Annotated in this window: 51 protein-coding genes, 1 tRNA gene, 1 other RNA gene and 5 pseudogenes; 33 read left to right on the top strand and 25 right to left on the bottom strand. The window is 64.4% G+C overall.

The window, feature by feature from the left end; genetic code table 11:
* Window positions 1-138: 138 nt before the first annotated feature.
* A pseudogene (locus WJW29_RS08335) lies at window positions 139-324 on the bottom strand (hypothetical protein); the annotation flags it as partial.
* On the opposite strand from WJW29_RS08335, the pseudogene WJW29_RS08330 reads away from it, so the two are divergent.
* Window positions 318-644 (top strand): annotated as a pseudogene (locus WJW29_RS08330) (hypothetical protein); the annotation flags it as partial. The pseudogenes WJW29_RS08335 and WJW29_RS08330 sit on opposite strands and share 7 nt — an antisense overlap.
* Here WJW29_RS08330 and WJW29_RS08325 read toward each other — a convergent pair.
* Window positions 598-1,113 carry an IS110 family transposase gene (locus WJW29_RS08325; RefSeq protein ID WP_011257475.1) on the bottom strand — a complete coding sequence of 172 codons (516 nt, stop codon included), beginning with the start codon at window positions 1,111-1,113 and terminating at the stop codon, window positions 598-600. The pseudogene WJW29_RS08330 and the gene WJW29_RS08325 overlap by 47 nt on opposite strands.
* Window positions 1,114-1,515: 402 nt before the next feature.
* Window positions 1,516-3,738, bottom strand: coding sequence for a primosomal protein N' (locus WJW29_RS08320; protein WP_011257476.1), 2,223 nt, complete (start codon window positions 3,736-3,738; stop codon window positions 1,516-1,518).
* Window positions 3,739-4,203: 465 nt separating this feature from the next.
* On the opposite strand from WJW29_RS08320, the gene WJW29_RS08315 reads away from it, so the two are divergent.
* A complete protein-coding gene (locus WJW29_RS08315) occupies window positions 4,204-5,229 on the top strand; it encodes a hypothetical protein (protein ID WP_113084432.1) in 1,026 nt (341 codons plus the stop codon).
* Entirely contained in the window at window positions 5,213-5,815 is a 603-nt protein-coding gene (locus WJW29_RS08310) for a DUF3106 domain-containing protein (protein ID WP_012443959.1), read from the top strand. The genes WJW29_RS08315 and WJW29_RS08310 overlap by 17 nt, the downstream gene beginning before the upstream one ends.
* 330 nt (window positions 5,816-6,145) lie before the next feature.
* Here WJW29_RS08310 and WJW29_RS08305 read toward each other — a convergent pair.
* Window positions 6,146-7,219 (bottom strand): annotated as a pseudogene (locus tag WJW29_RS08305) (DUF3667 domain-containing protein).
* Between the two features lie 280 nt (window positions 7,220-7,499).
* Here WJW29_RS08305 and WJW29_RS08300 point away from each other — a divergent pair.
* The gene (locus tag WJW29_RS08300; protein WP_041181945.1) at window positions 7,500-8,876 is read left to right on the top strand and encodes an MATE family efflux transporter; all 1,377 of its coding nucleotides are present in this window, start codon (window positions 7,500-7,502) and stop codon (window positions 8,874-8,876) included.
* Between the two features lie 84 nt (window positions 8,877-8,960).
* Window positions 8,961-10,862 carry a signal peptide peptidase SppA gene (gene sppA, locus WJW29_RS08295; protein ID WP_041181946.1) on the top strand — a complete coding sequence of 634 codons (1,902 nt, stop codon included), beginning with the start codon at window positions 8,961-8,963 and terminating at the stop codon, window positions 10,860-10,862.
* 185 nt (window positions 10,863-11,047) lie between these two features.
* Here sppA and WJW29_RS08290 read toward each other — a convergent pair whose 3' ends face one another.
* Window positions 11,048-11,263, bottom strand: coding sequence for a hypothetical protein (locus WJW29_RS08290; RefSeq protein ID WP_011257482.1), 216 nt, complete (start codon window positions 11,261-11,263; stop codon window positions 11,048-11,050).
* 106 nt (window positions 11,264-11,369) lie between these two features.
* Between WJW29_RS08290 and WJW29_RS08285 the strand changes: the two genes are divergently transcribed.
* On the top strand, window positions 11,370-12,146 hold the full coding sequence (locus WJW29_RS08285; RefSeq protein WP_011407495.1) for an SDR family oxidoreductase: 777 nt from the start codon (window positions 11,370-11,372) through the stop codon (window positions 12,144-12,146).
* 161 nt (window positions 12,147-12,307) lie between these two features.
* Here the strand turns inward: WJW29_RS08285 and WJW29_RS08280 are convergent, their stop codons facing one another.
* The 10 genes and pseudogenes from WJW29_RS08280 to WJW29_RS08235 form a co-directional block, all read right to left on the bottom strand.
* A complete protein-coding gene (locus WJW29_RS08280; protein WP_171970790.1) occupies window positions 12,308-12,955 on the bottom strand; it encodes a DUF4124 domain-containing protein in 648 nt (215 codons plus the stop codon).
* A 23-nt stretch (window positions 12,956-12,978) separates the two neighbouring features.
* Complete coding sequence (locus WJW29_RS08275) at window positions 12,979-13,752, bottom strand: hypothetical protein (protein ID WP_011407497.1); 774 nt, start codon at window positions 13,750-13,752, stop codon at window positions 12,979-12,981.
* A 223-nt stretch (window positions 13,753-13,975) separates the two neighbouring features.
* Window positions 13,976-14,539, bottom strand: coding sequence for a Sua5/YciO/YrdC/YwlC family protein (locus WJW29_RS08270; protein ID WP_011257486.1), 564 nt, complete (start codon window positions 14,537-14,539; stop codon window positions 13,976-13,978).
* A gap of 10 nt (window positions 14,540-14,549) precedes the next feature.
* Complete coding sequence (locus WJW29_RS08265; protein ID WP_011257487.1) at window positions 14,550-17,042, bottom strand: DNA topoisomerase I; 2,493 nt, start codon at window positions 17,040-17,042, stop codon at window positions 14,550-14,552.
* Between the two features lie 182 nt (window positions 17,043-17,224).
* Window positions 17,225-18,499, bottom strand: a complete 1,275-nt coding sequence (locus tag WJW29_RS08260; protein WP_011257488.1) for an RDD family protein — start codon at window positions 18,497-18,499, stop codon at window positions 17,225-17,227.
* 108 nt (window positions 18,500-18,607) lie between these two features.
* Window positions 18,608-22,321, bottom strand: a complete 3,714-nt coding sequence (avrBs3, locus tag WJW29_RS08255) for a type III secretion system effector avirulence protein AvrBs3 (RefSeq protein WP_223138327.1) — start codon at window positions 22,319-22,321, stop codon at window positions 18,608-18,610.
* Window positions 22,321-22,977, bottom strand: a pseudogene (locus WJW29_RS08250) (GYF domain-containing protein); the annotation flags it as partial. The pseudogene WJW29_RS08250 and the gene avrBs3, both read right to left, overlap by 1 nt.
* A gap of 40 nt (window positions 22,978-23,017) precedes the next feature.
* The gene (locus WJW29_RS08245) at window positions 23,018-23,491 is read right to left on the bottom strand and encodes a DUF494 family protein (RefSeq protein WP_011257490.1); all 474 of its coding nucleotides are present in this window, start codon (window positions 23,489-23,491) and stop codon (window positions 23,018-23,020) included.
* A gap of 42 nt (window positions 23,492-23,533) precedes the next feature.
* Window positions 23,534-24,676, bottom strand: a complete 1,143-nt coding sequence (gene dprA / locus WJW29_RS08240) for a DNA-processing protein DprA (protein ID WP_011257491.1) — start codon at window positions 24,674-24,676, stop codon at window positions 23,534-23,536.
* A gap of 71 nt (window positions 24,677-24,747) precedes the next feature.
* Window positions 24,748-25,884 (bottom strand): LysM peptidoglycan-binding domain-containing protein, encoded by a 1,137-nt coding sequence (locus tag WJW29_RS08235; RefSeq protein ID WP_011407499.1) that lies wholly within the window; start codon window positions 25,882-25,884, stop codon window positions 24,748-24,750.
* A 132-nt stretch (window positions 25,885-26,016) separates the two neighbouring features.
* Between WJW29_RS08235 and def the strand changes: the two genes are divergently transcribed.
* The 5 genes from def to WJW29_RS08210 all read left to right on the top strand — a co-directional run bounded on the left by def (window position 26,017) and on the right by WJW29_RS08210 (window position 32,373).
* Window positions 26,017-26,529, top strand: coding sequence for a peptide deformylase (def, locus tag WJW29_RS08230; protein ID WP_011257493.1), 513 nt, complete (start codon window positions 26,017-26,019; stop codon window positions 26,527-26,529).
* A 393-nt stretch (window positions 26,530-26,922) separates the two neighbouring features.
* Window positions 26,923-27,846 (top strand): methionyl-tRNA formyltransferase, encoded by a 924-nt coding sequence (gene fmt / locus WJW29_RS08225; RefSeq protein WP_011257494.1) that lies wholly within the window; start codon window positions 26,923-26,925, stop codon window positions 27,844-27,846.
* Window positions 27,846-29,159, top strand: a complete 1,314-nt coding sequence (gene rsmB, locus WJW29_RS08220) for a 16S rRNA (cytosine(967)-C(5))-methyltransferase RsmB (protein WP_011407500.1) — start codon at window positions 27,846-27,848, stop codon at window positions 29,157-29,159. Before fmt ends, rsmB begins: the two co-directional genes overlap by 1 nt.
* 50 nt (window positions 29,160-29,209) lie before the next feature.
* Complete coding sequence (locus WJW29_RS08215; RefSeq protein ID WP_011257496.1) at window positions 29,210-30,931, top strand: glycosyltransferase family 39 protein; 1,722 nt, start codon at window positions 29,210-29,212, stop codon at window positions 30,929-30,931.
* Between the two features lie 164 nt (window positions 30,932-31,095).
* Window positions 31,096-32,373, top strand: coding sequence for an O-antigen ligase (locus WJW29_RS08210; RefSeq protein WP_011257497.1), 1,278 nt, complete (start codon window positions 31,096-31,098; stop codon window positions 32,371-32,373).
* 197 nt (window positions 32,374-32,570) lie between these two features.
* Here the strand turns inward: WJW29_RS08210 and WJW29_RS08205 are convergent, their stop codons facing one another.
* Complete coding sequence (locus WJW29_RS08205; protein ID WP_011257498.1) at window positions 32,571-33,395, bottom strand: glycosyltransferase family 2 protein; 825 nt, start codon at window positions 33,393-33,395, stop codon at window positions 32,571-32,573.
* Between WJW29_RS08205 and WJW29_RS08200 the strand changes: the two genes are divergently transcribed.
* Window positions 33,396-34,454 (top strand): UDP-N-acetylglucosamine 2-epimerase, encoded by a 1,059-nt coding sequence (locus tag WJW29_RS08200; RefSeq protein ID WP_011257499.1) that lies wholly within the window; start codon window positions 33,396-33,398, stop codon window positions 34,452-34,454.
* Between the two features lie 165 nt (window positions 34,455-34,619).
* Here WJW29_RS08200 and WJW29_RS08195 read toward each other — a convergent pair whose 3' ends face one another.
* From WJW29_RS08195 to ribA, 3 genes are all read right to left on the bottom strand, one after another.
* A complete protein-coding gene (locus tag WJW29_RS08195; protein WP_011257500.1) occupies window positions 34,620-36,086 on the bottom strand; it encodes a PH domain-containing protein in 1,467 nt (488 codons plus the stop codon).
* Window positions 36,083-36,586, bottom strand: coding sequence for a PH domain-containing protein (locus WJW29_RS08190; RefSeq protein WP_042465436.1), 504 nt, complete (start codon window positions 36,584-36,586; stop codon window positions 36,083-36,085). Before WJW29_RS08190 ends, WJW29_RS08195 begins: the two co-directional genes overlap by 4 nt.
* A gap of 109 nt (window positions 36,587-36,695) precedes the next feature.
* Window positions 36,696-37,829 carry a GTP cyclohydrolase II RibA gene (gene ribA, locus WJW29_RS08185; protein ID WP_011257502.1) on the bottom strand — a complete coding sequence of 378 codons (1,134 nt, stop codon included), beginning with the start codon at window positions 37,827-37,829 and terminating at the stop codon, window positions 36,696-36,698.
* Between the two features lie 242 nt (window positions 37,830-38,071).
* On the opposite strand from ribA, the gene WJW29_RS08180 reads away from it, so the two are divergent.
* Window positions 38,072-38,593, top strand: coding sequence for a GNAT family N-acetyltransferase (locus tag WJW29_RS08180; protein ID WP_011407503.1), 522 nt, complete (start codon window positions 38,072-38,074; stop codon window positions 38,591-38,593).
* Between the two features lie 61 nt (window positions 38,594-38,654).
* Window positions 38,655-38,734: non-coding RNA, sX9 sRNA (locus WJW29_RS08175), on the top strand.
* 58 nt (window positions 38,735-38,792) lie between these two features.
* Here WJW29_RS08175 and WJW29_RS08170 read toward each other — a convergent pair.
* Window positions 38,793-39,809 (bottom strand): lauroyl acyltransferase, encoded by a 1,017-nt coding sequence (locus WJW29_RS08170; protein ID WP_011257504.1) that lies wholly within the window; start codon window positions 39,807-39,809, stop codon window positions 38,793-38,795.
* Here WJW29_RS08170 and dtd point away from each other — a divergent pair.
* The 18 genes from dtd (at window position 39,808) to WJW29_RS08080 (ending at window position 53,439) form a co-directional block, all read left to right on the top strand.
* Complete coding sequence (gene dtd, locus WJW29_RS08165; RefSeq protein WP_011257505.1) at window positions 39,808-40,248, top strand: D-aminoacyl-tRNA deacylase; 441 nt, start codon at window positions 39,808-39,810, stop codon at window positions 40,246-40,248. The two genes, WJW29_RS08170 and dtd, sit on opposite strands and share 2 nt — an antisense overlap.
* Before the next feature lie 108 nt (window positions 40,249-40,356).
* Window positions 40,357-42,231, top strand: a complete 1,875-nt coding sequence (gene rpoD, locus WJW29_RS08160) for an RNA polymerase sigma factor RpoD (RefSeq protein WP_011407505.1) — start codon at window positions 40,357-40,359, stop codon at window positions 42,229-42,231.
* A 192-nt stretch (window positions 42,232-42,423) separates the two neighbouring features.
* Complete coding sequence (locus WJW29_RS08155) at window positions 42,424-42,744, top strand: hypothetical protein (RefSeq protein ID WP_011407506.1); 321 nt, start codon at window positions 42,424-42,426, stop codon at window positions 42,742-42,744.
* A gap of 598 nt (window positions 42,745-43,342) precedes the next feature.
* Window positions 43,343-43,419, top strand: a tRNA-Ile gene (locus tag WJW29_RS08150).
* Window positions 43,420-43,493: 74 nt separating this feature from the next.
* Window positions 43,494-44,588, top strand: coding sequence for a site-specific integrase (locus WJW29_RS08145; protein ID WP_041181948.1), 1,095 nt, complete (start codon window positions 43,494-43,496; stop codon window positions 44,586-44,588).
* Window positions 44,589-44,826: 238 nt separating this feature from the next.
* A complete protein-coding gene (locus tag WJW29_RS08140) occupies window positions 44,827-45,066 on the top strand; it encodes a hypothetical protein (RefSeq protein ID WP_025988679.1) in 240 nt (79 codons plus the stop codon).
* On the top strand, window positions 45,063-45,914 hold the full coding sequence (locus WJW29_RS08135; protein ID WP_011257508.1) for a helix-turn-helix domain-containing protein: 852 nt from the start codon (window positions 45,063-45,065) through the stop codon (window positions 45,912-45,914). Before WJW29_RS08140 ends, WJW29_RS08135 begins: the two co-directional genes overlap by 4 nt.
* A 261-nt stretch (window positions 45,915-46,175) precedes the next feature.
* The gene (locus WJW29_RS08130) at window positions 46,176-46,331 is read left to right on the top strand and encodes a hypothetical protein (protein ID WP_162899400.1); all 156 of its coding nucleotides are present in this window, start codon (window positions 46,176-46,178) and stop codon (window positions 46,329-46,331) included.
* A 215-nt stretch (window positions 46,332-46,546) separates the two neighbouring features.
* Entirely contained in the window at window positions 46,547-47,266 is a 720-nt protein-coding gene (gene virB5 / locus WJW29_RS08125; RefSeq protein ID WP_069959713.1) for a P-type DNA transfer protein VirB5, read from the top strand.
* Window positions 47,267-47,279: 13 nt separating this feature from the next.
* A complete protein-coding gene (locus WJW29_RS08120) occupies window positions 47,280-47,759 on the top strand; it encodes a hypothetical protein (RefSeq protein ID WP_011257512.1) in 480 nt (159 codons plus the stop codon).
* Entirely contained in the window at window positions 47,756-48,016 is a 261-nt protein-coding gene (locus WJW29_RS08115) for an EexN family lipoprotein (protein ID WP_041181949.1), read from the top strand. The genes WJW29_RS08120 and WJW29_RS08115 overlap by 4 nt, the downstream gene beginning before the upstream one ends.
* A 1-nt stretch (window position 48,017) precedes the next feature.
* The gene (locus WJW29_RS08110) at window positions 48,018-49,103 is read left to right on the top strand and encodes a type IV secretion system protein (RefSeq protein ID WP_011257514.1); all 1,086 of its coding nucleotides are present in this window, start codon (window positions 48,018-48,020) and stop codon (window positions 49,101-49,103) included.
* Window positions 49,104-49,109: 6 nt separating this feature from the next.
* A complete protein-coding gene (locus tag WJW29_RS08105; protein WP_041181950.1) occupies window positions 49,110-49,412 on the top strand; it encodes a hypothetical protein in 303 nt (100 codons plus the stop codon).
* Window positions 49,409-49,567 carry a hypothetical protein gene (locus WJW29_RS08100; protein ID WP_011257515.1) on the top strand — a complete coding sequence of 53 codons (159 nt, stop codon included), beginning with the start codon at window positions 49,409-49,411 and terminating at the stop codon, window positions 49,565-49,567. Before WJW29_RS08105 ends, WJW29_RS08100 begins: the two co-directional genes overlap by 4 nt.
* Window positions 49,568-50,215: 648 nt before the next feature.
* On the top strand, window positions 50,216-50,887 hold the full coding sequence (mobC, locus tag WJW29_RS08095) for a plasmid mobilization relaxosome protein MobC (RefSeq protein ID WP_198912804.1): 672 nt from the start codon (window positions 50,216-50,218) through the stop codon (window positions 50,885-50,887).
* Window positions 50,880-51,290 (top strand): DNA mismatch endonuclease Vsr, encoded by a 411-nt coding sequence (gene vsr / locus WJW29_RS08090; RefSeq protein ID WP_011257516.1) that lies wholly within the window; start codon window positions 50,880-50,882, stop codon window positions 51,288-51,290. The genes mobC and vsr overlap by 8 nt, the downstream gene beginning before the upstream one ends.
* Before the next feature lie 80 nt (window positions 51,291-51,370).
* Window positions 51,371-52,645, top strand: a complete 1,275-nt coding sequence (locus WJW29_RS08085) for a DNA cytosine methyltransferase (protein ID WP_041181951.1) — start codon at window positions 51,371-51,373, stop codon at window positions 52,643-52,645.
* Window positions 52,642-53,439 carry a hypothetical protein gene (locus WJW29_RS08080; protein WP_011257518.1) on the top strand — a complete coding sequence of 266 codons (798 nt, stop codon included), beginning with the start codon at window positions 52,642-52,644 and terminating at the stop codon, window positions 53,437-53,439. The genes WJW29_RS08085 and WJW29_RS08080 overlap by 4 nt, the downstream gene beginning before the upstream one ends.
* Before the next feature lie 259 nt (window positions 53,440-53,698).
* On the opposite strand, the gene WJW29_RS08075 is transcribed toward WJW29_RS08080, so the two are convergent.
* Genes WJW29_RS08075 through WJW29_RS08055 form a run of 5 tightly spaced genes read right to left on the bottom strand, consistent with a single transcriptional unit; the run spans window position 53,699 to window position 55,824 of the window.
* Window positions 53,699-54,886, bottom strand: a complete 1,188-nt coding sequence (locus tag WJW29_RS08075) for an integrase (protein WP_011407507.1) — start codon at window positions 54,884-54,886, stop codon at window positions 53,699-53,701.
* Window positions 54,886-55,110: a hypothetical protein gene (locus WJW29_RS08070; protein ID WP_024745954.1), complete on the bottom strand. Its 225-nt coding sequence runs from the start codon at window positions 55,108-55,110 to the stop codon at window positions 54,886-54,888. The genes WJW29_RS08075 and WJW29_RS08070 overlap by 1 nt, the downstream gene beginning before the upstream one ends.
* Complete coding sequence (locus WJW29_RS08065; protein ID WP_011257520.1) at window positions 55,107-55,313, bottom strand: hypothetical protein; 207 nt, start codon at window positions 55,311-55,313, stop codon at window positions 55,107-55,109. The genes WJW29_RS08070 and WJW29_RS08065 overlap by 4 nt, the downstream gene beginning before the upstream one ends.
* Window positions 55,310-55,582, bottom strand: coding sequence for a hypothetical protein (locus WJW29_RS08060; RefSeq protein ID WP_011257521.1), 273 nt, complete (start codon window positions 55,580-55,582; stop codon window positions 55,310-55,312). The genes WJW29_RS08065 and WJW29_RS08060 overlap by 4 nt, the downstream gene beginning before the upstream one ends.
* A complete protein-coding gene (locus WJW29_RS08055; RefSeq protein WP_011407508.1) occupies window positions 55,579-55,824 on the bottom strand; it encodes a hypothetical protein in 246 nt (81 codons plus the stop codon). The genes WJW29_RS08060 and WJW29_RS08055 overlap by 4 nt, the downstream gene beginning before the upstream one ends.
* A gap of 482 nt (window positions 55,825-56,306) precedes the next feature.
* Here WJW29_RS08055 and WJW29_RS08050 point away from each other — a divergent pair.
* A pseudogene (locus tag WJW29_RS08050) lies at window positions 56,307-56,455 on the top strand (transposase); the annotation flags it as partial.

The raw sequence follows: 56,455 nt of genomic DNA, 5'->3' as shown, positions 1-56,455 counted from the left end.
TGGGACAGGGCGGCAGCAACTACTTCCCCGTACTGTTCAAAACGCACTTCCAGTGACCTATTCAACACAGCTCTCCCGCGTGGCCTGAAGGTCTTCCAATAGTGGCACAAAGGTACGATTATTTGTAACACAGTGGAATTAAGTGGCGAGCTGGCAGCTGGCCGGTTTGGCCGGATTGAACAGGCGGGCGGTGGCCCTGGACGCTGAAGATCACCTGGTTGCGGGCGCGGTCTGCACGATCTTGCTGCGGTCGTCGGTGCGCTCCAGGTCAGGCTCGGCTTGGCCGGTGGTCGCATCAAGGCCGCCTTCGTAGCGGATCGCCACGCAGCAGCACTCGCAAGCTCCACTCGACGCTGCGCGTCGGCCGCGAGGCGTTGGTCAGGCACTGGCCCATGGAACCGGTCTCACGCTGGCTAGATCGCTTGCGCACACTGCCCGACGCAGCGCGCGAGCAGCTGACATTGGTGCTGCAAAACGTGGGGATACCTCAGTATCTGCTCCAGGTGTCGAGTCTCCACCGACGCCAGTGTTGTTCATTGCATGGGCCACACGCGCTGCCTGCGGGCCTGGCGTTTTTCGCAGATACCGTCTTGCCCCTCATGTGGCAAGGGCCTTCTGCGGGTCAAACGCAGTGCTGGATTTGAGCACGCCGTAGGCCAGATGCAGCAGCTTGCGCATGGCGGCGCAGACGATCTGCTTGCCGTGTTTGCCGCGGGCATGCAGAGGCTGTTTGAGCGCGGTAACCACCGGGTGATGGCGCATGGCCACCAGGGCTGGCATGTACAGTCCGGCGCGCAGCCGCGCCGAGCCGGTGCGGGAGATGTAGCTGGCGATCAGCTTCGCATCGCTGCGGTCGGTCTTGCCCCGCTGCAACTGGCTGCGCGCGTCTAGCGCCACCTGCGCTGGATTGAGTACGCACACCCGGTAGCCGTGCGCGTACAGGAACTCGGCCAGCGCCTGGTGATAGATGCCGGTGGCTTCCATCACGACCCAGCTGTCCGGCTGGGCGTGGGTGCACAGCCAGGCGTACAGGGCCGCACATCCTGTCGGATCGTTGGAGAGCTTGGCCTTCATGCGGTACTTGCCATTGCCCAGCTCGATGGCCAGATCCACGCTGTGCTTGGCGACGCGATGCCCACGATCAGGGACATGGAAACCTCCTCAGACGGAATGGACGACGATCAACGCCGGTCCTGGTCCTGCCTTGTGATGCGAGTTCACGCCTGTGGCGGACTCTGGATACCGTTCGGACACGCAAGGACCAGCAAATGCAGATGCGCGAGCCGATCCACGATACAAGCTTGACGCTTCAGGAGCGCATGGACTTCCCGCATCTGCTCGGATGATCAGTCGGAAGACACACCGCTGTTAGGCGGCCATGTCCAGATACAAGGAGCGAACCCGGGCGCGACGGGCATTGCCGGTAGCCGCATCGCGTGCGAGCGCGTCCCTAAAAAGCGAGCAAACTGCGCAGAGCGTGTGTCTGGCTGCGAACGATGTTCGATACGCCGTGCCCTAATACAAATCGATCGGGTCCACATCCAGCGACCAGCGTACGCGGCGGGCTTGCGGAAGCGCATGGATCGCCGGCAGTTGCGTATCGAGCAAGCGATGCAACGCCGAGCGTTGTTGCGCCGACAACAGCAGTTGGGTGCGCTGGAATCCGGCGCGGCGTGGCATTGGGGCCGGCATCGGGCCGTAGCATTCTACTGCGGCAAACGCCGGCGATTGGGTGCTGGGGTCGGTGCTGGTCAAACCACGCACCGCCAATAGGAAGTGATTGGCCGCAGCCACATCCTTGGCTTCGGCACGGAACAAGGCCAGGTGCGCGAAGGGTGGGAATCCGGCCGCTTCGCGCTGTTGCAGCTCGGCGTCGGCAAAGGCGTGGTAGCCGCCGTTGACCAGGGTCTGCAGCAACGGATGTTCGGGGTGATGGGTCTGCAACCAGACTTCGCCCGGGCGGTCGGCGCGGCCGGCGCGTCCTGCTACCTGGATCAACTGCTGGGCCAGTTTTTCGGCGGCGCGGAAGTCGGCCGAAAACAGGCCTTCGTCGATGCCGACCACCACCACCATGGTCAGCCGGGGCAGGTCGTGGCCCTTGGCCAGGATCTGCGTGCCGACCAGGATGCCGGCCTCGGTGCCGAGTCGGGCGAACTGGGTTTCCAGTGCGTCGCGGCGCTGGGTGGTGCTGCGGTCGATGCGCACCACCGGCACGTCCGGGAAGGCGTCGGTCAAGCGCTCTTCCAGTCGCTCGGTGCCGATGCCCTGCGGCTGCAGCGCCAGGCTGGCGCAGGCCGGGCAGGCCAGCGGTGCAGGTTGGCGCGCGCCGCAATGGTGGCACTGCAGGCGGCGGCCGCCGGCATGCACGGTCATCGGGGTCTGGTGCAGCGGCGTGCTGCAGCGCTGGCAAGCCGCGGTCCAGCCGCAGTCGTGGCACAGCAGCACCGGCGCATAGCCACGCCTGTTCTTGAACACCAGGACTTGCTCGCCGCGCGCCAGGGTAGCGCCGATGCCGGCCAGCACTTCCGGCGACAGGCCGTCCTTGAGCGGCCGCTTGCGCACGTCGAGCACGCGCACGCGCGGCGGACGCGCTTCGCCGGCGCGCCGCGACAGGCGCAGATGCTGGTAGCGGCCCGAGTAGGCGTTGTGCAGGCTCTCCAGCGATGGCGTGGCGCTGCCCAGAATCACCGGCACATCCAGCGCCTTGCCGCGCACCAGGGCGAAATCGCGCGCGTGATAGCGGATGCCGTCCTGCTGCTTGTAGCTGCCGTCGTGTTCTTCGTCGATCACGATCAGGCCGGCGTTCGGCAGCGGAGTGAACACCGCCGAACGAGTGCCGACGATCAGCTTGGCCTCGCCGCGCCAGGCCGCTGCCCACACGCGTGCGCGCTCGCCATCGGAGAGTCCGGAGTGCAGCGCGTGCACCGGCACGCCCAGGCGCGCCCGGAAGCGGCCTAATGTCTGCGGTGTCAGGCCGATCTCCGGTACCAGCACCAGCGCCTGCCTGCCGGCGGCCAGGCAATCGGCGATTGCCTGCAGATAGACCTCGGTCTTGCCGCTGCCGGTGACGCCATCGAGCAGATAGGTGGCGAAACCGCGATGCGCGCGGATCGCGGCGGCGGCGGCCTGTTGTTCCTCGTTGAGCTGGGGGCCGCTGCCCGGGCGCGGTGAGATGGTGTCGGCTGGCACTGCCACACGTTCGGTGTAGTTGCGCTTGGCCAGGCTGCGCGCGGCTTCGCGCCATTGCGGCAGTAGCGGGTCCAGTTGTTCTTCGCCCACTGCGCCGGTGAGCAGAAGAGCGGCCAGCAGGGCAGGGCGGCTGCCCGTGCGCAGGCTGGCGGCACCGCTGCGGCCGGCTTCGGTCAGCTGCCAGGCCCAGGCGTGGGTATCGGCCAGCGGCTCGCCGCGGCGCAAGGGGCCGGGCAGGGCGCTGGCCTGGGCCTCGCCGAGCGGGGCGTGGGTGTAGCGCGCTAGCCACTGCAGCGAGCGGGCCAGTTCATCGACCAGCAGCGGCGCTTGGTCGCACCAGGCCAGTGCCGGGCGCAGGCCGTCGGCCGTGGGCAGTTGGCCGATCTCCACCACCACGCCGATCAACTCGCGTGGCCCGAACGGCACCCGCACCCGGCAGCCGACCCGCACCGGGTCGGCCAGCGGCGCATCGGCCGGAGGCAGATAGTCGAATAACTGCGGCAGCGGCACCGGCAAGGCGACGCGCAGGGTGGCGACGGTCGAAGACATCCGACCAGTCTACCGACCCTGTCCAGAGGCCGGCAGCCGACCCGAACCGGCTCAAATCGGCGCCGGTGCGGCGGCGTTTCTGTGACGGAAGTGATAAATCCGACGTAAACCTATGGGAGGGCTATGGAAACAGGTTTATCCACACCGCCTGTGGATAAAGCTGTGAATTAGTCTTGTGCTCCACGCTGCGACGATGGATTCACTAGCCTTCGCAACCTCTTGGACATTTTTTAGCCAACATGAATAAGTCAATAAATTTCAATCACTTAGGCGTGAAACACGATTGCAACAAAGAAAAAACAACAGTTGACAGACGCCTGTGTATCGGTATGTCCGCCGCTGTGCACAACCCACCGCAGAGATCGGCTCGGGTGGTGTGAAGGCAGAACGCGGCCGGGCCGATCTGTCAAGCCATCGGCGGGGGCCAATCGCGTCGGTATCATGCCGGCCGATGCTGGAGTTCTCATGACCGTAGTCCCCGACGCCCCCGTGACCCCTGCCGCGTTATCTGCCTTCTTGCGCGGTGTCGAACGCCGGGGTCTGGTGCTCGCACAATTGCAATGCGGCGACGTAGCCGCCGCTGAGCGCGCCCTCGCAGCGGCCTTGCGCGCCTTCAGCAGCCAGGCAGCAGGTCGACCGATGGCTGGCTGGCCGATGCGCTTCTGGAGCTTGCTGGCCACCGCGCCACCGCTGCGACGCGAGCCGATGTCGGGCACCTGGCTGCCCCCATTCACCGCGTTGGGCCGGATGCAGACCGCCGACCGCCTGGCCCTGCTGCTGCGGATCGTGGCCGGGCTGGAAGAGGAAGCGGCCAGCGAGGTGCAGGGTATCGAGGCGGCGGACTACCGGCAGTCGCTGGCCGGTGCCTGCCCGCGCGATGCTGCCGGCAACCCGGACGCACAGGCCTGGCGGGCCCTGGCCGAGGCAGCGCAGATGGAACTGCGCGATCTGACCCCGGCCCAGCTGACCCGGCTCAGCCAGCTGCGCGATTCGGCCTTGGCCGGGATGTCGCTGCAGACGGCCGCGCCAGCACCGGCGCCGCAGCGTCCGGCCGCTGCACGCACGCGCCCCAGGCGGCAATGGCAGTGGCCGCAGCTGGAGCGTCGCCATGCAGGCATGGCGCTGGGCGTGCTGGCCTTGGCTCTCTTGCTGGCGGTGCTGGGCTGGTGGTGGACCCACCGCCGGCCGGCGCTACCACCCGAGCCCGTGTCGCAGGCGCCGGCCGGCGTACTGCATGTGACCGACGCGGCACCGGTCTTGGTGGAAGAACTGCCCGCGGCCGACCTGTCCGATGCAGTGGCTAAGCCAGGCATGGACCCGCGCGACCAGGCCATGCTGGCCGACCCCGATCTGGAATTGGTGCGTTCTGCGGATTTCTATGCCTGGTATGCTGCCGGCCACCCGGTGCCGGTGGACGAATCCGGCGCGCATGCCAGCGCGGTCGAGCAGCCTTCCGCCCCGCTGGAGACGGTCGATGATGAAGCCAACTAACTGGTGCGGCCTGTTGCTCTGCGCGATTGCAGGCATTACCGGCGCGCAGACAATGCCGATGCCGCTGGAAGAAGCCAGCGCTGCACCGTCGGCATCCACGCCGGCTGCCCCAGTATCGAGCACAACCCCGAGCGCCGCGCAGCAACGCGCGCGCTGGGAGGCGATGACGCCCGCGCAGCAGGCCGAGCTGCGCGCGCGCTACGCCGCCTGGAAGGGGCTGACTGCAACCGACCGCGTAGTGCTGCGTCATGCACGCGAGCGTCTGCAGGCTTTGCCTGAGGATCAGCAACGCGCGTTGCACACGCAATTCGGCGCGATGGATCGCCTGCATCGCGACGGCTGGCGCCTGGGCTCGCAGGTGGGAGCGTTCTATGCGCAATTACAGCCCCTGATCGGCTACGTGCCGCCGGCCCAGCGCGACGCCATGCTGGCCGCGCTGCGCAGCCTGGATGCCGGCCAGCTGGAGCAACTGGCAGTGCTGGCACAGCGCACCCCGTCCCAGGAGCGCGATGGTTTGCGCGATGCCTTCCTCGTCCAAGCACCGGCCACCCGCAGCACATGGTTGAAGCGGCAGCTGGCGCGTTGATCGGTCGCGGCAGGATTTTGGCGCGGTAGGCGTGCGCGCCATGTTTAAGCTTGCGCGCGCGGCATTGGTGGAAGCGGCTGTTGGCGTCAGATAGCGCGGCCACATACGGCGCACCGCGCGCGCTCAGCCTCACTGCGTCACACGGCGGTCTCAAGAGTCAAGTGCAACAGCTCGAGAGACCTGCTGTTAGCGCAACGTATGGACGGGCAGCCCAGCAGGCCATTGATTGTGCAAAAGTTACGTGAGCCAGTGTTTTGACAGAAAACGCGGGTCTGCAGTGGAGAAAAGTGTTGCACTTGGAACTTGAGTCGGCCCACTGCAATGCGGGTGTTATCGCTCAGTCGCATCCACATCGGCACCGCAGCAAAGACGCGCCGGGCTCGCCACCATCAACAGCGCGGCGGCAACCGTCACGAACACCAGGTACACGCCGCTCAGGCCGATGTACGTGAGCCCGGTCACTGGCCAGGACTGCGCATACACGCATCGCTGCATCCACAGCAGATACACCGGCATCCACACCGTCAGGCCCAACTGCACCAGTCCAAACAACGCCACCACCAGATGCTCCAGATACACCTGCCCGCTGCGCACATAGAACACGCGTAACAGCAGCGCAAACAGCGGCACCAGCACCAGCAACGCAGACGGCACTGCGGCGAAGAACGCGTGATGGAGCAGCTGCGGATTGCTGGGCAGGCGCGGCACGTTGTCGCGGATATGGCTGCGTAGCGTGTTGATCCAGCGGTTGGCGAATTGCGGTAGCGCCGCGTAGTGCAACGGGTTGCTCACCGGGTCCCACGGCTTGCCCATCACCGCAAAGAACGTGCTGTCGCTGTCTGCCTCCGCGGTGGGCACGGCGCTGATCGGGCGCGCATCGGCTTGCAATTGCGCCAAGCGCCTGTGCGCTTCGGCATTGGTGCGCGCAATGCCGGCGTCCACGCTGTCGCGTGCGATGGCGGTCGGCACCACGGTGCGCGTCTGCGTCAGCGTCTCGACCAGTTGACTGCGCAGCGCTTCCACCTGTGTCGGCGTGTGTGCGTGCGCGAAATCCTTGGGCACAGCAGTCTGGCTGGTACCGGGCGGCGTGGCGATATCGTTGTCTGCGTCGGACGCGTGCACGGCGATGCGCGCGATGAAGAACGTCAACAGGCTCAGGATCAGCAACAGCCGCATCGGCGCGGCGTTGGCCGCTCAGCAAGCGCAGCGCCAGGCGTCCGGGCACCAGCAGATCGCGCAGGGTGCGGAAGATGCGCCCATCCAGATGCCAGAACGATTCGAACACTTCTTCCACCGCGTGCGCATCGGGTTGTGCACGCTTTGCCCGCAGGCGTGGCAGAACGCGCCGTGCCGTGCAGTCGAACAGTTTTCGCAATCCGTGGGGTGGTGCGCGGTCAAATGCAGTGACCTGAGCCAGGTCCGGTTGGCGGGTGGTGGGAGGGGCGCGCTGCCGAAGACGCGATTCCGAAGGGACCGCGTTGGCGCACGCTTGCAACGTTTATGCCGCGCTGGTCCGGTCGCAGCAGCCGTCGCGTCTTTTTGCCCGCACGCGCTTACGCGCAGCAGGCTCTACCCATATGCGCGACAAGGCCGCAGTCGGAAAGTAGGGGTAAGATAGCCGGCCCACGCGACCCGGTGCCAGCGCCTCCCGGCACGGCCGTAGTCCACGCAGCAATTGGTTTTCATGTCTGTTTCTTCAGCCCCCCCGTCCGCGACGCCAGGCTTCGCCTCGGAAGTGCGTACCACCGGCCTGCTTGCGTTGCCGCTGGTGCTCGGCCACGTCTCCACCGGCCTGATCGGGTTTGTCGACAACGTCATCGCCGGCCACCACGGCACTGCCACGCTGGCCGCGGTGACCATCGGCACCTCGCTGTTGTGGCTGCCGATGCTGGTGCCGATCGGCACATTGATCTCATTGACCACCTCGGTTTCGCAACTGATGGGCGCCGGCCGCGAGCGCGAGATCGGGCCGCTGTTCCGGCAGGCGCTGTGGCTGTCGCTGGGGCTGAGTGCGCTGATGTTCGTGTTCCTGAGCGTGGTGCCGCCGTTGCTGCCCACCTTCGGGATTGCGCCGGACATCGTGCCCGGCGCCACCGACTTTCTGCATACAGTGCGCTGGGGCGTGCCGGCGCTGACGTTCTACTTTTGCATGCGCTACCTCAGCGAGGGCATGCACTGGACGCTGCCGACCATGCTGCTGGGCTTTGGCGGTTTGCTGGTCCTGGCACCGACGGGCTATGCGCTGACCTATGGCAAGTTCGGCTTCGCCGAGCACGGTGCCGAAGGACTGGGCATGGCCTCGGCCATCACCCTGTGGGTGCAGGCGAGCGTGTTTGCGCTGTACCTGTGGCGCGCGCGGCGCTTTGCGCATCTGCAATTGTTCACCCACCTGGAAGGCCCGCGCTGGCGCGCCATTGGCGAGTTGCTGCGCACCGGCTTGCCGATCGGCATCACCGTGCTGATGGAAGGCGGGTTGTTTATCGTCACCGCGTTGTTGATCGGCCGGCTGGGCTCCACCGAAGCGGCCGCGCACCAGATTGCGATCAACGTCGCGCAGCTGTGTTTCATGATCCCGATGGGCGTGGCCGAGGCCACCACCGTGCGCGTCGGCCATGCGGTGGGGCGTGGCGATCCGCTGGGCATGCGGCGCGCGGCCTGGGCCGGCTATGCGATCGTGCTGGGCACCCAAGCGCTGTCGGCCAGCGCACTGTTGCTGGGCCATGATGCCATCGTCGGCGTCTATACGGACGATGTGGCCGTGGCCGCGCTGGCCTCGGTCTTGCTGCTGTTTGCCGCCACATTCCAGTTTCCCGATGGCATCCAGGTGCTCTCGGCCGGTGCGCTGCGCGGGCTCAAGGACACCCATGTGCCAATGTTCCTGGCAATGTTTTCGTACTGGGGCGTGGGCATGCCGATCGGCGCCGGGCTCGGCCTGGGGCTGGGCTGGGGGCCGCAGGGCATGTGGGTAGGCCTGATTCTGGGCCTGACGGTGGCCTCGCTCCTGATGGGGCTGCGCTTTCGCCAGACCAGCCGGCGGCTGACCGCCACCGCGACACCCTGACTTCCAGCGCATGCCGCGCGCGCTGCGCAGCCGGTATGCTGGGCACCATCGATTTGTATGCAGCGTCTTTCGACGGAGTTTTCCATGAACCATCCCGTGCGTCGCAGTCCCATCGCCAGCTTCTTCGTCGGCCTGTGGGATGTGATGAATTTCACCCGGCGCCTCATTTTCAACCTGGTGTTCTTCGGTTTCCTGTTTATGCTGCTGCTGGTGTTCGTGGTGGCGCTCGCGCGTGGCGACGGCACTAAGCCGCTGGCTGAGCGCACCACCCTGGTGATCAACCCGGAAGGCACGCTGGTCGAGCAGTTCAGCGCCGACCCGGTAAGCCGGTCGCTGGCCAAGGCAGTGGGCGACAAGAGCGCTCAAGAAGTGCAGCTGCGCGACCTGGTGCGGGTGATCGAGGCGGCCGGCAAAGATCGCAAGATCGAGCGCGTGCTGTTGAATCTGGACAAGTTCCAACCGTCCGGTTTCGCTTCGCAGCGCGAAGTGGCCGCTGCGCTGCAGAAGCTGCGTGCCTCCGGCAAGCAGATCGTGGCCTTCAGCGAGAGCATGAGCCAGGGCCAGTACCTGCTTGCCGCGCAGGCTAACGAGGTGTATCTGGATCCGATGGGCAGCGTGCTGCTGGAAGGCCTCGGCCGCTATCGCCAGTACTTCCGCGAAGGCCTGCAGGACAAGCTCGGCGTGGACGTGCATCTGTTCCGCGTGGGCGAGTACAAGTCCGCCGCCGAGCCGTACATCCTCGACGCGGCCTCTGCCGATGCCAAGGAAGCGGATCTGTTCTGGATGAACGATGTGTGGCAGCGCTATCTGGCCGACGTGGTCACTGCGCGCAAGCTGAGCCCGGCGCAGCTGACCGCCGGTATCGACACGCTGCCTGAGGGCGTGGCCGCCGCCGGTGGCGACCTGGCCAAGTTCGCGCTGCAGCAGAAGCTGGTGGACGGGCTCAAGACCCGCGAGGAAGTCGATGCGTTGCTGGTCAAGCGCGGCGTGGCCGATAGCGATGCCGAAAGCGGTTTCCGCAACATCGGTTTCAACGATTATCTGAGCCAGTTGCAGGCGCAGGATTCGCCGATGGACAGCCGCCCGCAGGTGGCGGTGGTGGTGGCGACCGGCGAAATCAGCGGCGGTGAACAGCCGGCCGGTCGCATCGGTGGCGAGTCCACCGCGGCGCTGCTGCGCCAGGCGCGTGACGACGAGAAAGTGAAGGCGGTGGTGCTGCGCGTGGATTCGCCCGGCGGCGAAGTGTTCGCCTCCGAGCAGATCCGCCGCGAAGTGGTCGCACTCAAGCAGGCCGGCAAGCCGGTGGTGGTCTCGATGGGCGATCTGGCCGCTTCCGGCGGTTATTGGATCAGCATGAATGCCGATCGCATCTACGCCGACCCGTCGACCATCAGCGGTTCCATCGGCATCTTCGGCATGGTGCCGAACCTGACCCGCGCGCTGGACAAGATTGGCGTGCATACCGACGGCGTGGGCACCACGCGGTTCGCTGGTGCGTTCGACATCACCCGGCCGCTGGATCCGGCCGCCGGCCAGGTTATCCAGGCGGTGATCAACAAGGGTTACGCCGATTTCACCGGCAAGGTGGCGCAGGCGCGCCACCAGTCGGTGGACGCGATCGACAAGGTTGCGCGTGGCCGTGTGTGGAGCGGCGCGCAGGCCAAGGAGCGTGGGTTGGTGGATGCGTTCGGCGGCATGTCCGAAGCGGTGGCCGATGCGGCCGACCGCGCCAAGCTGAGCCGTGGCAAGTTCCGCGTGCGCTATGTGGAAAAGCCGGCCACGCCGTTCTCGCAGTTCATGAACGGGTTCGCCGGCAGCCGCATGGGCGCATGGATGCTGAGCGACTCGGGCATGGCACGCGCACTTGTGGCCCGCGCGTTGCCGGAAGTGGACACGCAGCTGCGCTTTGTCGAAAGCGCCGTGCACGACAGCAAGGCGGGTGGCACGCCGGTGAAATCGCTGGCGTATTGCTTCTGCGGATTCTGATGCGGCGCGTTTGAGCAGCACCTGATGCGTCGCAACGCCGGCCATGTGCCGGCCTTGCTGTGTTGCAGGCGGATGATGCGGTGTGCGACGGCCGAACGAAGCAAGCAGACGGCAGGACGCTTGATTCAAATCGTCGGCGCGCACATCAGGTCGCGACGCCAGCAGATTGCGGACCTCCGATTCCGCTACTGCGTGGCGGCGTCGATCGCCTTGCGCTGCTCTTCGGCGGCCTGATCGGTCGAGGCCTGCACCGCGTGCGCCTTGTTCAGCGGCTCCTGAATGTGGTCGCGCAGCGCGGTGGCCTGGGGATCGGGCTTCTGTTCGGTGGGCGCGGGCTGCGGCCGCTGACAGGCGCTCAGCGACAACGCCAGGCCGGCTGCAAGCATCCAATGCATCTTCATCGTCGTGACCTCGCTCGGGGTGGCGGTATCCTAACGCTTGGGCCACGCATGCGCGTCAACTGCGCAGCAGCGGCCGTTTTCCTGCGTCTTGAAGAGGGGTACCCACGTGACAACGCACCGTTGGCGGCTGGATGGACAGACCGCCCTCATCACCGGCGCCAGCGCCGGGATTGGCCTTGCCATTGCGCGCGAACTGCTCGGCTTCGGCGCCGACCTGCTGATGGTGGCCCGCGATGCCGATGCCCTGGCGCAGGCGCGCGATGAACTTGCCGAGGAATTTCCCCAGCGCGAACTGCACGGGTTGGCCGCCGATGTTTCCGACGATGAAGAGCGCCGCGCGATCCTGGATTGGGTGGAAGACCACGCCGACGGCTTGCATCTGCTGATCAACAATGCCGGCGGCAACGTCAGCCGCGCCGCGATCGATTACACCGAAGACGAGTGGCGCGGCATCTTCGAAACGAATGTGTTTTCCGCATTCGAATTGTCGCGTTATGCGCATCCGTTGCTGACGCAACATGCTGCGTCAGCGATCGTCAATGTCGGCAGCGTCTCGGGCATCACCCATGTGCGCAGCGGCGCGCCGTACGGCATGACCAAGGCGGCGTTGCAGCAGATGACGCGCAACCTGGCGGTGGAATGGGCCGAAGACGGCATCCGCGTCAACGCGGTGGCGCCGTGGTACATCCGCACACGCCGCACCTCCGGGCCGTTGTCGGATCCGGATTACTACGAGCAAGTGATCGAACGCACCCCGATGCGCCGCATCGGCGAACCGGAGGAGGTGGCCGCTGCAGTAGGATTTCTATGTTTGCCAGCCGCCAGTTACATCACCGGCGAATGCATCGCGGTAGATGGCGGATTCTTGCGTTACGGGTTTTAGGCGCAGGCAACAAAGCACCTGTGTCGCGACGATGGACAGCGCAGGGAGGTTGACCGGCCCGTTCCTGCACACGCTGGCTCCGAGCGCGTCTGGCGGAATGACGCTGGCGATTGCTCGCCTTTGCTGCAGATCTCGCTGCGCCGATCACACGAGAGGTGTGCTTAGGGCGTTGCGGTCGGATTGGCGCAGCGGCTTTCGTCGAGTACCCGGCGCATCTGATCAAAGCGCTCTTTGCGTTCGGTCGCTTGCGCTTCGTCGGAGAAGCGCCAGGTGGATTCGGCCTGCTCGGCACGTTTGCGCCACGCCTCGCACAAGCTTTGGTCCGGTACCGGCGCGCAGCGGTCGGTAACCACCTCGCACGCGCTACCGCCACCGGTCGCAGGCCCGCCCGCCAGATTAGTCGTCTGCATTGGCAGGCAGCGCGTGGCTGGCTCGCGATCTTCGGTGAAGTAACGCCCGTTGTCGTGCGTGGTGCACTCGAACAGCGGTGGCGGCGGCAGCGTCGAGGTAGAGGTCAACGCCGGTGCCGGTGGTGCGACGGGCGTGGTCGGTGCAACTGGCGCCGATGCAACGGCTGGCGCAGCAACGCGTTGTTGCGGCGCTGGCGTCGCACGTGCTGGCGATGCGGTTGCTCCGCCTGGCGCGAATGGCACCGCCGCCGGTGCGGTCATGAGCTTCTTCTGTTGTTGCATGCCTTTCGGGCACGGCATGTTTTGCACCGTCAGCGCACCGGTGGGATCGGTACAGCGATAGATCGCCACTTCCTGCGCGTCGGCCAGCGAACCCATCGCGGTCACGCTCAACGCCATCATTCCCAACAGCCGCCAGCGCCTCATGCGCCGCCACAATCGCGTTGCTGGCGCGCTTCGATGCCGCGCTGTTCGCGGCTGAGATCCTCGCGCTCGCTCTGCAGCGCGCTGTTATAGCGGCGGATCAGCTCCCAGCGGCGGTCGGCCAGGCGCGCGCAGACTTCCTGTGCAGGCAGCGCATGGCATTCGTCGCGGATCTGCACATTGCCGTACGGCACGATCACCGTGCCGCCGTAGCCGCCGTCGTTGTAACCGCCCTGATAGCCGCCTTGGTCGGTGTCTACACCGATGCTTGCGCTGCCGCGGATGCTCCCCCGTCCGGAGCCGCCCTGCACCGAGATCGCTGGGCGCGGGCTGACCGAGATCGGCGGGCGCTGGATGCCGCCGCCATTCACCGGGCGACCAATGCCATTGCCCACATACGCCGGTCCCCAGGTTGGCACCCAGCGCGGATTGCCTTCCGGGCTGTCGCTTGTGTAGCGGTTGCCGTCTTCGGTGGTGCACTCGTACATCGGCTGTGGCGGTTGCACGGTGACGATGCGGACCTCGCGCGCGGGCGCTGCGGCGACCTGTGCCGGTGGCTCCGCACGCGCTGGACGCGGCGGTGGGTCCTGCGGGCGCTGCATGTCCAGCACCTGCTGGCGACCGCTGCTGCAGGGCGCGTCCTGCAGGGCGACGGTGCCGGTGCTGCTCACGCAGCGATAGACCCGCACATTGGGGTCGGGTTTGCTCGCTGGGGTGGCGGCCGACGCAGGCAGCGCCGCGGCCAGTAGCAGAAGAGTCAGGACGGTACGCATGACCGCAGTGTGCGCGCCTGTGCGGCTGCCGCAAAGGGGCTCGGCTGAACGGAGTGCAGGGGAGACGTGGCAACACGCCACGGGGCGGCGAACTGCTGCCGAAGGGCGTAGGCAGCCATCAGGTGGGCATCACAGCGCGAAGGCACACAGATGTGCGACCGACATGCGGAACCGAACAGGAGCGAACGCAGCGAGTGGCAGTGCATTCGTTTGTCAGCTGCGCTCAGTCGCGCAGGATCTGGCCGCTGCGCGCGTCGCGGATCCGGGTTGGCTGCGCCAGCGCGCCCACCTCGCCGTCCACGACGCCGTCGATCGTTGCCAGCAAGGCCGGTTCCAGTGCAGCGCGGCTGCGCGCTGGCGGCTCGCCAGCCAGGTTGGCGCTGGTCGACACAAGTGGTGCTCCCCAGGCCGCGCACAGCGCTGCCACGACCGGATGGGCGCTGATGCGTACCGCCAGTCCGTCATGCTCGCCGGTGACCCAGCGCGGCGCACGTGCGGTGACGGGCAGGATCCAGGTATGCGGGCCGGGCCAGCTGGCCAGCACGTCCTGCCGGCGTGCCGGCGCCAGTGCATCGATGTCGACCCAGTCGCGCAGCACGTCCACGCGCGAGGTCACCACGATCACACCCTTGTCGACCGGGCGCCGCTTGATCTCGAGCAGCCGCAGTACGGCCGCTTCCTGGCGCGGGTCGCAGCCCAGGCCCCACACCGCTTCGGTGGGGTAGGCGATCACGCCGCCCTGGGTCAGCGTGGCGACAGCGTTATCCAGGGTGAGTATGTGGGTCATGCTGCGTCTTTTAGTCTGCGGCCTTGCTCACGGTCTTCTTGACCACGCGCTTGGTTCCTTTCTCGGCAGCCGCTTTCTTGGCCGGCGCCTTCTTTGCAGCGGTCTTGCTGGCCGCCGTCTTGGTCGCGGTTTTCTTGGCTGCGGGCTTCTTTGGCGCCGAATCCTTGACCGCGTTCTTCTTGAGCGTGGCCTTCTTGGCGCCAAAGCCCTTGCGCACCGGCTTGCCGGTATCGGCCAGCAACTGCTGCACTTCTTCGAACGTCAGCGACGCCGGCTCGCGATCCCTGGGGATCTTGCCGTTGAGCTTGCCATCGCTGATGTACGGACCGAAGCGGCCATTGAGCACCTGGATGTCGCTGCCTTCGAAGTCCTTGATCACGCGGTTGCGCGCAATCTCTTCCTTCTCTTCGATCAGGAACACCGCACGCGCCAGGTCGATGGTATACGGGTCGTCTTCCTTCTTCAGCGACGCATACACGCTGCCACGGCGCGCAAACGGGCCGAAGCGTCCGATGCCCACGCTGACATCCTGGTCCTTGTCCTGGCCCAGTGCGCGCGGCATCTTGAACAGTTCCAGGGCGTCTTCGATCGAGATCGAATAGATGCTCTGGCCCGGACGTAGCGACGCAAACGTGGGCTTATCTTCGTCTTCCACGCTGCCGATCTGCACCATCGGGCCGAAGCGGCCGATGCGCGCGCTGACTTCCTTGCCGCTGACCGGGTCGGTGCCGAGCACGCGCACGCTGCCGGCGTCGGTCTTGTCCAGCGAATCCTTCTTGTCCTCGACCAGTTCCTTGAACGGGCCCCAGAACTTCTCCATCAACGGGATCCACTCTGCCTCGCCACGCGAGACCGCATCCAGGTCGTCTTCGAGCTTGGCGGTGAAGTCGTAATCCACGTAGCGGGTGAAATGCCCGGAAAGGAACTTGGATACCGCACGGCCGACGTCGGTGGGGCGGAAGCTGCGGCCTTCCATCTCGACGTACTTGCGGAACTGCAGGGTCTGGATGATCGAGGCGTAGGTGGAGGGACGGCCGATGCCGTATTCCTCCAGCGCCTTGACCAGCGCCGCTTCGGTGAAGCGCGGCGGCGGCTGGGTGAAGTGCTGGTCGGTGACGATGCGGTCCAGCGGGATGTTGTCGCCGGCCTTCATCAGCGGCAACTTGCGGCCTTCGTCCTCGTCCTCGCTGCTCTTGGTGTCCTTGCCTTCCTCATAGACGGCCAGGAAGCCGGGGACCACCACCGTGGTGCCGCTGGCGCGGAATACGTGCTCGCTTCCGGCCGACAGATCCACGCTGACGGTGTTGAGCGTGGCCGGAATCATCTGGCAGGCCACGGCGCGGCGCCAGATCAACTCATACAGGCGGCGCTCGTCGTCGGACAGGAAGCGCGCCACCTGTGCCGGCGTACGCAGTGCCGAGGTCGGGCGCACCGCTTCGTGGGCTTCCTGCGCGTTCTTGGATTTGGTGGTGTAGGCGTTGGGCTGGTCCGGCAGCGAGGCGGTGCCGTAATCGCGCGCGATCACGTCGCGGATTTCCGACAGCGCGTCCTGCGACAGGTTCACCGAGTCGGTACGCATATAGCTGATCAGGCCGACCGAGCCTTCGTCGCCCAGCGCCACGCCTTCGTACAACTTCTGCGCCACCTGCATGGTCTTGCGGGTGGTGAACCCGAGCTTGCGCGAAGCTTCCTGCTGCAGCGTGGAAGTGGTGAACGGCGGGGCAGGGCGACGCTTGCGCTCCTTGCTGGCCACATCGGTCACATGCAGCACGCCTTGCGCGGCCTGCTGGATGCGCAGCCGCGCCGCTTCTGCGGTGTCGCCGTCGGTGACGGTGAACTGCTCGAATTTCTGCCCGTCCAGCTTGATCAGCCGTGCATTGAAAGCCTGCGATGGATGCCGGCAATGCGCATCGATGGACCAGTATTCGCGCGCGATGAAGGCTTCGATCTCTTCTTCGCGCTCCACGATCATGCGCAGCGCCGGCGACTGCACGCGACCGGCCGACAACCCGCGCTGCACCTTGCGCCACAGCACCGGCGACAGGTTGAAGCCGACCAGATAATCCAGCGCGCGGCGCGCCTGCTGCGCATCCACCAGGTCGGCGGCGATCGCGCGCGGCTTGAGCATGGCTTCCTTGATCGCGCGCGGGGTGATTTCGGTAAACACCACCCGCTGCATCGGCTTGTCCTTGAGCAGGCCCCGCTCTTTCAGGATCTCGGCAATGTGCCAGCTGATCGCCTCGCCCTCGCGGTCCGGGTCGGTCGCCAGAAAGATGTCGTCGGCGCCCTTGGCAGCACGCGCGATGGCTTCGACATGCTTCTCGTTCTTCTCGATCAGGTCGTAACGCATCGCAAAGCTGTTGTCCGGATCGACCGCGCCTTCCTTGGGGACCAGGTCGCGCACGTGCCCATACGAGGCCAGGACGGTGAAGTCCTTGCCGAGGTATTTATTGATCGTCTTGGCCTTGGCGGGCGATTCGACGATGAGCAGGTGCTTGGGCATGGTGGCAACTTCTTGGGGCGGAGCCCGGGGGGCGGGTAGCGTGGCCTAATTGGCCGGTCGAGGGAAGCAGATCGGTTGTTTCCCACGCGTTAACGCCCGGGAAGTGCTCCCGGGCGTTCAGTTATCTTATGAGAAAGATCACCGCGGACGCCGCCGTGTCAAGCGACGAGCGCCGTGAATTGCTAGCTCCGGCTCATTCCGATCGCCGCCAGCATGAAAGCCACGGCCACCACCGACAGCACCTGGATCACCGCGTAAATGGCCAGAACCACGATGGACACGGTATCCAGACCCCTGGATTGCCGTTCCGGATATTCGGTGAAGGCCCAACGGTCCACGACCAGGGTGTCGCAGACCTTGTCGTGCGGAGCCTGCTTGCGCTCGGTCATGCCGGCCATGAACGCGGCCACGATCACGCCGATGCCCAGGGTAAGCACGCTGATCAACTTATAGGCCAGATAGCGCAGCACATTGCGCCAGAATCCGACGCGGCCACCGTGACTGTCGGCGCGCACCAGCTTGATGCCGCAGGCGAGCTTGCCCAGGCTGGCCTGGTGCCGGCTGGACTGCATCCAGGCGAAATACAGCGTCGGGATCGCCAGAACGATGCCGCAGGACATCACCAGGATGGCGATGCCGAGCGCACTGCCAGCGTCCAGCGCCGAACCCCAGTCGCCGCGCGTGGTGACCAGCGCCACCACGAACACCAGCGGGATCACGATCAGGTACACCGCAACGGTGGTGATCAGGCTATCGAGAATGCTGGCGGCCACGCGCCGCCACAGGCCGGCGTAGACCACCGGCGCGTCCTGCAGCGCGACGCTTGCGGTCGGCGCGGCGAGGGCCGGGGCGTCCCAGGCGCTTGGAAGCGGTGCGGGCGCCGCTGCCGGGGTATACCCCGGTGTCGATGTCGCGTCCTGGGCTGTGATTGGGGTCGGGCCTGACGTCAGCGGCGTGGCCGCCGCGTCTATCGGCGCGGTGGACCACGCCGACGCATCCGATGATGGGCCTTGGTCGCGTGGCAGGTGTCCTGGGGAGTCGACGGTTTGGTGGTCATCGGCACGGTCAGTCGCGGCAGCATCATTAACACTGGCGATGCCGCCGCCAGTCACTGCCGGCGGCCACGGCGATGTCTCCGCAGCGTGGTCGTGTGGCTGTGAGGTCGCAGCTGGCGACGCGGTGGCTGAGGCGCTGTCGCCGGAATGCGCAATCGACAATGGCGCTTCGCTCGGCACATCCGCAGGCGTCGGCCCGCTGGCCTCGGTCGTCGCCCACACCGCGCTGTCCAGACCCAGCTCGGCTGCGACCTCGTGCAGCGCCACCCACTGTGCCAGGCCCTCGCGCCATACCAGGCTGGAACGGTCGATGATGCCCTGCGACAGACGCCTGCGAAGCGTGTCCGTGTCCACCGGCCCCTGGCGCTGCCGCTGTGCGTCGGCGTAATACCACTGTGTCATGTTGTCTCCTTAACGTGTAGCAATCGGCATGCAGCAGGCGGTCAGCCGCGGCAATTAGGTGGAAGTTGGGTATCGTCGATTTCGGAACTGCAGTGCCAACTGCCGGCATCAGATCGTCCCTCCGACTGAGCCTGACTGAGGCAATAGCTCCATCAACCATGCGAGCTCCTCTTCGTTGAATGCCGGGAAATCATCCGCTGCCCCTGCGAAGGGGGCCGCATCTTGTTCCCACATCACGGTGCTGGACGCTGCCAGGTCGGCAGCGATGGGCGTACCAGGATCCGGGAGGCCGCCCCCGATCCTGGTACGCGGGCGTTTTACCCTCCAGCTGAGGGGCAAATGCAGCGCATCGCGCTGTTCGGGAACGCGCACCTCGAAAGATTGCTGTGTGGAGGGGCCGGTGACAGCACGATCCGATCGGGACCGTTTACGGCTGCTTGCCCGCGTCTGATCTCCCTCGTGCATTGGGCTGGGCGCATCAAGGTCACGCTCCAGCGAATCGGCGAATGCATGCAAAGACGCCTGATCCGGTGTTTGAGCTGAAGTAGGGGACGGTTTGGCCCTTTTCATCCCTGATGCCTGGAGGATACGGTCCCAACGCTGCGAGGCTGGGGGGAGCGTTCCGCAGCGGGCTTCGAATTCGGTGACGCCCACTCTGCGAAAGAGCTGTACCAACCCGTGCCTGCTCATCCCGAACTGCGTCATGGCCTCATCAAATGCGTACGCTGGGTGGGAGTGGCACTGGAAAAACTCCAGCACGCGAACCACTTGCGCGTAGTCGGCAACGCGATGGGACGTGCGTTCGGGAATACGGCGATTGATTCTTCTGATCAATTCCGGCGCGTGCGGCAATCCCTTTTTCACTGCATCCAGGGCAGGACGTCCGCCGAGGCAGGCCAAGGCGACGAGGTGGTCGTTGGTCAACGCGGCCAACGCCGGATCAGGGCGAGATAACTGGGCAACAATGCTCTCCAGCGCCTGCTTGCCGCCGCCATTGCTGGCGATGGCCACCACCTGGGCCGGGGTCAGGCCATGGTCCTGGCACAGCACCGGCAACAGCCGCTGCACCGTCTCCAGCGCCTGCTTGCCGCCATCGTGGCTGGCGATGGCCACGACCTGGTCCGGGGTCAGGCCATGGTCCTGGCACAGCACCGGCAACAGCCGTTGCACCGTCTCCAGCGCCTGCTTGCCGCCATCGTGGCTGGCGATGGCCACCACCTGGTCCAGGGTCAGGCCATGGTCCTGGCACAGCACCGGCAACAGCCGCTGCACCGTCTCCAGCGCCTGCTTGCCGCCAATATTGCTGGCAATGGCCACCACCTGGTCCGGGGTCAGGCCATGGTCCTGGCACAGCACCGGCAACAGCCGCTGCACCGTCTCCAGCGCCTGCTTGCCGCCATCGTGGCTGGCGATGGCCACCACCTGGTCCGAGGTCAGGCCATGGTCCTGGCACAGCACCGGCAACAGCCGCTGCACCGTCTCCAGCGCCTGCTTGCCGCCGCCATGGCTGGCGATGGCCACCACCTGGTCCAGGGTCAGGCCATGGTCCTGGCACAGCACCGGCAACAGCCGCTGCACCGTCTCCAGCGCCTGCTTGCCGCCATCGTGGCTGGCGATGGCCACCACCTGGTCCGGGGTCAGGCCATGGTCCTGGCACAGCACCGGCAACAGCCGCTGCACCGTCTCCAGCGCCTGCTTGCCGCCATTGCTGGCGATGGCCACCACCTGGTCCGGGGTCAGGCCATGGTCCTGGCACAGCACCGGCAACAGCCGCTGCACCGTCTCCAGCGCCTGCTTGCCGCCACTATTGCTGGCGATGGCCACCACCTGGTCCGGGGTCAGGCCATGGGCCTGGCACAGCACCGGCAACAGCCGCTGCACCGTCTCCAGCGCCTGCTTGCCGCCGTTATTGTTGGCGATGGCCACCACCTGGTCCGGGGTCAGGCCATGGGCCTGGCACAGCACCGGCAACAGCCGCTGCACCGTCTCCAGCGCCTGCTTGCCGCCACTATTGCTGGCGATGGCCACCACCTGGTCCGGGGTCAGGCCATGGGCCTGGCACAGCACCGGCAACAGCCGCTGCACCGTCTCCAGCGCCTGCTTGCCGCCATTGCTGGCGATGGCCACCACCTGGTCCGGGGTCAGGCCATGGGCCTGGCACAGCACCGGCAACAGCCGCTGCACCGTCTCCAGCGCCTGCTTGCCGCCGCTATTGCTGGCGATGGCCACGACCTGGGCCGGGGTCAGGCCATGGGCCTGGCATAGCACCGGCAACAGCCGTTGCACCGTCTCCAGCGCCTGCTTGCCGCCGTTATTGTTGGCGATGGCCACCACTTGGTCCGGGGTCAGGCCATGGGCCTGGCACAGCACCGGCAACAGCCGCTGCACCGTCTCCAGCGCCTGCTTGCCGCCGCCATTGCTGGCGATGGTCACCACCTGGTCCGGGGTCAGGCCATGGTCCTGGCACAGCACCGGCAACAGCCGTTGCACCGTCTCCAGCGCCTGCTTGCCGCCGTTATTGCTGGCGATGGTCATCACCTGGGCCGGGGTCAGGCCATGGTCCTGGCACAGCACCGGCAACAGCCGCTGCACCGTCTCCAGCGCCTGCTTGCCGCCACTATTGCTGGCGATGGCCACCACCTGGTCCGGGGTCAGGCCATGGTCCTGGCACAGCACCGGCAACAGCCGCTGCACCGTCTCCAGCGCCTGCTTGCCGCCTATATTGCTGGCGATGGCCACGACCTGGTCCGGGGTCAGGCTATGGTCCTGGCACAGCACCGGCAACAGCCGCTGCACCGTCTCCAGCGCCTGCTTGCCGCCATTGCTGGCGATGGCCACGACCTGGTCCGGGGTCAGGCCATGGGCCTGGCACAGCACCGGCAACAGCCGCTGTACCGTCTCCAGCGCCTGGTTGCCGCCAATATTGCTGGCGATGGCCACCACTTGGTCCGGGGTCAGGTTCAGGGGGGCACCCGTCAGTGCATTGCGCCATGCATGCACTGCCTCCACTGCGGTCACGCCGCCACGTTTTGCAATCTTGAGAAGTTGGCCTGTGTCCAACTGTAACGGCGGACCTCTCAACTCCCTCGCCTCCGTGAGCAAGGCCTCCAGGGCGCGTGCGCCGGACCACTGTTTGCCGACGCCAACGATGTCTTCGTGTGTCGCCTCTGGCAACGCCCTGATTATGTCCTGATACGTGACAGCAACGGTCCCTAACGCTGCCGGGTGTTGGCTGAGCGCAACGATGTGCGCGTGTGTAAACCCATGGCCCACCAGTGCCTCGTGGTGCTGCGCCACTGTCGAACGCACCTTCGGTTTGATCTTCTCTTGCTGCTGCTGACTGTAGCCGAGCGTGCGTAGATCCACCTGCGCGGCCGGCGAAGCGTCGGAGGGTTGCGCCGCACGCCGTCGCGGGGCCGGCTTGGCGCGCGGCGGCCGCGCGGCAGTGACAGCGACACGCACAGTGGGTGGCGGGTCATCGGCTGCACGCAGACCCGATTGCACCTCATCCCACTCTGCTGGGGCAGCCGCTGTATGCGGCGTGCCGACGGCAGGCATCGAATCAAGAAGCGATGTATCAAGAAGCGACGGATCGAACTGACGGAGCAGATCGCTGAAGCTGCCCGCCGAGAACGCAGGCGAGGGTGCAGGGGGAGATGGCAGCCGGGTCCGGGACATCGTCCGCCGAACGGGCAAGCCATCCAGGGGGCCGCCAGCAGGCGGAGTCCCCCCCCGATCTGCAGTCGGCTGAACCCTATCCGGTTGGGGTCCGGGCAGAAGCTCGCGGGCAGGACTTGGCGTGCGCGAACGAATGGGATCCATTCTGCATCCAGCTCCAGCCACAGTGCCTTGCCATCGATTTTGGCCGACCTGGGCGCATGGATGAGCGCTTCGATACCGCATTCGCTGCTGTCGAAACGGCCGATGCGCAAGCTGCTCAACCGCTCGCTCGCGTACTGCTCGGGTGGCTTGAAGCCGGGGTCGCCATTGACCGGGCAGCGGCCTTCGCTCGCGAGAAATTCGGCGATCTGCGGCTTTAATGGCGTCAACTCAGCCATCACCTCGGCCAACTTGGCGCGGCCCAAATAATCGTGGTAAGCCGGAAACGCGATCGCGGCGAGCATGCCGATCACGCCGACTAGCACAAAGACGCCGACCACCGCGCCGAGCACTGCAACCAGCGGCCAGGCAGGGCGGTTACTGCGCGGCTGCGCTGGTGCTACGGACCAATAGGTAAGCGGCGGCTGTGCCGCAGCACGCGGCAACGGCGGCGGAACCGCAGCCGCACGCACATCCGTGGCAACGGGTGGGCCAAGCGTGTCGGCACAGGCAGACAGCGGCAACCAGGGGTCCAGCCCTGCGCGCCAGACCAGCGTATCCAGGGCGATCACACGATCACGATACAGGCCCAGCAAGGTGTCTTTGGCCACCGGACCGTGCCGATGGCGGTGAACATCGGCGTAATACCAACTGCGCATCCCCGTCCCCTTGCACGCACATCCGTGGCGGCTTCAACACTCAGTGTACGGGTTCAGGCTCGTCCAGGAACATCTGGGTTTCCATCCAGGCGTAGGCTGCCTCGGCACCTGGCTGGTTGAACAACACCATCAGCACTACCCATTTGAGGTCGTCCAGATCCAGTTCGTCCTGATCCAGCGCCATGGCGCGGTCCAGTACCAACTCGCGCTGATCGGCGTCGAGAATGCGGTGTTGTTCGAGGAACAGCAGGAATCCGCGGCAGTCCACATCGAGCTTGTCCAGCTCCTGCCCGTGATAGATACGCACCGGTCCATCGACATGCGGGCGCGCGACGCTGGGCCGCTGCTCGGAGAGCGCGTCCAGCCAATCGAAGGCTTTGCTGATTTCTGCGGGGCTGAAACCTGCCTGGATCAGGCCATTTTGAAGTGAGTCACGGTCACGGACCAGGTCCGCGTCTTCGCTGAAATAATGTTCAAACAGGTACAGCAATACATCGAGAATGCTCTCTTTCATTGCCCTCGGCCTGCGTCGCGGGACGCTGTGGAGGTGAAGAAACTAAGGATTGCGGGTATAGCGACCGTGCTCGGTGACCACGTCTCCCTCAAGTTCCATGATGAGCAGCATGGAGGACAGCGCGGCGGCCGTCAATTCGGTGCGCTGCACCAATGAATCCATAGGGGTTGGGTCATGGCCCAGCGCTTGCCACAAGCGCTGGTAGTCGGGATCGGAACGGGCTGGACCAGCGCCGGCCGTTGTCTTCCTGGGCAATTCAGTGGGGGCCGCCAGGCGCTCGCGCAAGGCGCTGGCCAATTCGCCCGACAGCTGGCCCAGTCCCTCGATGACCTGTGCGGGCTCCTGCGCCAGCGTGGCACCCTGCCGGATCAGGTGATGGCAGCCGCGCGCGAGCGGATTGTGCAAGGAGCCGGGCAGGGCGAACACCTCGCGTCCGGCTTCGGCCGCCAGCCGGGCGGTGATGAGTGCACCCGAGCGCATTGCCGCTTCGACCACCAGCGTCCCCAGTGCCAACCCGGCGATGATGCGGTTGCGGGCCGGAAAGTGCGCCGCGACCGGGGCGGTGCCTGGCAGGTACTCGCTGACCACCGCGCCGCCTGATTCAGCGATCCGATCGCGCAAACCCTGGTGCCGCTCGGGATAGGCGACATCGGTACCGGTGCCGACCACCGCCACGGTGATGCAATCGCGCTGGGCCAATGCGGCTTCATGCGCGATCGCGTCCACACCTGCGGCCATGCCACTGACGATGCTAAGCCCTGCGCTTGCCAGGCTGGAGGCGAATGCGCGGGTGTGATCGCGGCCGCCGGCAGTGGCCGAGCGGCTGCCGACCACCGCCACTCCCGGGTGCCAGAGCGCATTGGGGTCGCCGTCCACGAACAAGGCCATTGGCGGGTTGGCGATATGGCGCAGTAAGGCCGGGTAATCCGGGTCGTGCCAGCCAATCAGGTGGTGCCCGGGTTGCTCGCACCAACGCAACGCCGCGTCCAGCGCATGCGGATCAGGGGTTTGCAGCAGTGCAGATTGCGCCTCATCACAACCGGCAAAACGCCACGCCTCAGGTCCGGCTGCCAGGCTCTCAACGGCTGATCTGAACGAGTTCAGCATTTTTCGCCGCGGTGGGGTGCGGCCACCTGCCAGCAGCAGGATCAGGAGTGCGCGTACGTCGGGAGCGATCAGGGCCATGCATTCAGGTTAGGCCGCAAACAACGACGGCGCCCTCGGGCGCCGTCGCGTTGATGCATCGGAACTTTCGCTTACTGCGCGTCAGGATGCTTGACGAAATAGCCCAGGCCGGTCGGCTTGACGCTTTCCATCACCAGCGCATAGCTGACCTTGTCGAAGGTGCGGAACACCATCGCATGCGAGGCGTACTCGTCGGGCAGGCCGACGGTGGAGCCGGACGGGCCGCTGAAATCGTCGTCGGTCCGCGAGAAGCGCGAGTGCTTCACGCGGTCGCTGACGGTACGGCCCTTGCGCCAGATCGAAAACACCGTGCCGTTGTTGATGCCTTCGCGGGCGCCGCCGGAGATGGCGATCACATCGCGGCTGCCGCCGACGATGAAGGCATCGGAGATGGCAAGCACCCGCAGTTCGGTCTGCAGCGCCTGTTCCGACGGCGGATGCGGGATGAACTGCAGGTCGTACGGCTGCGCTTCGACCGCGACGATGCGATCGCCGGCCCGCACTTCGCGGCCGCTGTCCTGCAGCAGCAACGTCGCCGCCTTGGAGTTGCCGCCCGCTGCGCTGCGGGTGATGGTGCCAATGTTGACCTGCGCCAGCTCATAGCCGAGGAACTCACGGCGCTTACTCGGCGCGATGAAGCTCTTCCAGATGTTGCCGGAGCCGGCGGTGATGTTGCCGGCCGCGTCCAGGTCTTCGTTGTGCTTGGGCAGACTGAACTTCACGGTCGGGCGCACCACCGCAAAGCGCTGGCCCGGCTGAGCGTTTTCCAGCCCGACCACGTAGGCGACCTGGCCGGTGGTGGCGCGCGAACGCCCGCCTTCCAGGCCGACAACGTAAGGCAGCCGATCAAAGTCGTCGACCACGCGCAGGTTTTTCAGGAACGGCTCGACGTCCGCCAATGGAATGGCATTGATCGGCGCTTCCTGGCGCGGGCCGGGCTGGATCGTGCCTTTGCCGACGCGGTCCAGGTAGGCCAGGCTGATCACGTCGCCCGGATAGATCTGGTGCGGATTCTGGATTTGCGGATTGGCTTGCCAGATTTCCGGCCACAGCCATGGTTTTTGCAGGAAACGCCCAGCGATGTCCCACAAGGTATCGCCCTTGCGGACCACATAGGTGTCTGGATGCTCGCCCACCGCTTGCGCGGCAGCGTAGGTCGCGACGGTCAACATCGCCGCAGCAACGACCGTACGAAGTCGGATTAACATTGAGTACCTTCTTGCCTGATTCCCCAACAGGTCCGTGCACTATAGTCCAGAAACAGGGGCGCCACGCAAGCATTGCGCTAGAATGACACCGTCTTGCCGGCGCAGCGCCGGTGTTTCCAGACGGGTAACCCCATGGTTTTGCTCCCAATTCTCGAGTTTCCCGACCCGCGGCTGCGCACCAAGGCCTTGCCGGTCGACTCTGCCGAGCTTGCCAGCCAGGCGTTCCAGGCGCTGCTGGATGACATGTTCCAGACCATGTACGAGGCGCCGGGCATCGGCCTGGCTGCCAGTCAGGTGGACGTGCACAAGCGTTTCATGGTCATCGACGTCAGCGACGAGAAGAATCTGCCGCAGGTGTTCGTCAACCCGGAAATCGTGAGCAAGCAGGGCGAGCAGCTGTGTCAGGAAGGCTGCCTGTCGGTACCCGGCATTTATGCCGATGTCAGCCGCGCCGATGCGATCACGGTGCGCTATCTCGACCGCCAGGGCCAGGCGCAGGAACTGCATGCCGACGGGCTGCTGGCCGTGTGCATCCAGCACGAAATGGACCACCTGGACGGCAAGCTGTTCGTAGATTATCTCTCGCCGCTCAAGCGCGAAATGGTGCGCAAGAAGCTGGCCAAACAGCGCAAGCATGTGGCTTGAGGGCGGGGATTGGAGAGTCGGGATTTGGGGTTTGCAAAAGCGGGTTACTGCTGGTCTTTGAGTCTGCTGGTTTCAAATCGTTGAGCGCTCATCTTGGTGCGATCTCATGGCTATGCCGGCGGATCGCTAGTGCGCCACGTCCGGGGGCAGATGGCCCTCGAACTTCGGATGCGGGATGCGTGATTGATAAGCCGCTGCCAGCACCACATTCTCGGTTGCGGCTCGCGCTTCGCAGTGCGCTCGATCGATGAGGGATTACGCAGGTTCTGGCGGCGGGGTGCCGAATCTTCCGGCGCGAATCCCGCTTCCACCTCTCAGCTCTACATTACTCTCGCCCCGGTCAACACCCCCGCCGTTGCGACTCCCCACTCACCACTCCCGAATCCCAGCTCTATGAGAATCATCTTTGCCGGTACGCCGGATTTCGCTGTCGCTTCGTTGCGCGCTGCCGCGCAGCGGCATGAGGTGGTGGCGGTCTACACCCAGCCGGATCGGCCCGCCGGGCGCGGCCGCGGGTTGACGCCCTCGCCGGTCAAGATCGAGGCGATTGCGCGCGGCATTGCGGTGTTCCAGCCGCAGACGCTGCGTTCGCCCGAAGCGCTGGCGACGCTACGTTCGCTCAATGCGGACCTGATGGTGGTGGTGGCCTACGGATTAATTCTGCCCAATGCGGTGCTGGCTGTGCCAACCCATGGCTGCTGGAACGTGCATGCCTCGCTGCTGCCGCGCTGGCGTGGCGCGGCGCCAATCCAGCGCGCGATCGAGGCCGGCGATACCGAGACCGGGGTGTGCCTGATGCAGATGGAAGCCGGGTTGGATATCGGCCCGGTGCTGCTGTCGCAGCGCATCGAGATCGGCGAGCAGGAAACCGGCGGCCAGCTGCACGACCGCCTGGCTGCGTTGGGGGCGCAGGTATTGTCCGACGGCCTGGGCCTGCTGCGCGCCGGCATCCGTCCGGTGGCGCAACCGCAGCCGGCTGAAGGCGTGACCTATGCGCATAAGCTGGACAAGGCGCAGGCGCGGCTGGATTGGGCGCAGCCGGCGCAGGAACTGGCGCGGCGCGTGCGGGCGTTCAACCCGTGGCCGGTGGCCGAGGCGATCCTGGCTGGCGAGCGCGTGCGACTGCATGGCGCAGTCGCGTTGGAGCTGGCGCATCAGCAGCCGCCCGGCAGCCTGCTGGCGGCCAGCAAGCAGGGCATCGACATCGCGTGCGGTCAGGGTGCGCTGCGGGTGCGGGTGCTCCAGCGCGAGGGGGGCAAGGCGATCACCGCCGCCGATTATCTCAACGCGCGGCGCGACCTGCTGGCGCTGCGCTGATGTCGGCCGAGACCTCAACCGCCGCCGGCATCGCCTCGCGCCTGGCCGCCGCACGCGTTCTGACCGCCGTGTTCGATCAGGGCCGCTCGCTGAAAGCCGAACTGGCTGCGACCTTGCCCGGTATCGGCGATCCGCGCGACCGCGCACTGGTGGAGGCGATCTGCTTTGCGGTGATCCGCCGTCGCCCGGCGTATGACGTCGCGCTGCGGCAATGGCTGGAACGGCCGCTGCCGCCCCGCGATGCAGAACTCAAGGCGCTGCTGATGGTCGGCTTCGCCCAGCTCGACGTGCTACAACTTCCCGCGCACGCGGCGTTGTCGGCCACCGTGGATGCATGCCGCGCGCTGGGCCGGCCACGTCAGGCCGGCATGGTCAACGCGATCTTGCGACGCGCCCAGCGCGAAGGGTTTCCGGCGGTATCGGATGATGCCGGCTGGCCGTCGTGGCTGCGCAAGCAGGTGCGCGCCGATTGGGGCGAGCGTGCAGAAGGCATTTTTATCGCGAGTGCGCAGATGGCGCCGATGTGGCTGCGTGTGCAGCATTCGCGGATCGACCCGGCGGCCTACGTCGCACGGCTGGCCGAACTGGGCATTAGCGCGCAGACAGACGTGGTGTTGCCGGATGCGGTGCGCCTGCACAGCGCCGTGCCGGTGAGCCAGTTGCCGGGCTTTGCCGACGGCGATGTTTCGGTGCAGGACGGCTCTGCGCAGCAGGTGGCCGATGCGCTGACGCTGGCGCCGTCGGCACGCGTGCTAGATGCCTGCGCCGCGCCGGGCGGCAAGGCGGCGCATCTGCTGGAACGCCATCCCGGGTTGCAGCTCGCCGCGCTTGATGTGGATGCGCGTCGCCTGGAGCGCGTGCAGCAGACCTTGCAGCGCAGCGTGCCGAGCGCACAGGTCGCATTGCAGGCAGCCGACGCCGCCGACACGGATGCATGGTGGGACGGCCAACCGTTCGATGCGGTGTTGCTGGATGCGCCCTGTTCGGCCACCGGCGTAGTGCGGCGTCAACCGGATGTGCTGCTGCACCGGCGTGCCGACGATATCGATGCATTGTGCGCGCTGCAGGCGCGGCTGCTGGATGCGACCTGGCGCACGCTGCGCCCGGGTGGGCAGTTGCTGTACACCACCTGCTCGCTGTTGGCGCGCGAGAACCAGACCCAGGTCGACGCATTCCTGCAACGCACCCCTGACGCACAGGCGCAGCCCCTGGGTGCGCAGTTCGGGCATGCAGCCGGGCCCGGGCGTCAGCGCTTTCCAGGCGAGCAGCACTGCGACGGATTTTTCTACGCGCTTTTGCTAAAAGCCTCCTGACCGCGCGCGGCGTCCAGCGCTCCACTCTCCGCCTCCGACTGCCGCCCGACATGCTCAAGAACCGCGCTTCCAACGATGTCTGCTTGCTGGCCATGACCGCCGTGCTGTTGATCGGCGCGGGCTTGGGCTTGCGTGACCCATGGCCGGCGGACGAGCCGCGCTTTGCGCTGGTCGCCAAGCAGATGGTCTTGAGCGGCGACTGGTTGTTCCCGCATCGCGGCAATGAACTGTATTCGGACAAGCCACCGATGCTGATGTGGCTGCAGGCGCTGTTCTACACGCTGCTGGGCAACTGGCGGGTGGCGTTCCTGCTGCCGTCGCTGCTGGCCGCGCTGGGCACGCTGGCCTGCGTCTACGATCTGGGCCGACGCCTGTGGACCCGGCGCGTTGGCCTCTATGCGGCCTGGATGTTGTTGTTCACGCTGCACTTCACCTTTCAGGCCAAGAAGGCACAAATCGACCCGCTGGTGGTGTTCTGGATCACCTTGGCCAATTACGGACTGCTGCGCCATCTGCTGATCGGTCCGGCTTGGCGCTGGTGGACGCTAGGCTGGTTCGCCGCCGGTCTGGGTGTGATCACCAAGGTCGTGGGCATCATCGCGCTGCTGATGCTGATCCCGGCCGGGATGGCCGCGGCGCGCGGCTGGCCGGGTGTGCGCGTGCATGTGCGCGATCGGCGCTTTTGGTTGGGGCCGCTGTTCTTCTTCGTGGCGATCGCGTTGTGGTTCGTGCCGATGATGGTGACCGCGCTCACCGCCGGCCAGCCCGAATACCGTGTGTATCTCAACGACATCCTGCTGCGCCAGACCGCCAAGCGCTATGCCAGCTCCTGGGATCATGCGCAGCCGGTCTGGTACCACCTGCAAAGCATGGCCACGATGTGGCTGCCGACCATCCTGCTGCTGCCGTGGGCGATCCCCGCATGGCGACGCCGGCTCAAGCGGCGCGACCCGCGCTATCTGCTGCCGCTGGTCTGGTGGCTGCTGGTGCTGGTGTTCTTCACCATCCCCAGCGGCAAGCGCGATGTCTACATCCTGCCGGCGCTGCCGATGGTCTGCCTGGCGCTGGCGCCGCTGGTGCCCGGCCTGCTGCGTCGGGCTGGCGTGCAGCGGCTGCTGTTCGGATTCGGGCTCTTGCTGGCAGCGGTGTTCAGCGCGGGTGGTGCGGCGATGCTGATCGGGCATCCGGGCTTCGAGCAGAAGATCATGGACAGCCGCGGGGTGGGCAACGAGGCCACCGACCCGCTGGGCTGGCTGCTGCTCGCGGTAGGGACCTGGGGCATCGCCAGCCTGTTGCTGATGCGCATGCGCCGCTCCGCGTTCGCGGTGGTTTCGTTGCTGGGTGCGTGGTGGGTGGCGTTCGGGCTGGTCTGCTACCCCATCTTCAACGATTCCAGTTCGGCCGGCGCGGTGATGCGCCAGGCCGGGCGCCGCATCGGCCCGGATGCGCAACTCGGGCTGGTGGCATGGAAGGAGCAGAACCTGCTGATGGCCGACCGCCCGGCGCAGACCTTCGGCTTCAAGGTCCCGTGGGAAACGCAATTGCAGCGTGGCGTGGCCTGGCAGGCAGAACAACCTGGCCAGCGCTGGCTGATGGCGCAAGAGACCGCATTGCTGGCCTGCGTGGATCGTAGCCGCAGCCAGTTGGTGGGCGTGGCCAACCGCCGGCGCTGGTGGCTGGTGCCGGCCGACGCGGTGCGCGGCGAGTGCGTGGCCAGCTCCAGCGAGCGCGCGGTGGAAGCAAAGGAGCAGGGCAACCTGGACACCGAATGAGCCGTCGGACCCCACAAGTGCGCGCACGTGGCAGGCGTCATCGGCGCGGAAAGCATGCAACTGCCAGCAGCTGTCTAGCAGGGATTCATGCGTCGCATCGTTAGCTTGGCCGGCGTTGCCGAAGCCCGGCCACTGCGTTGCCTTACTTTTCCACCGATCTCTAGATGAATTCCTTGCCTACCCAACCTGCTTCGCTGTCGCCTTCTGCCCCGACGACCTCGCGGGCAGGCGTACGCATTGCCGAGCTGGGCGCCTTCGCATTGACTGCGCTGGTGGTCAGCATGCCGAGCGGGCTGCTGCCGTTCGGTCTGTGCCTGCTGCTGGGTTCGTTGGTGGGTGGGCGTCACCTGCGGGACGGCATTGCTGCGCGCGACTGGTCGTTGCGCGCAGTGGGCTGGCTGACGGTGGCGGTGATTGCAATATCGTTGCTGTCGATTGCCTTGTTCGAACACGGGCTGCGCGATGTGGGCAACCGCTCGCGCTTCCTGGTGCTGCCATGGGCGGCGCTGTGGGCGTATGCGTTGCAGCCGCGTCAGATATGGCTGTGGCGCGGCGCATTGGTCGGTGTATTCGCGGCCATGTTGATCGCGCTGCTGCAGGTGATGAATGGTGCCGGTCGCGCCGAAGGCTTCACCAACGCCATTGTGTTTGCCGACATCGCGCTGATGTTGTTGGTGGTGGGCGTGTTCTGCCGCCCGGATGGCAACGTGCGTTGGCTGTTGGGCGCGGCGATCGCGACCGTGGTGGTGATCGTGCTGAGCGGCAGCCGTGGGGTGTTGTTGTCACTGCTGGCGACGCTGGGCGTGCTGATCTGGGGTGCGCCTTGGCGTAGCGCACGCGTGCGCTTGCTGACCTTCATCGGCGGCCCGGTGCTGGCGGTGGGTGTCGCACTCAGCGTGCCGGCCCTGACCGACCAGATGCGCCTGGGCGAATTACAGAGCGACCTGCAACGTTATGAAGTGGGCGACACCGATTCGTCGGCTGGTGCACGTATCGAACGCCTGCATGTGGCTTGGGACACCCTGAAGGCGCATCCGTTGACCGGTGTGGGCGTTGGTCGTTTCGACGATGCGATGCACGACCTGCCAGCCTGTGCCGCCGACCCGTCGTTGTTCCGTTGCCAGTTGGGGCACGCGCACAACGATCTGGCCGAATGGAGTGCCACCCAGGGCGTGCCCGGCCTGTTGCTGCTGATCGCCGTCTACGGCGTGCCGCTGTGGGTGTTTGCGCGACTGCATCGGCGCAGCGGGCAGCAGCAGTTTCGCGGCCCGGCGGCGGCCGGGGTGATGCTCGTGATCAGTTATGCCTTGTGCGGGCTGACCCAATCGATGTTCGCGCACCAGGTGGCGGCGAGCTTCTACACGGCCATGGTCGGCGTGCTGGTGGGTCTGGCGGCGCGGCAGGCGCAACAGACCGAGCTGAGTGTGGCGAGCAGCCGGTAGCGGCGGATGATCCATCCGCTGCATGTTGCGCATGCGCGAGCGGCATACGCTTCGAGTGGCTGATCAACGACATGCGCAGAAGCAGAATGTGCAGCCATTGCTGACGCGGCCTGCGTCACTTGGACAGGCCGGTCTCCATGCAGCGTTCGCGCCGTTCGTAGTCGCTGCACGGCCGCGCTCGACGGCTTTATCCGAACTTACTCGCTGCGCTGATCCGTGGCACGTGCTGGGTCCTGCACTGGCTGGTTGTGCTGCAGTAGCCACAACATGATGGTCTTCTGGCGTACGTAGTTGGCGCGCACGTAGGCGTAGATCAGTCCATGCCAGCCATCGCGAAAGCCGCCGCGCAACAGATAGCCGCGCCAGAAGCGCCAGGCCGGTGCCAGCACCAGCTTGCTCCAGGTGGCGCGTTTGCCGCGTGCGTGTTCGTGTTCGGCCATCATCTGCGCGTAGCGCTGGGTTTTGGCCAGTTGCTGCATCAGCGAGCGGTACGGGTAATGGATCAGATCGCCCGCCAGTGTCGCCACGGCGCCATCCACGCTGGCCGCCTCGTGGATCTCGCGCTTGCCGCGCCAGCCGCCGCGGCGACGATCGAACAAGCGCAGCACCCGGTCCGGATATGCATTGCCGTGGCGCAGGAAGCGGCCGAAGTAGTCGGACAGGCGGGCGAAGCGGTAACCGGCAGCAGTGGTGAAGCCGGCATCGCGCGCAGCGATGATCGAGGCGCGCAGGGCATCGCTGACGCGTTCGTCGGCGTCCAGGCACAACACCCAGTCGTGGCTGGCCTGTGCCACGCAGAATGCCTTCTGGCTGCGATAGCCGTCGAAGGCGCGCTGCAGCACGCGCGCGCCGTGTGCGCTGGCGATGGCAGCAGTGGCATCGGTCGAGCCGGAGTCCACCACCACGATCTCGTCGCAGAACGCCAGCGAGGTCAGACAGTTGCGTAGGCGATCGGCCTCGTTGAACGCGATAATGCAGGCACTGATGCGAGGCCGTTCGTTGGGTGCGGTCGAAGAGGACATGTGATGGCCGAGTACCTGCTGTTCGCAACGGAGCGTTACGCGCTGCCTATTCTGGCGCCATTGGCGCAGGCATTACAGGCCTGCGGGCATGCGGTGTCGGCCTGGTTCGAAGGCGGTGCGCGCGGGCTGGCGCTGCCCGGCGTGCGTGAGGTCGGCCTGCGCGATGCGCTGGTGTTGCGCCCGCGGGCGGTCTTCAGCGCGGCTAACTGGGTGCCGCCGTTTGTGTCGGGCGCGAAAGTGCAGCTGTTCCACGGTTTCAATGTGCAAAAGCGCGAAGACAACCGCGGCCATTTCCGCGTGCGGGGTTTGTTCGATCTGTATTGCACGCAAGGCCCGGCCACCACCGCGCCGTTCCGCGCGCTGGCGCAGCGCGAGGGCCATTTTGCGGTGGTGGAAACCGGCTGGCCCAAGCTCGACCCGGTCTTTCGCGACGATGGTGGGCGCAGCGCCGCCCTGCGCGCGCCAGCGAACGGGCGGCCGGTGATCCTGTTCGGCTCCACCTTCACCGAGAGGCTGAGCGCGGGGCCTGCGCTCTTGGATGAAATCGCCGCCGACATCGCGCGCGGTGCGCATTACTGGCTGCTGACCTTGCACCCGAAATGCGCTCCGGCGTTGTTCGATCGCTATCGCGCACTGGCAGGCGCCAACGCACGCTTCATCGAGCCCGAAGAAGTCATGGCGGCGCAGCGTGCGGCCGAGGTATTGCTCTCGGATACCTCATCGATCGTGTCCGAGTTCGTGGTGCAGCACAAACCGGTGGTGACCTTTCGCAACCGCGTGCCGCAGCCGCACATGCTCGACTTCCAACAGGCCGAGCAGTTGCCGCAGCAGCTGGTGCGCGCGCTGGCGCCGGATGCGGCATTGCGCAGCGCACTTGCCAGCTACGCAGATGCGATTCACCCGTATCGCGACGGGCAGTCTTCCGAGCGGGTGATCGCCGCGACCGAAGACTTCATCGCCGGCAAGCTCGGCGGACTGCGCCGCAAACCGCTGGGTGCGGTGTGGCGTGGGTTGCAGATCCGTCGCGAGTTGGGCTACTGGGGACCGGCGCAACGCTGAGCACGATCCGCCGTATCGAGCGCGGGGGTGATGATCGGCGACGCCTTGCCGAACGTGGTCGTCGTCATTGAATTGAGCAGTGCAATCGCTCGCGTTGCCAAAGCCGCTCAGCACCACGGCTGATCGCCGATGTTGAGCAGTGCAACGACTGATCGCTAATGTTGATCACCAGCGCAACTTGCGCCGCGCCAACGCAGCACCGAGTTGCGCCTGCAATGCCGGGCCGGTGGCATTGGCGCCGGCCGTATCCAGCCACAGCGTGGCGGTGCCGGTCAGCCGATCCAGCGGCGAGCGTTGCAGTTGCAACGCCTGCAGCTTGTCCAGCTCGGCCACTCGCCACCAGCGCTTCCACCAGCCACCGCGCACCGCAACGAAGCGCGCATCTACTGCATACGCCATGCGTTGCACCTGGCGCTGCGCCTTGAATGCGCTCCACGGCAGCCACGCCAGCAACCACAAGGCCTGGCTGCCGAACTGCCACGCCAGGCCCGCCACCAGCGGCAGCAGCACCAGCGCCGTTGGCAGACTCAATCGCCACCAGCAATGCGTGGCGATCGACTGCCATTGCGCCGGCGGCCATGCGATACCGGGCAGCAGGCGCTGCAGCAATGCATCGCAGTGCTGCGGGTCGGCAATGGGGGCGAGCTCCTTCAGAGCGCTGCCTTCGTTATCGGCGGTGCCGGCCACTGCGGTGTCCACCCGCAACTGGCGACGACCGAACAGACGGTGCAGCAGGCCTTCGTACAACGTCCACGACTGGATCCGCCGCAATGCCACGCTGCTGCGGATCCGCGTCAGCAGCCCGCGCTCTACGGTGAGGCGGCGCTCGGATTCGCTCAGGTGGAAGCCGTGATACTGCGTCACCGCCAAGGCCACCGACAGCGCGCGCATTGCCAACAAAACAGCCAGCGTGGCAATCGTCACCAGCGTTGCCGTGACCGCGACACCGGGATGGATCTGGCTGACGTAGCGATACGCCAGTTCGCCGTTGTGCTCGACGAAGGTGGACACCGTGCGGCGCGGAATCATCTGGTAGATCACGCCGAAGCTGGCGGCCACCACCACCATGCCACGATTGGAGATCAGCCCCAGCCGGATCACCTCGGCCATCGGCAGGCGCAATAAGCTGCCGCTGTCTTCGTCGATCTGCGGCGCGGTGGCGTCTGCGCCCGTCGCTCGGCGACGGATCAGATCTTCCAGCGCCAGCGCCTGATCCAAACGCAGCACGCGCATCTCCGCTTCCGGCTTGTGGCCGCCGGCCGATTCCAGGCGGACCTCGGCCACGCCGGCCAGGCGGTGCAGCAGCGATTGATGCACCACCACGTTATGGATGCGCGCAAACGGAATATCGCGTCGGCAGCGTTCCAGCAGACCACTGCCAATCGCCACGCCATCGCTGCCGATCCGGTAGCGGTAGGTGACGTAGCGCAGCACCGAAATCGCCACCAGCACCGCAACCACCACCCCGGTGGCGATCTGGTCGGCAAAATCGCTCCTGCCCTCGCGGCTGCCGAACAGGACCAGCGCGGCGAGCGGAATCAGGAACTGACGGATCTGTTGCAGCAACACGAACACCCACGACAACGGATGCAGGCGCTGCTCGTCGTTGCCGGGGTGCTCGATGGCGCTCATAGCGCGTCGTCGTCGTGATCGAGCTGGCGGGCCAGGCGATCACGCAGGCGTTCGGCATCGTCCTGATCCAGCCCAGACAGCGCCACGGCATTGAGGCGGCTGCCGGCGGTATGCACCACCAGCGTGGTCAGGCGGGTAGCGCGTTCGATCGGCCCGCGGCGCAGGTCCACGTGCTGCACGCGCGAGATCGGAACGCGCGTATCGCTTTGCCACAGATGTCCCCGCTGTAGCGCCAGACCATGCTGATCGAGCTTCCAGTGCGTCAGTCGGTGCCGTTTGACTGCAAACCAGGCGCCGAGCAGGGCGATGAGCGCAGTTACGCCCAGCACCGCCGGCCACTGATGCCAGGCGTGCAGCCAGGCAACCGTGACGCCGCCTGCGATCAGGCCCGCACATCCGCCGCCGAGCGTGCCGTTGACCGCCGCCACATACGCACCGCGTCGCGGCAGCGACTGCCACTGGCTCGCGGCTGGCGGTTCTGCCGAATCAGGCTCGACGATGACAGCGGGGTGCGGCGGTGGAGCGTCGTGCACGAGGTTAGCCTGCAGAAGCGGTTCGCAAGCATAGCTGGCCGCCGAGCCGACCACAGGCACACTCGCGCCGGACGCGCTACTGCGCGGCCAGGATCAACGCATCCACATCCAGCGCATGGCCTGCGCGTGCGGCCTTGGTGCGCAGGTACTGCTCGTTTTCCGCGGTGATGTCGCCGGTGATTGCGATGCGGTCTTCGACCGCAATACCTGCCGCGCGCAGGCGCTCGGCCTTGGCCGGGTTATTGGTCAACAGCCGGATCCGGCCAATGCCCAGCCCTTGCAGCATCGCCACCGCACTGCCGTAGCGGCGCTCGTCCGGGCCGAAGCCCAGCTGCGCGTCGGCATCGATCGTGTCCAGGCCAGCATGCTGATAGCCGTAGGCGCGCATCTTGGCGGCGATGCCGGTGCCGCGGCCTTCCTGATCCAGGTACAGCAGCACACCGCCGCCGAGTTCTTTCAGCTTGGCCAGGCCGTGTCGCAGCTGGTCGCCGCAATCGCATTTGAGCGAGCCGAACAGGTCGCCGGTCAGGCACGACGAATGCACACGCACCGGCACGGCACTCATGAGGTCCGGCTGGCCGACCAAGATGGCCAGCTGGTCGCGCTGCGCCACGCCGCCGCGGAACACCACGAATTCGCTCATGCCCAGGCCGCGTAACGGCACCGGGGTGCGGGTCACCAACTCGTAGCCGGCGGCCGCGGACGTGGCGCAGCCGCGGCTCAAATCGCCCAGTGCCAGCGACTGGCAGCCGGCGAACGCGGCATGGTCGTGCACATCGCGCAGTTCCACCGCCAGCAGTGCCGGCAGCAGTAGGCCAAGCCGTGCGATCTCCACGCCACCGGCATCCAGCGCATCGCCGGCCGTCCACTGCGTGGGCACCGTTGTGTCGCGCAGGTAGGCCAGCGCGGCGATCTGGTCGTAGCTGTGATCGCTCAAGCGCACGCGCGCGCCCTGCGGCGCGCGCAAGCCCAGCACCTGGGCGCGGGTGGGCGTCACGAACAGATAGTGGCGGGCCTGCGCGGCGCGGGCGAAGGCGGTGTGCGACTGCGCCGTGCTGCTATCCAGTGCCAGCACCGCACGCGCCTGCCCATCTGCCGCCGTCAGCAGCACCGGGCGCCCGGCACGCAGCTCGGAGGCGGCGCGCTCGCAGCGGATGGCCGCCGGGTCGCCGAAGCTCTGCGCGCTGGGGGAGGGGATGGGCCTGCTCATTCACGACTCCAAATGGGGGCTGCCACGGCCGCTTCAAGGCGGACGCCGCCGCGGTCACTGCATGATGGCGTCTGCCCATTGTCGCGCGCCTGGCAACAGGCAGTCGCCACGACCGGGTAGAACGCTGCATCCAGCCGCTGCCGATTGAGTGGTGCGGCATGTGCCGATTGGTTGCCCGTGTCCCGCGTCGTTCAGCGCCTGGCAATGCTTTAATCGGGCGACCTCCACGTTTATCGGGCCCCATGCACATTGTCGATTGCAGTCAAGCGCGCCACGCCAGCGCCATTCTGGACATCTTCAACGAAGCCATCGCCACTTCCAATGCGCTGTACGACTACCGGCCACGGCCGCCGGAGAGCATGGTCGGCTGGTTCGCCACCAAACAGGCGGGCGGCTTTCCGGTGATTGGCGTGGAGGACGCCGACGGCACCCTGATGGGCTTTGCCAGCTACGGCACCTTTCGCGCCTGGCCGGCGTTCAAGTACAGCGTCGAGCATTCGATCTACGTGCACTGCGATCATCGCGGCAAGGGTCTGGGGCGCTTGTTGCTGCAAGCCTTGATCGCAGCGGCGCAAGCGCGCGGCGTGCATGTGCTGGTGGGCGGCATCGATGCCAGCAACCAGGCCAGCATCGCCTTGCACGAACAGTTCGGCTTCACCCATGCCGGCACCGTGCGCGAGGCCGGTTTCAAGTTCGGGCGCTGGCTGGACCTGGCGTTTTATCAACGCATTCTGGCCACGCCTGCGGATCCGCACGACGACTAGGTGCGGTTACCAAGACGACTGCGCAGGTGCCAGGCGGGCGCGGCCGGTGCTCGGAATCGGCATGTACCGCTCGTACACTGCGGTTCTGAGCGCGCCGTGCGCACCTACTTGACGACTGCTCGTGACGCCTGGGTCGCATCCCCAACTGCGTTTGAACCAACAGGCAGGGCGGAGCAACGAGGCCGCTGTGGCGCTGCACTCAATGCGGATGCCGCTCGGTCGCATACGGGTTGGCCTCGCCGCTGCCCGGCGGGCGCAGGGTGTAGCGCTTGTAAGTCCACTGGTATTGCGCCGGGTCGCGCCGGGCGATCTGTTCGATGCCGGCGTTGAGCGCGCTGGCTGCGCGTACCGGATCCGCATCGGCCACCGCGGGGTCGGCCGGTTGCACATGCAGCGCGAATTGCAGGTCGTCGCCAGCGCGTTCGCACCAGCCGTACAGCACGATCGCCCCGGTCCGCTCGGCCAGCCGGTTGACCAAGGTCATGGTCAAGGCCGGAATGCCGAAGAACGGCGCGAACACGCCATCGCCCATCTTCGGTTGCTGGTCGGGCAGGATGCCGACCGCGCCGCCGTCCTTGAGCACCTTGAACAACTGCCGCACCGCCGGGCCTTCGGCACGCACCTGGCGCACGTTGTCGCCGCCGCGCGCCAGGTGCAGGAAACCGTCCACCGCCTCGGACTCCGGCGGCCGGTAGACAATCGCGATGGGCCCACGCTCGGACAGCCACTGGTTGAGCAGTTCCCAGTTGCCGAAATGCGGCGCCGCCACGATGACTCCACGCCCGGAGGCCAGTGCGGCGTCGTAGAGCTCCTGGCCGTTGCGCTGCAGGCGGGCCAGATTCTCCGCTGGCGGGTGGGTCCAGGTGCGCAGCACTTCCAGCGTCTGCCGCGCGGTCGATTGCAGGATCTTGGCGTGCAACTGCGCGCGCTGCTCGGCGCTCAATTCCGGATACGCCAGTTCCAGATTGCGGCGCGCCACGCGTGATTCGCGTGCATTGAGCTTGCGCCAGCTCCAGGCCAGCCTGTCGGCCAGGCGCTTGAGCAGCGGCCACGGCAGGCGGCCCACGGTGGCGGCGGTGGCGTACAACAGGCGAGCGCGAACGTCAGGTGTCATTCGCGCAATTCTAAACAGCGCGGCCGGCGAAGACCCGCGCGTGACAGTGCCGGCAGCGCTGGGCATGCTGCGCGGAACAGTTTGCTGCCAGAGAATGCCCATGCTTGCACTGATCCAGCGCGTCACCCGCGCCAGCGTCACGGTCGATGACCGGATCGTCGGGCAGATCGGCCCCGGGCTGCTGGCGCTGATCGGCGTGGAGCCCGGCGACCGCGACGCGCAAACCCGGCGCCTGGCCGAGCGCCTGCTCAGCTACCGCGTCTTCAGCGACGACGCCGGCAAGATGAATCGCTCACTCACCGACACCAACGGCGGCCTGCTGCTGGTGAGCCAGTTCACCCTGGCCGCGGACACCAGCTCTGGCAACCGCCCAGGCTTCAGCACCGCGGCACCGCCCGAAGAGGCTGAACGGGCGTTCAATCAATTGGTGGACATTTGTCGCGAAAAACATCGCGGCGGGGTGGAAACGGGGCGCTTCGGTGCCCATATGGTTGTCGACCTGGTCAACGATGGCCCGGTGACCTTTCTTCTCAGACCCTAGAGACACTACGTCCACCAGCGGTCCCGTCTTGAATCCGGCAGACCGGGCTTCACGCTGGTATAATGATAGGTTCTCTTTCCAATCTCAAAGCCGGTGGCGCGAGCACTCATGGCCAACGAACGTCCTGCCCAGCAATCCGACATCAAGCTACTGATCAGCAAGGGCCTGGAACAGGGCTATCTGACCTACGCCGAAGTCAATGACCATCTGCCCGACGACCTCGTCGACCCGGAGCAGATCGAAGACATCATCAGCATGATCAACGGCATGGGCATCGATGTCCATGAAGTTGCACCCGATGCCGAAACCCTCTTGCTCAACGATGGCAACACCGGCAACCGCGAGGTTGACGACACCGCCGCCGAAGAAGCTGCCGCCGCGCTGACCGCGCTCGACACCGAAGGTGGCCGCACCACCGACCCGGTGCGCATGTACATGCGCGAAATGGGCACCGTCGAGCTGCTGACCCGCGAAGGCGAAATCGCCATCGCCAAGCGCATCGAAGAAGGCCTGAGCCAGGTCCAGGCAGCATTGGGCGTGTTCCCGCTGTCGACCGAAATGCTGCTGGCCGATTACGAAGCGCACAAGGAAGGCAAGAAGCGTCTGGCCGAGATCGTGGTCGGCTTCAACGACCTGATCGAAGAAGCCGACGCCGCCGCCGCCGCGCTGGCTGCCGCTGGTCCCGTCGCTGTCGACGAGGATGCGCTGGATGAAGACGACGACGAAGACGGCGATGACGCCGCCGCCGAAGAAGAGGTCGGCCCGACCGGTCCGGACCCGGTTGAAGTCGCCACGCGCATGCAGAACCTGGCCAACGAATACGCCAAGTTCAAGAAGGTCTATGCCAAGAACGGCGCCGAGCACAAGCTGGTGGTCAAGGCGCGCGAAGACATGGCCGCCATCTTCACCACGCTCAAGCTGCCGCTGCCGCTGACCGACGCGCTGGTCACCCAGCTGCGTGGCGTGGTCAACGGCATCAAGGACCACGAGCGCAAGGTGCTGCACCTGGCCACCACCGTGGCCCGCATGCCGCGCAAGGATTTCATCCGCTCCTGGGAAGGCAATCAGACCAACCTAGAATGGGTGGAAGATGCACTCAAGCGCAAGCAGAAGTGGTCGTCGGCGCTGCGCGACGTCAAGGATCAGATCATCTCCGAGCAGCAGGGCTCGATGGAGATGGAAAAGGCCAGCTATCTGACGCTGGGCGAGATCAAAGAGATCAGCCGTGCGATGGCCTATGGCGAAGCCAAGGCGCGCAAGGCCAAGAAGGAAATGGTCGAAGCCAACCTGCGTCTGGTGATCTCGATTGCCAAGAAGTACACCAACCGCGGCCTGCAGTTCCTCGACCTGATCCAGGAAGGCAACATCGGCCTGATGAAGGCCGTGGACAAGTTCGAATACCGTCGCGGTTACAAGTTCTCGACGTATGCAACGTGGTGGATCCGTCAGGCCATCACCCGTTCGATCGCCGATCAGGCGCGCACCATCCGTATCCCGGTGCACATGATCGAAACGATCAACAAGCTGAACCGCATTTCCCGCCAGATGCTCCAGCAGTTTGGCCGCGAGGCGACGCCGGAGGAATTGGCCAAGGAAATGGACATGCCCGAGGACAAGATTCGCAAGGTGATGAAAATCGCCAAGGAGCCGATCTCGATGGAAACCCCGATCGGCGACGACGAGGATTCGCATCTGGGCGACTTCATCGAGGACACCAATGTGGAGTCCCCGATCGACAACACCACCAACATCAATCTCTCCGAGACGGTGCGTGACGTGTTGGCCGGCCTCACCCCGCGCGAGGCCAAGGTGCTGCGCATGCGCTTCGGTATCGATATGAACACCGATCACACGTTGGAAGAGGTCGGTAAGCAGTTCGATGTCACCCGCGAGCGGATTCGTCAGATAGAGGCCAAGGCATTGCGCAAGCTGCGTCACCCGAGCCGCTCGGAACAGCTGCGCTCGTTCCTGGATATCGACTGATACCTCAGTCGTACCCGTGCAGTGATCACAAAGCAGCCCCGCTCATGCGGGGCTGTTGTGTTGTGGCCCAGGCAGTTGGCTATGCTTGGCCCTAGGCTGCAGCGGCGTGCAATGCACCGCGAACCGGTGAGGTGGGCATCGAGGCGTTCACGCAATGGAGACGAAGCCACACGGTCACGCAACATTAAACAGATGTTTCTGCAAACCTCACGTCACGTTCTGACCACGACTTCTACGTTGGCGGACGAATGGAAACGGGATCGTCTTATGAGTAGGCAACGCCGCTTCGAAACCACCACGTACCACGAGCACGAGATCCGCGTACGCGTCGAGCAGGCTTCCCCGGATGCCAACTGGACGCTATGGGTGGACGTGTACGCGCTCGGCGGTAGGCGTCAGCCACGCATCGCCGGTCGCGGGCCGGGCTATGAGACGTATCAGGAGGCCATCGCGCACGGATTTCGTGCGGGTCGCCAGCTGGTCGATGGGCAGTTCGAGACGACGGATGCCTGAGACACGGGGATTGGGGATGGGTGATTCGGGATTGCTAGGTTCTGCTGGCTGTTTCTAGGCCGCGTTTCCCAACGTCACCCGCGCGTTACCGCGATCATCGTGCCCGCCACAGTGTAGTGAGTGCCATGATTGCGCCAACGGCTCCCAGCGGTCACGCACACATGGCGCTGCTGGCGCTGTGATCGACCGTTGACCAGGCCAGCTTCGGCATCGCCAAGCTCCACTCCGTGCTGCAATCTGCTCGGGTGCACCGGTCGGTAAAAGGCGTCTGCAGAGCGGCGGCGAGACGGAACTCTGAAATCTGATACGCAACGCTCAGCCACCGCTGGGCTTTTTTGTCGTGGGTGCCGATGCACGAGCGCGCGGTCAAGCATGGATCGCTGCGCGCACCGGCCGCCTAGCAGACAGGGTGACGCGCAGACAGGTAAACTTTCGCGTCCGCTGCACGGCCCGACATGCTCGCCATCTCGCTGCCAGACATACGGGCCTATAGCTCAACGGTTAGAGCAGAGGACTCATAATCCACTGATCGAGGCCAGATCGGCGAGGCAGAATTGAGCGGGGTGGCCACCCTTCCGCCCCATCAAAAAAGCAAAAAGGGCCTATAGCTCAATTGGTTAGAGCAGCGGACTCATAATCCGTTGGTTGCAGGTTCAAGTCCTGCTGGGCCCACCATCTTTGCTTGCGCTGGCGCGTCGGTACAGTTTCGGTACAGTGGCGGTACACGAGCCCTGTTCTGGAGCAACCGAATGGCGACCATCGTCAAGACACCCTCAGGCACGTGGAAAGCGCTCGTCCGCAAGACGGGATGGCCGGCCACAGCCAAGACCTTCCGCACCAAACGCGACGCCGAGGATTGGGCGCGGCGCACCGAAGACGAAATGGTGCGCGGCGTCTATATCCAACGTGCGCCGTCCGAGCGCATGACCATCGAGGACGCGCTCAAGCGCTATCTATCCGAAATCTCACCAACCAAGCGCCCGGCATCGGCCGACAGCGACGCGAGACACGCGAAGCCGCTGATGCAGAACCTGGGCAAGTATTCGCTGGCCGCACTGACACCGGAGCTGATCGCCAAGTACCGCGACGACCGGCTCGCTGGCCTGGATCGCAAGGACGCCAAGGGCAAGCCTGCCCCCAAGCCCCGTTCGCCCAACACGGTACGTCTCGATCTCGCATTGCTCGGCCACCTGTTCAACGTGGCGATCAAGGAATGGGGGATCGGCCTGACCTACAACCCCGTGCAAAGCATTCGCCGTCCAGCGCCAAGCCCTGGGCGGGATCGACGGCTCACGCGAGAAGAAGAAACCCGCCTGATGGCGGCGGTCGATGCTCACTCGAACCCAATGCTCGGCTGGATCGTGCGCATCGCGCTCGAAACAGGAATGCGTTCTTCGGAGATCACAGGCTTGCGCCGGAACCAGGTCGATCTTGACCGGCGCGTGGTGCGTCTCCAGGAAACGAAAAACACGATGTCGCGTACCGTTCCTCTGACGGTCGAGGCAACCCGGCTGTTTCGTGAAGCGCTGAACAATCCGGTGCGCCCCATTGATACCAACCTGATCTTTTTCGGTGAGCCTGGACGTGACAACAAGCGCCGGGCTTACCAGTTCAATCCGATCTGGACGCGCATCAAGAAGGATGCCGGCGTGCCGGACTTTCGCTTTCACGATCTGCGCCACGAAGCCGTCAGCCGTTTTGTGGAAGCAGGCTTGTCCGATCAGGAGGTCGCGGCCATCAGCGGCCACAAGTCGATGCAGATGCTCAAGCGCTACACCCATCTGCGCGCGGAGGATTTAGTGGGCAAGCTCGATCAGGTGGTGAAAAAGACAGGAAATCCATGAATTATTTCAATGAATTTTCTTATTTCCATAGCTGACGCAATTATTTGATTTGAAAAGATATTTTTCTATCCGCGAAATGCTCGACGCCAAGATACCTTATTTTGGTAATCGAGGATGGTGCATTTTGGTATGGTGAGATAGTTGATTTTGGCTTTAAAAATCAATGACTTAAATTTGACCAATAGCCATATCAGTCAAAAAATACGCCCATCTACTCATTATTTCGGTGGATGTATTGATGACAACGGAAGAATATCTACTTCAACGGTATGGCCCACTCATGAGTCTTGGCGACGTGGCGGGGTTGCTCGGTCGCTCGCCAGACGGTATCCGGGTTGCGCTGTACTCGGATACTGATGTCGCCCGCAAGCTCAAGCCCACGATGCTGCGGGTTGGCCGGCGCGTCTACTTCCGCACTCTCCAAGTCAAGGACGCGCTCGCACTCGATAGCAGTGCGCAAGGAGCGCTGGCGCGATGAGCATCAAGGCGATGAACTGGGCGTGGGAGCAGCGGCTACCACCCAATTCAAAGCTGATCCTGATGGCCTTGGCTGATTCGGCCGATGAGATCGGGAAGTGCTGGCCGCGCGTGCGGCTCATCGCCGAAAAGTGCTGTGCGTCTGAGCGAACGGTGCAGCGCGTTTTGAAAGAGCTGGAAGAACGCGGCTTCCTTCATATCGAGCGCAGATTTCGAGGCGACGGAGGGCAATCCTCGAATGCCTATTACCTGTGCCTCGAATCACCCCCCGTCAATTTGTCATCCCCATCTCTCACCCCCTCCGACAAGTTGTCACCGGGGGGCGACGCGGCCGTCACTCCCCCGGTGACACGACAGACATCCCAGGGCGACAGAACTGTGTCACCCCATGAACCACCAACCAGAACCATCAATAAATCGTCACTACAACTACCGGCGAAAGTTATCCACACGCCGCCCCCTTCGCCCGTACCGGGCGAGGCGGAGAAAGGCGCCTGCGGCGCATTGGTGTGGCCTTCACGCCTGAATGAGCGGGAGCGCAGTGCCATCGCCTCCATGGTGAGTGGCCTTGATGCCAACGATGCACAGATGCTCCTGGACGAACTCGCCGGGGTAATGGCAACGCAGAGCATCAAGACCAGCCCGGAACGCTGGTTTCGCGCGGTTCTGGATCGCTTTCATCAAGGACGTTTCGCACCGTCGGCCGGTCTTGCCGCGAAGGAAAAGAGATTGCGGATTCAGAGCACACCAGCCGAGACACCAGTTCAGACAGCTTCGCCCGAGGTCATTCGTCATCACTTGGAGCGCATCCAGACCATGCTGGGCAGAAAGGGGGCCACCGTCGAATGACTACCCGGCCGCAGAGCCGCCGCCCGACTGCGACCTTGCGCTATGGAGACCTGGATGCTTACTGCGACAGCTTGGAGCGAACGGGGCTCGTGCGCGTGATCCTGAAAGCGAATCGGCGGCATGGATACGCCTTGAGCGTGGAGAACGCCGGAGACTTTCGGCGCGTTGTTGATGGCCACGGACGTCAACTCTGGTTCAGAACCGTGGATCAAGCCTTGGAGGAGCTTGCGAATATTCCGTATTTGAGCGAAGAATTCAGTATTGATCGAACCGATTGGTAAATCGGCCGGGTTGTCCCCGGTCACCGTATCCCCCAAGGGGGACGCTTGTTTGCCCCAAGAGCGCTTCGGCGTACCGGGCTGCCGGCCTGAAAAGAAGGGCCTGATGATCGGGGAAGGCATCAAGATGCCGATCTGACCCGCCGAAAGTGGCGTGACCGTGGGAACCGGAAAAGACGGCCCTGACGACGCGGAAAGACCGTTGTGACTAGCCCGAAGCCCGTGCAACGCGGGCAGGGTGCCGCCCCAAGTAATGCGGGGCTGACTGCCGGGAACAGTAGCTCGAAAGAGCCGGCGGACAGGTCGGAAAGACGACCAGCGTCCCCTCCTTCTCACCGAAAAGGAGTGGCAAACATGCAATCTCTCAAAACCTTAGCGGTAATCACCGTAGCTTGCTCAGTTTTCCTGAGCAATTCCACATACGCGCAGATTCCGGTCACTGACGGCGCTTCCATTGCGCAGCAGGTCGCCGCCCAGGTCGAAACCATCGCCAAGTGGAAGATGCAGTACGACCAGATGACCAGCCAAATCAACCAGATGAAGCAGCAATACGAGTCGCTGACCGGCTCGCGGAACCTCGGGCAAATCCTGAATAACGCGGCCCTGCGCGACTACCTGCCGAACGACTGGCAAGGCGTCTATGACGCCGTGAAGTCGGGCGGCTATTCCGGCCTGAGCGGCCGGGCGCTGTCAATCTATGAGGGCAACAAGGCTTTCGATGCCTGCGCGCATTTCAAGGTCGCAGACCAGCGGACGGCGTGCGAAGCCCAGGCCGTCAAGGGTGCCCAGGACAAGGCTTTTGCCCTGGATGCCTACGACAAGGCGAAGTCGCGGCTAACCCAAATCGACCAGCTCATGGCGAAGATCAACGACACGCCCGATCCGAAGGCCATCGCCGAGCTGCAAGGCCGGATCGCCGTCGAACAGGCGATGATCCAGAACGAGCAAACGAAGCTCCAGATGTATCAGATGGTCGCGGCGGCCGAAGATCGTTTGCAGGAGCAGCGGCAACGCGAACTGAACGCCAAGGCAGGCGCACGGCGCGGCTGGATTCAGCCCCAGGTCACGAATTGAGGGGGACACGACCATGATTTCCTATTTTCATGCTCCCCTGGTGGCGCTCTGCTTCTTCATCCTGCTGGCAATGTGGCGCTTCTGGTCGTGCATTGACCGCATGGGCTTCATGCGCGAGGTTAGCCGGCGCGCGCCCTCGATGTTGCACGGTGATCTTGTCGCCGGCATCCTGGCTTTCATGCCCTTCCTGCTCGCACTGGTCGATTGGGCAGGTATCACGCTACCGCGCCAGGACGGCCCCATTTCGCCGTATGCGTCGGTGTTCCTCTCCCTGGGTTGCCTGCTCGGGTGCATGTTCATGCTGCGCCAGTCCGGCGAACGCTTCGCGGGCCATTGGGCCGGCACGCGGGAAAGCGCCCTGCGCACGGTCGCGGCGCTGCGCATCATCGACGCGGCCGAGCTGGCCCACGCCCTGGACGTGGCGCAGCAACACGAAGCCCGCCAAGGCTCCGGCCGTGTCATCGACGCGGAAACGCGCGAGGTGCGCAAATGAAAAAGCTCGCCCTCTCCCTAGTTGTCGCGGCCGTCCTGGCCGGCTGCGGCGAGAACACGCCCGTTCAAACGGTCGATTGGTACAAGGCCCATGACGCGGAACGAAAGGACATGATCGCCAAGTGCAAGAGCAACCCCGGCGAACTGGCAGCCTCTCCCAACTGCATCAACGCGCAGCAGGCGCAGAACGAAAAAGACCTGTCGCGGCGTGGCTACTTGAAGCTGCCGCCGGTCGATCTCAATAAGAGGGGGGAATGACATGGACCCGATGATTTTTCAGTTCATAGGCCAGTACCTCGACGCGGCGCTGAATCCGTTCATCACCGGAACCGTGGGTGAGGTCATTTCGACCTTCACCCTGTTTTTCATCGGCGGGGCCACCATCCACCTGACGCTGATGGGCTACGCCATCGGTTGGGGGTATGTCGAACTGCCCTTCTCCACGTTCATGAAAACGTGCGTCAAGTACCTGTTCATCGGTGCCCTGGCGCTGAACGCTGCAACCTACTCGGATTGGGTCGTCGGTAGCATCCAGTCGCTGGAAACCGGCTTTACATCGGCCTTTGCCGGGACGGGGGACGGGTCAAGTCCCACGTCGGTTTACTCGGTCGTGGATGCGGCGCTCGGCAAGGGATGGGGGATCGCTGCCGACCTTTGGGAAAAGGCCGGAAATCGAGGCATAACCGAGATGGGCACGATGTTTGGTGAATACATCAATGCCACCATCATCGCCGTTGCAACGGGCCTGATTGGCGTGCCGGCCGGCGGCATGATCGTTGTGGCGAAAGCCGCCCTGACGATCATGCTCGGCATCGGCCCGGTGTTCGTTGCGCTGCTGCTCTGGCCTGCCACGTCGAAGTTCTTCGATAGCTGGTTCGGGCAGGTGATGACCTACATCCTGCGCATCGCCCTGGTGGCGGCCGTCATGGGGTTGGCCTTCAAGGGCTTTGACGCGGTGATAAACAGCGTCGATCTGGACAGCGACCAAAACACGCTATTCACGTCCCTGGTGCTGATTACCTTCACGTTGGTTATGTTCTGGCTCCTGGCCGAAGCAAACAACGTCGCCGGCCAGCTCGCGGGTGGCATCAGTAGTGCAGCCGTGACATTGCGCGGCATGGCTCAAGGCGCTATGGCTCCGGCCAGTACGGCGGTAAGAATCATCAATCCGACCTCAACCCGCCTTGACCCGCGCACCGGGCACCAAACCACATCCAGCCGCCTTGAGCACCTTGCGATGGGTCGCAGTGTCTTTGCCAAGAATCCAGCCTATCGGGACGGCCTGAAGGAACGGTTGCAACAAGCCTGGAGCAAGCCCGATGGCGGAACCATGAAAAAGGGATAACAAGCCATGTTCAGCCAGCTAGAGCATGAAGCCCTGATGCGCCTCATGACGCACGCAACGGGCTACGTTCCCGACAGCCGCCGCATTGCTCACTGGCTGCAAGAGTGGGAACAGTCGAGCAATCCTCGGGGTATCAAGGCGAAGGTGCCGGGCCTCGCCTTCGATCATGCCAGGGACGTGCAGACGGTCGCCCATGCGGCGAAGCGGACAGGGGCTAAGCCCTCCACGCTTGGCCGCCTGGAATACCGCTACAACATGGAAAGCATCGCGCGGGCCTACCCGCTGCCGGTGATGGAGTACGAACGATGAAGGACAAGCCGCACGACGAAGCAATGGCCGAGGCGTACCGCAAGCGGCCGGGCGAGGCGTTCGCCATGTTCCGGGCGCTGCTGCTCGATGGCGGCCAGCTCGGAGAATGGCGCATCTTCTGGCGTCACGTCCGGCTTGCGCTGCGTCAGCGGTAAGTCTCTCGATCCGCACCATGGCCCCGCCTCGGCGTGGCTTTCTTTTTGGTGACGGCGGATTTTCCTCGATCGCGCGAGCCTGTCACCATCGCCGGGCATTGGTGACGCCGGCAGCTCGGCCAGGTCATCGCCGTGTCACCATCCCTGCATTGGTAGTAATAGTCGTAGTAATACTATTACTACGACTACAAGGCTCTGGCAGTGACCAAGAGCAGCGCTAGAGGTCTGAGTCCTGATCTCGAAAATTTCGTCATGACGAAATTCTTAGCGCCTATGCCGACTGATGCCGAGTTGGTGTTCCTGACTCCGAAGGCTGCGGCGGCGAAGCCGCCTTTCTCCACCACGCCCGCAGGGCGAAGGGGGCGGCGTGCTGATTGCAAGTGGATGGCTCGTACTGCAAACAGCGGCACCACGCCCGAAGGCAACGGCCAGTTGAAAGTAACCCTCGCCCAGCAAGGTCTGGCTGCCCGATGCACAGCGAACCCATGCCTCCATCCTTTTGGATGTCCTTGGCCATGACCCTGAATTTCTTCGTCATGACGAAAAAACGAGGGGAAGTGTGGGCTAGTGCAGGATAGGCTAACGCCGGTATTTTGTGCCACACTACGGGCAAGCACGTGAACTGAACATATTTCTACCGAGAAGGCCATGCCGAGAAAAGCTGAAATCGGAGCGACCCGCGACAGTCACATTTACCGCGTTCGCGTACCGGCCGGATTGCAAGCGCAATGGGAGGAATGGTGCGCGAAGTCGGACAAGAAGCCGTCCGAGGTGATCCGGGCGCTAATGCGCTACCTCGTCCAGGACAACATACCGAACGAGGTGCGTAACTGGGTCGCCGCTCAGGCTGCTGGCCATCCAGACGATGGGCCAAAGGAACGGGTCGAGGTTCGACTCACACCAACCGAGTACCAGAGCATCACGACCAAGGCCGACGCCGAGGGCTGTTCCCCTCATCGCTGGATCGTCAACTGCGTGCGGGCCAGCCTGACCCACGAACCGCAGTTCACGATGGAGACGACGAAAGCTCTATGGGAATCGTCGTATCAGCTCAGGGCCATCGGCCGGAACCTGAATCAGATCGCCAAGCGGCTAAACGAAGGCAAGCCGGCCGGAATCAAGACTGAACAGATGGAGAAACTGGCGACTTACATCTACCGGCACACGGACAAGGTGGCGGCCGTCCAGGACGCTAGCCTTAGTCGCTGGATGCTGAACATCGCGACGAACAGCAACGTTGCCCCCCCTCTGCCCGCTTCCAACGGGCGGAAAGCGCACAAACCTTCATCAATACAGACACGCAACCAGGGCCATGACTGACCGATTGTCCCCCGAGCGTCGTCGCTATCTGATGCAGCAGGTAAGAAGTAAGAACACGCGGCCCGAGAAGGCGGTGCGCTCTCTACTGCATAGCATTGGCTACCGCTTCCGACTGCACCGCAAAGACTTGCCTGGAACTCCCGATATCGTGTTTCCGAGCCGGCGCTTAGTGTTGTTCGTGCATGGCTGCTTCTGGCACGGTCATGGGTGTCGGATCGGACAACTACCGAAATCGCGCCTCGACTACTGGAGTCCGAAGATCGAGGCCAATCGAGCTCGCGATCAGCGAAAGGAAGCCGCTTTGGCCGCAGAAGGCTGGCGCGTTGCCGTTGTCTGGCAGTGCGAGCTGAGCGATCTCGGCGCTTTGGAGGCACGGCTTAGGAACATCCTTGACCCGAGCTAAAAACGATCGACAAAGCGATCGTTTCTTTGTATGATCCCAGTCTGCGATCTGCACTCAACGAACGACAAGGACATTCAGCTATGACACGCCCCATCGGGATCGACCTGTTCGCTGGGGCCGGGGGGCTCAGCCTCGGTTTCGAGCAAGCTGGATTCGACCTCGTCGCAGCGGTGGATATCGACCCAATCCACTGCGCTGCGCACAAGTTCAACTTCCCCAAGTGCGCCACTGTCTGCAAGAGCGTTGTCGATGTAACGGGCGACGAACTGCGTCGCATCGCCGGCATCGGAAAGCGCGATATCGACATCGTGATTGGTGGTGCGCCCTGTCAAGGCTTCTCTCTCATCGGGAAGCGCGCGCTCGACGACTCGCGCAATCAGCTCGTGCATCACTATGTGCGCGTGGTGATGGAATTGAAGCCCAAATACTTTGTGTTCGAGAACGTCAAGGGCCTCACCGTCGGTAAGCATCGCCAGTTTCTAAAGGAGGTTATCGAGGCCTTTCAGAATGGTGGCTACGATGTAGTAACGGATTACAGAGTGCTCAACGCAGCCGACTATGGAGTGCCGCAAGATAGACGCCGTTTGATCCTCATGGGCGCTCGCAAAGGTCTTCCTCTTCCGGCCTACCCGGAGCCTACTGGACGCACGACCGTAGGCGATGCTATAGGCGACATACCCGATGCGGAGAGCTTCCCTGAGCTATGGGAGCGCGACTGGGTGAAGGCGAAATACGGTAAGCCATCAACGTATGCGGCTTATCTTCGTGGCAAGAAAGACGATCCGACCGACTTCGGCTATCGCCGACAATTCGACCCCATGCTACTCACTGGCTCATTGTTGACAGACCACACCGAGTTATCGCGTCAACGCTTTGCTGCCATAGCTCCCGACGATGTGGAGCCTGTCAGTCGGTTCAAGAAACTGGCTCTAAACGGCATCTGCAACACACTACGCGCAGGTACTGCGAGCGATCGAGGTGCATTCACGTCGCCTCGCCCAATTCATCCGACGGTTCCGCGCGTCATCACTGTTCGTGAAGCTGCTCGCCTGCACTCCTATCCGGATTGGTTCCGATTCCATGCGACCAAGTGGCACGGGTTCCGCCAGATCGGCAACAGCGTCCCTCCGCTGCTAGCTCGTGCCGTCGGAGGACAGATCATGAAAGCTCTGCGCAAAAAGCCAGAAAAGCCGTCCGAGATGTTGGCGCTTGGAGACCAGAGCCTGATTGGCATTTCTATGACCGATGCCGCAGCGATGTTTGGCGTTTCTAGCACGGTCATTGCACGACGTAGCCGCCCTGTTGATCGGCCCGCACCTCGACGTCACGAAGAAAGAGAGCTGGTAACAGCATGAACGACACCACCAAGGCACCGAGCCGCTATCACCAGCTTATCGAGAAAATTTTCTTCGACGGGTACTCCGAGGGCATAACCGAAATTCCGTTCGAGCGCAAAGCACTCAAGGAAGCTGCCCAGGAACTCGACATCGCGCTACCCGACAATCTTGGCGACGTGATCTACTCGATCCGTTTTCGCACTCCCATGCCCGCCAAGGTGTTGGCGACCCAGCCAGTGGGGCGCGAATGGATCATCGAATTGGTCGGGCGGGCCAAGTACCGCTTCCGCTTGGCGACGGCCAATCGCATCGTCCCCAACCCGAACCTCGCTGTCATTCGTATTCCCGACAATACGCCCGAGATCATCGGTGCCTATGCGCTCGACGACGAACAGGCGCTGTTGGCGAAAGTGCGCTACAACCGCCTCATCGACATCTTTCTTGGCCTAACTACATTCTCTTTGCAGAACCATCTGCGTACGAGCGTAAAGGGCGTCGGACAGATCGAGATAGATGAGTTGTACGTGGGTCTCGACAAGTACGGTTGCCACTATGTCATTCCAGTACAAGCCAAGGGAGGCAGCGACCAAATTTCTGCAGTGCAGACCGCTCAAGACACTGCTTGGTGCACGCAGAAGTATCCAACCCTACGATGCCGAGCCATCTCGGCGCAGTTCGTCAGCAGCGACCAGATCGCCTTGTTTGAGCTGAAGATGGACGACGACGAGCTCAAGGTCGTAGAAGAACGGCACTACAAGCTGGTTCCTGCCGGAGAGCTTGATCGTAAAGAGATCGTCGACTACCGGAGCTGATCAACCCGGTACTCCTGCGGTACAGGACTCAGTTTTGCCCACCTTCGTCAAGCTGCGCTAAACTACTGTCGCAGCTTACTTTTTTGTTCTGTAGCTTACGCTCCCCTATGCTTGATTTTCCTAGGCATAGCACGTTGGCGACGAACTCATAATCCTTTGGTTGAAGGTTCGAATCCTTCTGGGCCCACCAATAAAAACAGGCACTTGGACGCGAGTCGAAGTGCCTGTTTTGTGGGCTTGGGAAAATTGTTGGGAAAATTCAGCGCCGTCGTGGAGGTTTCACGACCGGTAACTCGTGGTCGTAACGATCTGTCATCGACGACGAGACGTGCCCAGCTGCATCTTGCTTATCGCCTCGATTGCCCTCGGTGTCGGTAACGCCCCGATGCTTCAAACCATGTAGTGAGAAGCGCTCCTCAGACTTGATCACGCCATCGCGTATTGCCGCAGGGATGAATCGCTGCCATGCGCTGTCGAGTGACGACTTGACAATCGGATTGCCGGTCTGCTCAATGAGGAAGAAGCGTTCTTCCGGCTTCATTGGTATCGGAAAGTTGCGGCCAGGCTTGTTGCAGATTTCTGATCGGCGAGCCAGCAACGCCTCCCATGCTTCCGTCATGTGGGCGTCCCACGTGGTGAGTGTGTCGCGCGATCCCTTTCTACGTGACGCGTGCACGCCGTGTTCTAGCCGATGTGCGTCAGTGAGTGAGCAAACTTCGATACCGCGCAGCCTGGCGCTGTATGCCAGCACCATGACTGGGGGGAGATAGCTGGGAAAGCTACCTTTGGTGTGAGGCTTTAAAGCGCCGCGCTCGCGGGCGAACTGTAGAACAGCCTCGAACGCATCAGGCGTAGGCATCCTGAAGGCCTTAGCCTCCTTCGCCTGGAGAACACCAATTGCAGGATTCTCCTTGCAGTAGCCATGGCGCACCCCCCACGCGAGTGTTCGCCGGAGGTAGCGATACAGATGATTGGCCTTGCTAGGCGTTGGAGGAAGCGCCTGCTGCAGGCGAGTAGCCGGTCTCCCGTTTGCAAAGGTCTCAAGCAGCCGCTGCACCACGGGCGTAGTGATGTGTTCCAACTGCACACCACCGAGCTTGGACCCATCCTTGCGGACATAGTTGGCAAGCGTATCAGCGTAGCGTCGGTAATCCTTCTGCGTGTCATGCTGTAGTTCCTTAAATTCGCTCGCTTCGTGGAAACGGTCGAAGAGGTAACGCAGCGTGCCACGCACGTCCCCTCGTAGTCGAGATTCTGCGATTGCATGGAGTTCAGAGAGACGAGCACTTCGAAAGGCGACCGTACGCTTCACTTGTCGGCCACCGTCCGGATGGTCTTCATGCATGTACCAGCGGCCGTTCTCCCAGTAGATGCCTTTAGGGAGCGCCTCCTGCTCGATGTGACCTGGAATATTCGGGTTGAACCTCCGTTTACGTCCCCGCGCCATCAGATGAGATCCTCGTCTTGGTGCTGTTCTTGATTTGCTGCAGTGACAAGGCCAAGAGATGCGTTTATCGCATCCAACGTTGTCCATATGCGGCCGCGCCTGTCGTACTGGTAGCGAATGCCTGTCCGATCAGCCCACCTGACCACGGACGCTACCTGCGGCCTGGGTCCGTCAGGAGCATAGATACGCTGCAGATCCTCGAAGTGCAGGATTCGCTCGGTCATAGCAGCTGCTCCTGCTGCCATTGACGGCGGGTCTTCCATTGCTGCCGCATCTCGTCGCGCAGATCCTGTGCCGCCTGGGCGCCGCGCTTGGCGGCGATCATCTGCTGCAGGAGACTCACCGACCTGGCGTCGGTGTAGCCCTGCTGCAGCCAATGGCGCGCCTCGCATTGGAGCCTGTGTACTTCCATTGCCTCATCGCTCATTGGCTGGTGCCTCCGCGCAGGCGTAGGCCCAGCTGCACCACGTTGCTGTCTGCCGGCGCTGCCTGGCGAGGCACGCGGATGCGATGCATCCGCTTCCATTCGGCCAGTGCCTGGTCGAACGCGGCGTGCTTCTTGGTGCGACCACATGGGCACTCAATAACGTGCCCGCCGCCGGCCTGCAGGCGGCGGCCGTCCGCGATGTGCCGGCCAGCATGTCCATCCCTGTAGGCGGGCAGCGGCTCAGGGTGCGAGATCTCGCGCTGTGTCATGCGGGGTTTTCCTCCGTTGCCCCCGCGCCGTTTCCGATCGCTCGCTCTGCCTGCCGTAGGTGCGCAATGCTGTCTTCATCGATCCGATCGAGCGCCTGCGCGATGGTGTAATCCATGTCCGCGAGCCAGTCGTGCCGGTTGAGCACTAGGGCAGCGGTCAATGCCTCCCCAGTGGACAGCGGACCGGGGTCGTCGTAGGCCTGCGCTGCGCGGGACACAGCAATGACGCGGTCAAGGTTCATCGCGGCATCCTCCACGCTGCACCGACCGGCACACACGCCTCGGCGATCGCAACCGTCTGGATGCGCATTCGCTGTGCCGTGCGTTCAGCCAGCGCCTTGTCGTTGGCGAGCATGAGCACGTCGTTCTGGCTCAGCTGCCAGTCCTAGCCTTTGCGTTGCAGTCGCTCATCCAACTCGACCACGCGCTTGAGGCCGCAGGCCTGGCAGATCGCCTCGGCGTTTAGCGTCTTGCCGCTGGCCATCGGTCCATAAACCAAGATTGACTCAGCCATGGGCTACCACCCGACGCACGGCCATAGCCCGACGACGACGCAAGCGTTGCGGAATCTGTCCCACTGCCAGCCCGACATGTGCAGTCCTTGCCGGGCGAGAGATCCATAGGCGGTAGAGCAACGCGCCGCCGATCGTTGGGGCCGACGTCCCCCCAAGTTTGAGTAGCACCTCAGTTTGCAATCCAATTCCCTATCCCGAGGAGATTGGACGTGAAGAAGCGCTTTTCCGAAGAGCAGATCATCGGCTTCCTGCGCGAAGCCGAGGCCGGCATGCCGATCAGACCTGTGCCGACGGCATGGCTTCAGTGAGGCTTCCTACTACCTGTGGCGCAGCAAGTTCGGCGGCATGAGCGTGCCCG

The organism is Xanthomonas sp. JL1 (genome assembly GCF_038405005.1).
This window is presented reverse-complemented; position numbering and strand designations above follow the sequence as displayed.

Bases quoted from the DNA above. Each gene is read 5' to 3' on its own strand.
- WJW29_RS08075 (WP_011407507.1), bottom strand. From the start codon at position 54,886: ATGGCGCGGGGACGTAAACGGAGGTTCAACCCGAATATTCCAGGTCAC.
- WJW29_RS08120 (WP_011257512.1), top strand. From the start codon at position 47,280: ATGATTTCCTATTTTCATGCTCCCCTGGTGGCGCTCTGCTTCTTCATC.
- WJW29_RS08315 (WP_113084432.1), top strand. From the start codon at position 4,204: ATGACCGTAGTCCCCGACGCCCCCGTGACCCCTGCCGCGTTATCTGCC.
- vsr (WP_011257516.1), top strand. From the start codon at position 50,880: ATGACTGACCGATTGTCCCCCGAGCGTCGTCGCTATCTGATGCAGCAG.
- WJW29_RS08265 (WP_011257487.1), bottom strand. From the start codon at position 17,042: ATGCCCAAGCACCTGCTCATCGTCGAATCGCCCGCCAAGGCCAAGACG.
- rpoD (WP_011407505.1), top strand. From the start codon at position 40,357: ATGGCCAACGAACGTCCTGCCCAGCAATCCGACATCAAGCTACTGATC.
- WJW29_RS08235 (WP_011407499.1), bottom strand. From the start codon at position 25,884: ATGTTAATCCGACTTCGTACGGTCGTTGCTGCGGCGATGTTGACCGTC.
- WJW29_RS08210 (WP_011257497.1), top strand. From the start codon at position 31,096: ATGAATTCCTTGCCTACCCAACCTGCTTCGCTGTCGCCTTCTGCCCCG.
- avrBs3 (WP_223138327.1), bottom strand. From the start codon at position 22,321: ATGGATCCCATTCGTTCGCGCACGCCAAGTCCTGCCCGCGAGCTTCTG.
- WJW29_RS08065 (WP_011257520.1), bottom strand. From the start codon at position 55,313: ATGAGCGATGAGGCAATGGAAGTACACAGGCTCCAATGCGAGGCGCGC.
- WJW29_RS08110 (WP_011257514.1), top strand. From the start codon at position 48,018: ATGGACCCGATGATTTTTCAGTTCATAGGCCAGTACCTCGACGCGGCG.
- mobC (WP_198912804.1), top strand. From the start codon at position 50,216: ATGCCGAGAAAAGCTGAAATCGGAGCGACCCGCGACAGTCACATTTAC.
- WJW29_RS08105 (WP_041181950.1), top strand. From the start codon at position 49,110: ATGTTCAGCCAGCTAGAGCATGAAGCCCTGATGCGCCTCATGACGCAC.
- WJW29_RS08055 (WP_011407508.1), bottom strand. From the start codon at position 55,824: ATGAACCTTGACCGCGTCATTGCTGTGTCCCGCGCAGCGCAGGCCTAC.
- WJW29_RS08070 (WP_024745954.1), bottom strand. From the start codon at position 55,110: ATGACCGAGCGAATCCTGCACTTCGAGGATCTGCAGCGTATCTATGCT.
- WJW29_RS08320 (WP_011257476.1), bottom strand. From the start codon at position 3,738: ATGTCTTCGACCGTCGCCACCCTGCGCGTCGCCTTGCCGGTGCCGCTG.
- WJW29_RS08205 (WP_011257498.1), bottom strand. From the start codon at position 33,395: ATGTCCTCTTCGACCGCACCCAACGAACGGCCTCGCATCAGTGCCTGC.
- WJW29_RS08270 (WP_011257486.1), bottom strand. From the start codon at position 14,539: ATGACCCACATACTCACCCTGGATAACGCTGTCGCCACGCTGACCCAG.
- WJW29_RS08100 (WP_011257515.1), top strand. From the start codon at position 49,409: ATGAAGGACAAGCCGCACGACGAAGCAATGGCCGAGGCGTACCGCAAG.
- WJW29_RS08180 (WP_011407503.1), top strand. From the start codon at position 38,072: ATGCACATTGTCGATTGCAGTCAAGCGCGCCACGCCAGCGCCATTCTG.
- WJW29_RS08085 (WP_041181951.1), top strand. From the start codon at position 51,371: ATGACACGCCCCATCGGGATCGACCTGTTCGCTGGGGCCGGGGGGCTC.
- fmt (WP_011257494.1), top strand. From the start codon at position 26,923: ATGAGAATCATCTTTGCCGGTACGCCGGATTTCGCTGTCGCTTCGTTG.
- dprA (WP_011257491.1), bottom strand. From the start codon at position 24,676: ATGGCCCTGATCGCTCCCGACGTACGCGCACTCCTGATCCTGCTGCTG.
- virB5 (WP_069959713.1), top strand. From the start codon at position 46,547: ATGCAATCTCTCAAAACCTTAGCGGTAATCACCGTAGCTTGCTCAGTT.
- ribA (WP_011257502.1), bottom strand. From the start codon at position 37,829: ATGAGCAGGCCCATCCCCTCCCCCAGCGCGCAGAGCTTCGGCGACCCG.
- WJW29_RS08140 (WP_025988679.1), top strand. From the start codon at position 44,827: ATGACAACGGAAGAATATCTACTTCAACGGTATGGCCCACTCATGAGT.
- WJW29_RS08135 (WP_011257508.1), top strand. From the start codon at position 45,063: ATGAGCATCAAGGCGATGAACTGGGCGTGGGAGCAGCGGCTACCACCC.
- WJW29_RS08280 (WP_171970790.1), bottom strand. From the start codon at position 12,955: ATGGCGTTGAGCGTGACCGCGATGGGTTCGCTGGCCGACGCGCAGGAA.
- sppA (WP_041181946.1), top strand. From the start codon at position 8,961: ATGAACCATCCCGTGCGTCGCAGTCCCATCGCCAGCTTCTTCGTCGGC.
- WJW29_RS08170 (WP_011257504.1), bottom strand. From the start codon at position 39,809: ATGGGCATTCTCTGGCAGCAAACTGTTCCGCGCAGCATGCCCAGCGCT.
- WJW29_RS08300 (WP_041181945.1), top strand. From the start codon at position 7,500: ATGTCTGTTTCTTCAGCCCCCCCGTCCGCGACGCCAGGCTTCGCCTCG.
- WJW29_RS08155 (WP_011407506.1), top strand. From the start codon at position 42,424: ATGTTTCTGCAAACCTCACGTCACGTTCTGACCACGACTTCTACGTTG.
- WJW29_RS08215 (WP_011257496.1), top strand. From the start codon at position 29,210: ATGCTCAAGAACCGCGCTTCCAACGATGTCTGCTTGCTGGCCATGACC.
- WJW29_RS08080 (WP_011257518.1), top strand. From the start codon at position 52,642: ATGAACGACACCACCAAGGCACCGAGCCGCTATCACCAGCTTATCGAG.
- dtd (WP_011257505.1), top strand. From the start codon at position 39,808: ATGCTTGCACTGATCCAGCGCGTCACCCGCGCCAGCGTCACGGTCGAT.
- WJW29_RS08245 (WP_011257490.1), bottom strand. From the start codon at position 23,491: ATGAAAGAGAGCATTCTCGATGTATTGCTGTACCTGTTTGAACATTAT.
- WJW29_RS08310 (WP_012443959.1), top strand. From the start codon at position 5,213: ATGATGAAGCCAACTAACTGGTGCGGCCTGTTGCTCTGCGCGATTGCA.
- def (WP_011257493.1), top strand. From the start codon at position 26,017: ATGGTTTTGCTCCCAATTCTCGAGTTTCCCGACCCGCGGCTGCGCACC.
- WJW29_RS08275 (WP_011407497.1), bottom strand. From the start codon at position 13,752: ATGCGTACCGTCCTGACTCTTCTGCTACTGGCCGCGGCGCTGCCTGCG.
- WJW29_RS08195 (WP_011257500.1), bottom strand. From the start codon at position 36,086: ATGAGCGCCATCGAGCACCCCGGCAACGACGAGCAGCGCCTGCATCCG.
- WJW29_RS08060 (WP_011257521.1), bottom strand. From the start codon at position 55,582: ATGACACAGCGCGAGATCTCGCACCCTGAGCCGCTGCCCGCCTACAGG.
- WJW29_RS08115 (WP_041181949.1), top strand. From the start codon at position 47,756: ATGAAAAAGCTCGCCCTCTCCCTAGTTGTCGCGGCCGTCCTGGCCGGC.
- WJW29_RS08145 (WP_041181948.1), top strand. From the start codon at position 43,494: ATGGCGACCATCGTCAAGACACCCTCAGGCACGTGGAAAGCGCTCGTC.
- WJW29_RS08260 (WP_011257488.1), bottom strand. From the start codon at position 18,499: ATGACACAGTGGTATTACGCCGACGCACAGCGGCAGCGCCAGGGGCCG.
- rsmB (WP_011407500.1), top strand. From the start codon at position 27,846: ATGTCGGCCGAGACCTCAACCGCCGCCGGCATCGCCTCGCGCCTGGCC.
- WJW29_RS08290 (WP_011257482.1), bottom strand. From the start codon at position 11,263: ATGAAGATGCATTGGATGCTTGCAGCCGGCCTGGCGTTGTCGCTGAGC.